Origin of the sequence: Pseudarthrobacter sp. SSS035 (genome assembly GCF_023273875.1) — a bacterium.
In the GTDB taxonomy this organism is placed as follows: domain Bacteria; phylum Actinomycetota; class Actinomycetes; order Actinomycetales; family Micrococcaceae; genus Arthrobacter.
The window spans coordinates 1,602,108-1,657,764 of the sequence record NZ_CP096882.1 but is presented as its reverse complement, the minus strand read 5'-3'; the positions used below and the strand labels follow the sequence as shown (position 1 = coordinate 1,657,764).

The following is a 55,657-nucleotide window of genomic DNA, read 5'->3' as shown; positions in this document are numbered from 1 at the left end:
CTTCAAGCAAACCGCACCAAAGAAAGGCATCACTTCAATGACCACCACAGCATCTGAAAACGCCACGTCCGTCGCCGAACTGGAGCGACTGAAGGTCCTCAACAACGGCCAGAAGGTCTCCCTGACCTTCTCCGATGCCGAATTCGAGCGGCGCATTGCCGGTCTTCGCCGGATCATGGCCGAGAAGGACCTGGACGCCGTCGTCCTCACCAGCTACCACTCCATCAAGTACTACTCCGATTTCCTGTTCACCACGTTCGGCCGCTCCTACGGCATGGTGGTCACCAAGGATGAAACCGTCACCGTAACCGCCAACATCGACGCCGGCATGCCCTGGCGCCGCAGCTACGGCGACAACCTGGTCTACACGGACTGGCGCCGCGACAACTACATCTTCGCTATCCAGGAAGTCCTGCGGACCCGAGGCATCAGCCCGCGCCGCCTCGGCGTCGAGGACGACTCGCTGCCGCTGGATAACCGCAACAAGATCCAGGCCGCCTTCTCCGGCGCAACGCTCGTGGACGTGGCGCAGGCAGCGATGCGCCAGCGCATGATCAAGTCAGCGGAGGAAATCGAGGTCATCAAGCACGGTGCCCGGATCGGCGACGTCGGCGGCGAAGCCATCCGCAACGCCATCACGGCCGGCATCACGGAGTACGAGGTCGCCCTGATTGGCACCGAGGCGATGGTCCACGAGATCGCCAGGACGTTCCCCAACTCCGAAATCCGGGACACCTGGGTCTGGTTCCAGTCCGGCATCAACACGGACGGCGCGCACAACTGGGCCACCACCCGCAAGATCCAGGAACACGACATCCTGTCCCTGAACTGTTTCCCCATGACCAGCGGGTACTACACGGCCCTGGAGCGCACCCTGTTCTACGGCGAACCCGATGCCCGCTCCCTGGAACTGTGGAACATCAACGTGGAGGTCCACAAGCGCGGACTTGAGCTGATCAAGCCCGGCGCCGTGTGCAAGGACATCGCCGCGGAGCTCAACGAGATCTACGTGGGCCACGGGCTCCTCGCCAACCGGACGTTCGGCTACGGACACTCCTTCGGTGTCCTCAGCCACTACTACGGCCGCGAAGCCGGGCTGGAGCTCCGCGAGGACATCGACACGGTGCTGGAACCGGGCATGGTGGTCTCCATGGAACCCATGATTACCGTCCTGGATGGCCAGCCGGGCGCCGGCGGCTACCGCGAGCACGACATCCTGGTGGTGGGCGAAGACGGCGCCGAGAACATCACCAAGTTCCCGTTCGGCCCCGAGTACAACATCATCGGAACCTCCCCAACCGCTCCCTAGCCTCGCAAGCTCGGCCAGGGAACCCTGCGGTCGTGGCCCCAGGCTCAACCACCGCCCCGGGAAGCGGCGCCGTGTCCCACACGGCGCCGCTTTCCGCTGACTATGCGCAATGATAGTGAGCATCATGACCACACCAGATTCCATTGACACCCACGGCAGCGACACCAACGGCAAGGGCGACACCAAGGGCGCCTCAGTCATCGTCAACGCCATCGCCGTCCTTCGATCATTCACGGCCGACGAGCCGTTGCTTGGCGTGACGGAGATCGCCAACCGGGTGGGCCTGCACAAGAGCACCGTGTCAAGGATCCTGGCAACCTTCGAACAGGAAAACCTCGTGGAACGCGATGCGGACACGCGCCGTTTCCGCCTCGGACTGGGCCTGATCGCCGTCGCCGGTCCGTTGTTGGCCGAACTGGAGGAGCGGCGGGTCGCCTATCCGGTCCTGCGCGAACTCACGGAACTGACCGGCGAAACCAGTGCCCTGATGATGTGGGAGGGCAACGAGTCGATCTGCGTGGAGCAGATTGCCAGCCGCCACCAGATCAAGCACACTGCGCCGCTGGGGGCCCGGTACAGCGACGCGTTGAGTTCCTCGGTTCAGGTGTTCCTTGGAATGCAGCCGGAGGAGAGGGTGCGTGCCCTCCTGCGCAGCGGAGCCATTACCTACCCCGGGCTGGACGAGGTCTCCCTTGAGGACTATCTGCTCCGCCTTAAAGACGACTCCCGCCGCGGGTGGGCCATCAACTACGGCGAGTCCTCCTTGGATGAAGTCGGCGTTGCCGCCCCCGTCTACGATCACCGCGGCGACCTTGTGGCAGCAGTCCTCATCCCGGCCCCTAGGTTCCGCGTCTCCAAGGAGCGCCTGCAGAGCCTCGGCGAATCCTGCAGGGCAGCGGCGGACAAAGTCACCGCACGGCTGGGCGGCAACGCACCCGGCGCCATCAAACGCTCTCTCACTTAACGCAGGAAAACCACCAACGCTCGCTCACTTGCCTCAAGAAAGTGGAAGAGCGTTCGGCCCGCTAGGACTCTTCGGGCCGGGACGGGTCCCCGGACCCCAGCTCGTCCGAATAGGGCGCACGCGGACCGGCCTGGTCAGAGGACAGTTCGTTTGCCGCCATGGCCAGCCGGTCCCGCTGCAGTTCGGGGAGCGAGAGAAGTGCCTGCAGGTAGGCCTCCACTTCATACTCGCCCACAGATCCGCCGATGCCGAAGTAGTAGAGCCACAGGTCACCCGTGCTGACTTGTGCTGCTGTCAATGCTGACTGGAGCCTGCGGCGTTGCTCCGGTTCGCTGCTATCGAAGCCCATCACTTCTGCCTCTGCGCGGGTGAGAGGCCACGCCAGCCAGGACAATGGCACTGACTTCCTTGAGCGTGCTGCGCGTCGCGCGGGCCTGCCGCATCAGCTGCTGCAGGGCGGCGTCCTCGGTAATGGTGTGGCGCTCCATGAGTATTCCGCAGGCCCGGTTAATCAGGTCCCTGCTGTAGAGGGCCGATTGCAGGCTCTCACTGATGCGTTCCGGAGTTTCGGCAGTCTGGATATGCGACAGAAGGGTGGCCGCGGGGGAGGCAAAAAGCTCCATGAGGGCGGCGGTGGCATCTTCGAAGGCGCCGGGGGAGGCGGCGTAAATCTTCATTGCACCTACGGCCTGCCCGTCGGCGATCAGCGGGGTGCTGATCACTGAGCGGATTGGCATCTCAACGACGGCGGCGCTCCAGTTTGGCCAGCGGGCTTCAGTTGCAACGTCATGGATGAGGATGCTCTGTTGGGTGGCCCAGGCTGTCAGGCAGGGCCCCTGGACCAGTTCATACTGAGGGCGTCAGCGCGTTCCACGATGCTGTCGGTAGACCCGGAACTGACCGGGCGGGCATGGGGATCAAGGATTGAGACACCTGCCCCAAGAGTCCCCGGGATGGAATCCCTCACGGCGCGGGAGAGGTGCTGGACGGCGTGGTCCACTTTTTCTTCCGTGAGGAGCAGCCCCATAATCCTGCCCAAGGCAGTGGATAGTTCATCCAGGGGATACTTCTTGATCATGGTTTTTGCCTCCGGCCATTCTGCGTGACCGGCCTCCGGCGGGCCGGATGAGCCTGTTTGTGACCGTTCAGCGCTTGAGGTAAAGCCTAGCGTGCGTGGTGGGTTGCGGACCCCGACCTGCACGGATTCAGGCTGTTTGGCTATTCATCGTAGGTGGTGGGGAATTCCCGTTCGCCGCCAATTCCGGAAATGATGCCGGCGGCCACCTCCTTTAACTTGATATTGCGGTAACTGGAGGCCTTGACCAATATCTGGAACGCGGCATCGCGGTCGCACCGGTTCTGCGCCATGATGGCCCCAATGGCCGTGTCAATGACAGTGCGGGATTTCAGGGCGGCGGCGAGGTCGTCACGCGCGTCGCGCAGCTGTGCGATGTTCAGGGCAAGGTCCAGCGCCTTGGCGGCGATGCCCGCCAGGCCAACAGCCGCATCAATCCCGTGGTGTGGAAAGCCATCCGTGTTGGGGGAGTAGAGATTAATCGCCGCCTGGGCAGGAGCCTGCAGATGCATTGGTACTGCCAGGATGGAGCCGATGCCCAGCTGGCGGGCAGCCTGGTTGTATTTCGGCCAACGGACATCGGCGTCCAGATCTGGGACATGGACCATCGATTCTGTCCGAAGGGCTGTCAGGCACGGTCCGTGGCCGAAGCTGTTTTGCAGTTCGTCCAGGTTCCGGGCGAGGGCATCGCTGCTGGCCGCAGCGACCGGCCGCTTCTGCCGGACTACCGTGATCCCGCAGGACAAGTGGTTCCCTGGCTGTGACAGCTGGGTGGCAAAAATCGCAGCGGTGTCCGTCAGGAATTCACGGACGTCGGAGCTTGCCAGGACGAGGTCCTGCAGGTGGAGCACAAACTCGTGCAGGCCGGCGCCGGTGCGTCCAACGTTGCCGGATTCGGGTTCTCGGATATCAAAGTCCTGGGACATGTGCACTTCCCGGTCCGTCCGCCGTGATCTCCTTGATGGCGGTCTGGATGAGATCCATCTGCAGTGGGGCCAACTCCACCAGCTCGTGCAGATAGGCGTCCACCCCGAGCTGATCGACGTTTCCGCCGATCCCGTAATAGTAGGTCCATAGCCCGTGGAGGCTGATGTTCCCGCTCTGGAACTGGGCGGCCGCAAACTTGCGCTGGTCCGCCTCGAAGGCAGGCTGGGGGGTGCCCAATCCGCCGTCGTCCATCATTTCGCTCCGCCTCCGGTGATGACGGGGATATCCGAGGCGTGGTGCAGGATGTCCCCGGCGATGTCATGCAGCCGGCGGTTGCTGCTGCTGGAAGCAAGGTGCAGGAGCTTGACGGCGGTTTCATGGCTGCACCGGTTCTGCACCATGATCAGGGCAACGGCCGAGTCCATAACGGCCCGGGACCGCAGTGCCGACCTCAGGTGCTCGGGGTACGGGTCCGACGGATGCACGCGGATTGCCAGGCGCAGGATCCGGGAAAGCGATGCAGCGTGCTCTTCAATGGCGGTCACCGTGCCGGGGCCAAAAGTATTGAGCTCGGTTGAATAGCAGTTCAGGGCGGAGCGGGATCCGTTGTCGGTGGGGATGGGGACGGCCAGGATTGTCCGGATGCCTTCGTCTGCGACCGCCCCGGCATACCAGGCCCAACTCTCGTCCGCCTGAAGATCACGGATAAGGACTGTGCGCTGCTCCCGCAGCGCCGTCAGGCAGGGGCCGTCGTCGAATGCGTACTGGCGTTCGTCCAGGCTCCGGGCCGTCTCGGTGCTGCTGGCTACCGTCGCTGGCCCGGTCTCCCGTTCCACCGTGATGGCACAGAGCAGGGGCGTGTCCCCGCCCAGCAAGGACGCGGAGATCGCGGTCAGTCCCAGGAGGAATTCGGTGAAACCCGGACTCTCAAGAAGCAGGTCCTGTAATTGCTCTGCCGTCGGCAGGGCGTCATTCTCGGCCATGCGGCCTCAATTCCAAGCAACGCCGGGGTCACACGACCCGGCTGGCGGCTGTGCGCTCTCTTCGCGCGCGGCCCGTATATTCAACCCCGGACCTATATATGCCACCCCGAAATCTCCTACTACCGACACTACGCCCTTCCAGGGCAGCCGCCGGTGGTCCCGGCGAAGTACTAGTAGCCGGGAGCGCCACGGAGCGCCCGCAGAAAACGCGCGACGGCGGCTGTTGCGTCCCGGTAGTCCCTCCGGGTCATCCCGAGGATGGAATGCACAGGCACAAATCTACGGTTTCCTGCTCGGCGACTTTGCCGGGAGGCGCCACGCTGTAGGCTCGGCACATGGCTGATCTGCGGCGTCGGACGTTTGTCTTTCGCACGCTGGTTGGTGCGGCTGCCGCGGCGGCCGTTGGAATTCTCGGCGCCGCGTGTTCGCCCGGCGCCGAGCGGGACGGTACCGCCGGTGGCGGTGCCAAGGGGGATGCATTGAAGCGGCACAAGTACCAGTACGGTGAGGACGCCAGTCAGTGGGGCGAGCTTTTCCTGCCGGAGCTGCCGGCCGGCGGCGAGCACCGCGGCGTGGTGGTGGTGATCCATGGTGGCTACTGGCGCTCGCAGTACGGCGCAGAGCTGGGGGAGCCCATCGCCAAGGACCTGGCCGCCCATGGCATGGCCGCCTGGAACCTTGAATACCGCCGGGCCGGAAACGGCGGCGGCTGGCCAAACACCTTCATTGACGTGCTTGCCGGTATCGACAAGCTGGGGGACCTCGCGGCCAAACATGCACTGAACCTGGGTCCGGTGGTGGCGCTGGGCCATTCAGCCGGCGGGCATCTTGCCGCCTGGGCTGCCGGCCGGGGCAAGCTTGCCCAGCTGGGAATGCCGGATGCTGACCGCCAGGTGCCCCGCACCTCAGATGCCTCCGCGGTGCACCTCACCGGAGTGGTCAGCCAGTCTGGCCTACTCAACCTGGCCGAGGCGGAGAAGCTGAACCTCAGCAACGGTGCGGTGAGCAACCTCCTGGGCGGGTCGTCGTCGAAGTATCCGCACCGCTACAGGTACGCCGACCCCATGACCGCCCTTCCACTGGCCGTGCCGGTCATCGCTGTCCATGGATCGGAGGACACCACCGTTCCCTTGGGTCAGTCCGAGTCCTATGTGAACGCCGGAACCACGGCAAACATGGAGACCCGGCTGGTGAGGGTCCCTGGAGACCATTACGCCCTGATTGACCCCAAAGCGCCTGGTTACAGGGCGTGCCGCGAGCTTGTTCGGTCCCTTTTGCGTTAGATTCGGCGCTCCAGGGTTAGATTCGGTCCCTCAGGGTGGAACTGTTCAAAAAATATGTTCCCACTATCTAGACATTGGACGTCCCATCTCCTGTACCCTTGAGATGTAGGACAAGTCGCGACCCCTAAGCGCGGCAAGGAGGAGACCCACGTGGCCATCGCATCGCAAGAAGTATCGCCCGCCCGTTTCAGTGCGCAGCTCCGTTCGCACGCCCTGCAGACGCAGATCATGGACCTCATTCTGGACCGCGGCCTTGACGTCGGCGACGCGCTGCCCACCGAAAGTGAGCTCTCCGCAGAGCTCGGGGTGGGCCGCAACACCGTCCGCGAGTCCCTGAAAGTACTGCAGGCGCTGGGCGTCATCGAGATCCGGCATGGCTTTGGCATGTTCGTTGCACCCAACAACTTCAGCGCCCTGGTGTCCGGCCTGACGTTCCGCGGCCGGCTGTCCCTCCGCCACAAGGGCGAGGAGGCCATGGAGCTCATTGATGTGCGCCAGGCCCTTGAGTCCGGGCTGATCGGACCGGCCATTGACCTGCTCACCGGCGAGCACGTGGCTGACCTGCGGGCCACCATGGAAGCCATGGAGGACGCGGCCAAGAAGGGGGAGCCGCTGCATGAGCACGACGCCGAATTCCACCGCCGCCTGTACGCCCCCCTGAACAATGAGCTGCTGATCAACCTCATGGATGTGTTCTGGCAGGTTTACCGCAAGATCCACCTGGCCATCGGTACCGGCCCGGTCAACCTCGAGCAGCAGACGCAGGACCACTGGGACATCTTCGAGGCCGTAGCCAACAAGGACAAGGCCCTGGCGTCCGAGCGCCTGCAGCGCCACTTTGACGGCATCCGCCTGAAACTCAAGGACGTCGCGGCCGCCTAGCCTCTTTTCCCTCCGCCGCCCGCGACCCGGGCGGACTTAGCCTTGCCCTTTTCGTAGAGAGTGCCCTTGTTGTGGAAATTTTCGTTGTGCCTACCGCCTCAGCCACCGGTTCCGTAGCCGCCGGGATCCTCGCTGCCGTCATCCGCAGCAAGCCCGACGCCGTCCTGGGCGTGGCCACGGGCGGATCGCCGCTGCCCATCTACGCGGCGCTCGCCAACCATCGGCTGGACATGTCCTCAGTCCGTGCCTTCGCCCTCGACGAGTACGTGGGCCTGCCCGCCGGACATCCCGAAAGCTACGCCGAAGTTGTCCGGCGCGAAGTGACTGAGCGGCTGCATCTGGATCCCGCCAACGTTGCCGTGCCGGACGGAAGCGCCGCAGACCCCGAGGCTGCCGCCGCTGATTACGACGCGGCCATTGCCGGAGTTGGCGGCATCGATGTGCAGATCCTCGGCATCGGCCACAACGGCCACCTGGCCTTCAACGAGCCCGGCTCCGCCCTGGACTCCCGGACCCGCGTGGAAGTCCTCACGGAACGCACGCGCGAAGCCAACGCCCGCTACTTCAGCACCCCGGAAGAAGTGCCGCTCCGCTGCATCACGCAGGGTCTGGGCACTATCTTGGAAGCCCGCCACCTCCTGCTGGTGGTCAACGGCGCGGACAAGGCCGGTATCCTGGCCGCCGCCCTCAACGGGCCGGTCACCGCTGACTGCCCGGGGTCGGTCCTGCAGCTGCACGCGCACGTGACGGTGGTGGCTGACGAAGCCGCAGCCTCGCAGCTGGCGCAGGGGAGCGGGCAGGTCGCCGTCCGGGTGTCCGGGGCGGCCGCCAGCGTCTAAGAACTGGCTGTCTGCCATTCGTACTGCGGATCTGATGTCTCAGGAGTGTGCCGTAGAGGTATTTGGCGTTGTTCTGGTCCTGCATCCACTTGTGGCTGATTAGACGCTGACGAACTCCCCGACCACTGCTTTGCCGCGTTGTGTCGTAGACGGGGACCGAGAATGACTTTCCGCGGCGAGCCTCCTACCAGGCCACTGCGTCGGCCGGGCCCCTGAAGGTTTCATCGCCGCTGTGCCGTCCGCCTCTTCCAACTCCGTTCTATAAACGTAGCCACGGGTTCCATTTGCAGGCATAACTGGCCCGTCGCATAACTGCGGTCATGTCCGGTGTCCTATTTTCGTGCTCAGCGCCTCGTCTCGTACCTGGTCAGGACCACCCCGCCGGGAAACGTCCGCGTCTCCACCAGGTTCAGGTTCACCCAGCTATCCAGCGCGGTGAAGAACGGCGTGCCGCCGCCCACCAGGACAGGATGGGTCACGATCGTGTACTCGTCGATCAGCCCGGCCCGCATGGCCGCCCCGGCGAGCGTTGCACCACCAACCCTCATCGGCTCGCCGTCCTCAGCCTTGAGCCGGGTGATCTCCGCGACCGCGTCGCCGGTGACCATGCGGGTGTTCCAGTCGACGGTGTCGATCGTTGAGGAGAACACCACCTTCGGCGTGTCCCGCCAGTTCCGCGCGAACTCGATCTGCGCAGGGGTGGCATTGGGCTGCTGGTCGCCGGTCGGCCAGTGGGAACTCATGGCCTCCCACAGCTTGCGCCCATACAGCAACAGGCCGATCGCCCGCTCCTGATCGAGCCACCGCTGAAACAGCTCGTCGCTCGGCCGGCTCCACCCGAGGTCGTCGCCGGGCGCGGCGACGTAGCCATCCAGTGTCAGGTTCATGCCGTAGATCAGTTTCCGCATCGCGCCATGCCTTCCGTCTCGTAGTGGTCGAGGGCGTCATTGAACTCTGTCGTCCCGCATATGATCGGCAGCATGCTGTCCCTCATGGAGCCACCGTAACTGCCCATGATCTGGATGCCATAGCCTTCGGTCCGTGTTTCAACTGAGCTGCCCGGTGAAGGATCCCCACCGGGACACCTCTGGGGCTTCACTAACCGGGGAAGCAGCGCTCGTTAGCCGGCGCCTCAGCCGGAGTTCGTCCCACGGCGGAATGTGTACGCACGACTTCGTCGGTGCAATACTGCGTTGATGAACATCCTTGAGTGGTGGCCTCTGGTCGATGCGGAAACACGCGACTGGCTCATTGAGCACAACGGCGAGCCGCTGCCGCCGAATGTAATCGCCGACATCATGGCGGTTACGAACGGCACGACCGATTCTGAGTGGTGGGCTGGCGAATCAGCAGACGGTCCCCAGCTTTCCGACGAGGCTGTGGATTGGATTGAGGCTGTCGCCAACGACGAGAAGCCGACAGCCGACTGAAATCTTCTGCCGCGTCGCGCTGAGGGTTCTCCTTCCGGAAACCATGGTGCTTGCAATCCACGACCGCCAGCTAATACCGTCTCGACAAGGGGTTGCAAACCACAAGCGGAAGGCATTTCATGCTGAAGGAAGTCGCTGAGGGCGTTCTGGTTCACGAGAGCGAGTTCATCCAGAGTAATTCCGTTGTCGTGCAGGGCCGGGACGGTGTGTTGCTCATCGACCCCGGTATAACGGTCGCCGAAATGGCGGCCCTCGCGAACGACCTCCGCGAGTTGGGCCAGCCTGTCGTGGCAGGCTTCTCGACGCATCCTGATTGGGACCACGTGCTCTGGCACGCCAACTTCGGCGACGCGGCCCGTTACGGTACAGCCCGCTGCGCGGCCTCCATCCAAGATCTGCTGTCGAACGCGGACTGGAAGGCCCGCATAGCCGAGGGGCTCCCGCCGGAGTACGCCGAGGATATCCCGATGGATCTGCTCGGTCTCATTACCGGTCTGCCCGCCGATACTGCGCAGATTCCTTGGGATGGCCCCACAGTCCGGATCATCGAGCATCAGGCCCATGCCCCAGGCCATGCGGCGCTGTTGATCGAGGAGCGCGGCGTCCTCGTCGCCGGCGATATGCTTTCTGACATCCTGATGCCGTTCCTCGACCTCGAGGCAGCGAATCCGATCGAGGACTACCTCGGCGCGCTGCGGCTGTTTGACAGCGTGGCCGACTACGTTGATGCCGTCATCCCCGGTCACGGCTCAGTCGGCGGAGCTGAGCAGCTACGAGCACGTATCAAACAGGATCGCGCGTACGTGCAGGCCCTGCGAGACGGCGGTGTTCCCGACGACTCGCGGGTCGGTCCATCGGCCGCGTTGGAATGGCTGCCCGACGTGCATAGATGGCAGCTCCAGCGGCTCGCCCAAAGAGAACAGAACGAGACGCCCGAATAGCCGTGGCATCCCGGGCGCTGCGGGGTGTCCCGACGACGGCCCGCCACCTGAGCTCGCCTGACCTAATGTCGCCGAATCCGTCTAGGCCACAACGAAGAGTCGACTGGCTCGCTGCGCATCGATGGCGGATCCGTCAGCCATCTCGAAGAAGTAATTACACTGCCACTGCTGGGATTTTTTCGCCTGCCGATTCGTCGCAGCTGACCACGGCGGATAGACGCGGAAGCCTCGCTTGCCTCCGGCGCCGCCAACGGACACGACGCCGTGCTTGACCAGCGCCGCCTTCGGAAAAGCGAATGCTCCGACTCGGGAATCCTCCCGCACGCAGATCACCAGCACGTCGCTGTACTCCTCCGCAGGCAGAGGTTCGGTCGACCCATCGAGAGAGCGCCGCCACACTGTCACGAACAAGCCCACCTTCGTCGGGGTCAGCTTTCCGACCCTGAAGCGAACCGGAGACTGACCGATTGTCGAGATCGCGGCACCGTACTCAGCGTTGTCGACCTCGACTTTGGCGGGGGAACAGACGAGGCCGAGGTCGCCGAGAGCCCTCATCACCATGGCGACATCCGGATGGATCTGAACACCAGACATAGCACTCCCATCGAAACGAATCCCCGGCAGGAACGACGGGGCAGCACACGAAGAGCTCAGTCCTCACCACCCCGACGATATCCGCACGTGCACGTCTTTCGGAAAGAGGATCCTGGCAACGAATCCTCTCATTCACAAACAACCCCTAAAGGGTCGATTTGAAGGCTCGAAACGGGACACGTTCTGCGGAACGCCGTGATGGTCTTTGCGGCACGTTGAACGCGCTTGGAATTCGCGCTACGTCAGCTCCACCAGTCCAAGGCATTCGATCACAACGTGTTCAGGCTGCCGGGGATCGTCACCCCAAATACGAACCGGAAGTCCCCCTGTGAGTGTCCTGATGCCGGCGATGCGGTCCAAATAGACAGTCTCAATCTCAACAAGCCTGCGGCCCGTCGGAAGGATTGGTTGGGTCCCCAGGTAGAAGTCCAGTGTTTGTGTGAGTTTCGTGTCCGAGAATGGACACAGGAGGAAATTCACGAATCATGGCACGCAGACACACCCCCGAGCAGGTCATCGCCAAAGTCCGGCAGGGCCAGAAAATGCTCAACGACGGACGACCGATGGTCGAGGTCATCAAGGAGCTCCAGGTCACTGAGGCGACCTGGTACCGGTGGTTGAACCAGTACGGCTCCGAGAAGAACGCCGAGGCGTCCAAGCGGACCAGGGAGCTGGAGAAGGAGAACGCCCGGCTTAAGCGGCTGCTGGCGGAGAAGGAACTGGCTATCGACATCCTCAACGAGGTGGCCAAGGGAAAATTCTGAGCCCCGAACCCCGCCGCCGTGCCGTGCGCATGGCGGTGGAGAAGTTCGGGGCGTCCGAACGCTTCGCCTGCGCGGTTCTGGGCCAGAACCGGTCCGCTTTCCGCAAGAAGAAACCCGAGATGGGCTTCGAGGAAGCCCAGCTCCGGGCTGCCCTGCGCGCCGTCGCCGGGAAGCACCCCTCCTGGGGCTGGCGGAAGGCCCGCTGGCACCTGCTGGCCCAGCCAGAGTGGGACGGCGTGGCGCTGAACAGGAAGCGGATCCGCCGGCTCTGGCGCGACGAAGGCCTGGCCTGTAAACCCAGGGCGCGGAAGAAGCGCCGCGCCGGGCCCGGCGCCGGGGAGCAGAAGCGGCTCACAGCCGAGTACCCGATGCACGTGGTCAGCTTCGACTTCCAGTCCGACGTGACCTCCTGCGGCCGGCACATCCGGTTCTTCAACGTCATCGACGAATACACCCGCACCGCGCTGGCGATCATCCCGCGCCGGTCGTTCAAAGCCACCGACGTCGTCGCGGTGCTGGAGAACATCATCGCCGAAACCGGCACCGCCCCGGCCTACGTCAGGTGTGACAACGGACCGGAATTCACCGCCGCGGCACTGCTCGAGTGGTGCAACACCGCCGGCGTCGACACCGCATTCATAGACCCGGGATCACCCTGGCAGAACGGCTTCATCGAATCCTTCAACGCCCAATTCAGAAGGGAACAACTCTCCGGAGAAATCATGGACACCATGGCCGAAGCGAAGTATTTGGCAGAGGAATGGAAAGCTATCTACAATCATGAACGGCCCCACGGATCCCTGGACGGCATGACGCCGAAACGCTACTGGGAAAACTGGACGCAAGAAAACCAATTAGCTATCGCATAAACGCTGGACTGCTAACGGGGGCCCAACCAGGATGCCATCGAAAAGCAGGATCATCTTGGACGAAGACGGGGCCTCGTGAGTGATTCGGAGTTCAACGTCACCGTCTACGTCGTGTTGGACGGCAAGGGCGAGCGTGCTCTCGCTTTGCCAAATGTTGGCTATTCCGTCGATGTCCGGAACATTGGGGTCGTCTTCGGTTATCAGGAGCATTAAGGCATTCGGATATGCAGCGGTGGTCTTAAACAGGGGACTCATGGCCGGTGGCTCCCTCACTCTGATTGGTCAGTCCCAGCCTATAGACCGGGGGGTGACCGCAGCTGTACCTATGTCTTGAGAGTGCCGTCCCGTAACGGGGCTCCTCTGCTCTTTCCGTTGTCTCCTGCGTATTACTCCCAGAGGTCCGCGCCTTATCTAATTCGACTCCGTGTAGACAATTTCGATTGTGGTTGCATTCTCGGCCGGCTGTCCGTAAATCAGCGTGTAACGCGAGTATGGCTCCGGCCGTCCGTCTCTCGTGAAATGGTGGTCCTCCCAGCGAAGGAAAACCTCGAATGGGTGACCGTCTGCGTTCTTCGCCCCCCATTCGATGACGTCCGTGACCTGCTCGGCGTCAGTGACATCCCATTCATCCACGTACCAGGCGAAATGCGACGCTGGCGGCGGGGTCCAGAGCCGAACTCTGTAAATCGGTGCGGAGTCACCACCCCCAACGGAATCACTCGAACCAGCTCGGACGCTATGCATGGGCCGAGCCTACGCCCAGGGAGGAACCTGAAGAACGGCCGGCCTCAAAAGCGCGGCCGGCGAATCGCGACGGCAGACTGATCGGCTCCGCATTGCTGAGCTGAAACGTGCGGCCCCGCCCAAGAACATCGCCAACGGCAGTGACGGAGGCTAGGCGCGCTGCCCGTTCCTGCTAGCCTTCGGCCCAGGTTGAAGTAATCCCAGGGCACAAAGGCCTGGTCAGGCCCCGGCCTGCGGCAGCACCAGCAGGTAGCCGGCCGGCAGATCGCTGCTCCAGCGTCGCGGCTCGCGGACCACGAACTGCGTCGCCAGCTGCTCGGGGGTGAGCAGGCTGTTGGGCGCGGGCGACGGACCCCACTGCCCGCTGCCGTGCGGGTAGAGCGGATCCAGGACGCGGATGCCGGTGACCGAGAACTCCGTGAACTGGCCGGGATCGCCGAGCGACTCAAACCCGCTCATCACCCACGCGTGGCGACCACTCCACATGACCAGCCCGACCGGCCGGCCCGTTTCGGTGATGGCGCGCGCCGCCGTTTGCAGCGCGTCCCCGTAGTCGGCGATGCTGACGACGGCGTATGGTCCCATCCCGACGTCGGTCAGCACCTCCGCCCATCCGAGCGGGTTAGCGCCGTTGAACGAGTTGGACGAACGTGCCCGGGCCTTCTCCCACAGGTCGCCCTGCTGAGCGCGATCGGCCCACGTGCCGCCCCCGGTGTCATCGATGAGGTTGTGCGTCATCTGGATGCTCGCCGCAACACACCAGTCGAAGGTGTACTGCGGCACGAAGTCCCCCTCCTGGTAGAGGTTGAGGGCAAACGCCTGGGGCGCCGCGGTTGGCGTGGGAAGCTGAGCAGGAGCGGGGGTGGGCGTCGGCGTGGCGTCCTGGGTCCGCTGAGGGGCGGGGGCGACGTCGCCAGCGGCCGGCCGGGCCGAGGAGCTCGGGCTCGGTCGATCCGTGACGGTCTCGTCAAAGCCGATCGCGGGCGCGCACGCAGTGAGGAGCATCGTCAGGGCGACGAGCCAAGCCAGAAGACGGGCAGTGGCACCGGTCATGATCGAAAGTCTAGCGCGATGCGGCGGGAATGCCTCGGGCAGGTCCTCCCTCGGCTGGGAACCGGGTCCACCTAGAGTGGCGGCAGAACGACAGTCGTTTTCCCATATTGGAGCGTTACCTCCCGCGAGACGTCCACCTCATTTGGGGTCCTGATGATGTAAGTGCGCGGAGCCAGGTCTGCGGTGCAGTTCGGTCCACCGCGGGTGTCGATACCCAGCGTCAGGTGATGGGCATCGACCACCTCGATTGAAGACGGGAAAGCCGGACAGCTTGAGCTGCCACCCAGGACGACAGCGAATTTCGCGCCGGCATCGAGCCAGCCTGCCTGAGGGAACGGATATAAGGGACTCTGAGCAGAAGAGCCTGGCTTCGCGGTGATCGCATCCGGAGGAAGCCCGCCCTGACGCTCAGATTCGGCAATCGACGCGGGCTCGACCGAGCATCCGGCCAACACCGCGGACATCCCAATAAACCAAAACCGACCGAACTTCCCCATGCCACAAGGCTACGGCGTGACCTGTGGGAGGTCATTTCAGGTACGTCCCGGGGGTTCTGCTGGCTTCTCATCCGTCAGATTCTGTTCAGGACCGGACCTTGCACGACTACCGGGAACGCGCCTAAGACCGCGGGCGCGTTGTCACTCCGCGGGGAGGCGTGGCCGGGGCGCCTGTGCGGATGATCCACCATCCCAGTGCTGCCATGACCAGGCCGATGGGGATCCCGTACGGCGGCAGTCCGGCGTTGTAGCCAAGGAGTCCTGCGACAACGAACAGCAGGCCAAGCCACACGGGAAACATGTGTGAACGCCAGCCAGCGATGCCAAAGACCACCCAGCCGACGGCGAACAGAACATAACTGGAGAACCCGCCGATCACCAGCATTCCAGACCCGCCGGCAAGGATCGCGCCGGGGGCGACGTCGGCAATCCAGGGGCCGGCGAAGCCGTCAAACCACATGTTGCCGGCCATGTCCAGGGTGCCGACGAGCGCGAAGCAGAATGCAACGGCGCCCAGTCCTCGCGCCCGGCCGCCGAGCCTGAAGTAGACAGACACCAGTGCGAGGACAAGCCCAATGAACACCACCCAGTACAGGGCATTGGCGACTATGAAGGGCGTCTGCCGCATCATTTCGATCCGGTCGAGGCTCCGGTCGGCAGTGAGTAGACGGGCCACGTCCACAGCAGCGAAGACGACGCCGGACACCAGAGCGATAGGGCCGGCAGCCTTAGCTAATGGTGGGGCCATTTTTCCTCCTGACTTGGTGGGATGCGCGCGCCCGCCGTCGTTTACATCGGACGCCTCCTGAAGGAGAAACGCCCGACGGCGGTGGCCGGGCGGGGTGCCTTGCGCCAGGCCCGGCGGTCCAGCGCCACAGTGGCCAGAACCGCGAGGACGACGACGCCGAAGTAGATCAGCTCCGCGCGGTCGGCGCCGGCGCCGGCGCCGGTGAAGCCGAAGGAACCCGTCGTGAAGGTGCCCTGGCTGTTGTGGAACAGGAGCGTCAGCAGGACGCTGCCGCCTGTGCGGTTGAAAAGCCACACGTAGAGGAAGGTGATGGCGAACGTCGTCGGCAGGCCGATCAGGCTGAGCCCGCCAAAGAGGACCAGCGGCAGGTGCCACAGGGCCACGAGGACGCCGAGAATGGCTGCGGACAGCAGCGGCGGACGGGAGGCCTGAAGCAGCGGGAGGGCGTAGCCGCGGAATCCGGGTTCTTCGCCCAGTGGTCCGTCCATCGGATTGACCAGCCGGACGGCGAAGACGGTCAGCAGCCCGCTCCACGTCAGCTGTGCGAGGCCCGGAGCGGAGGCCCCGAGTGCCATGGTGATGAGCCCCGTCACGAGGACAAGGACGACAGGGAGGAGAAGCGCGACGGCGTACCAGACCCACCCGACGCGCCACCGGATGAGGCGCCGGCCCCAGTCGCGGAAGCCAGGGCGGCCCTCGGCCAGGGCGATGACGATGATTGCCGCAGCCAGCGGGCCTATCGGCAGGAATTCCATGCGCGGGATCAGTCCTGACGCATAAGCGGGCCACGATGCCCAGGAAATCGCGTAAGTCAGGACAAAGAATGCCAAAAGCCTGTGGTGTCTTAGCCAGCCAGTGGAACGGCGCATGATGGCTCCAAACAGTCACTGCAAGGTGCTCCAATTGTCCGCCCCTGCAAGCGTGCGCGCCAGTGCCGATGCTTCGGAAATCGACGGTGCCACTTATCCGTCGATTGGCGCAGTTGCCGCCTACAGGGCGGGAGTGCGCAAGGACGCGTCTTCGGCTTCGTTCACGTCGTTGGGCTGATGTGGGCTGAGGTTCTTCCGGTATCGGAATACGGCAATGCCGACGACGACAGCGGCGAGTGCCATGGAGAGCAGCAGCGATTCGCGGGTTGCGTCCAGGATCAGCATGCCGATGAGCAGGGCGACGATGCTGGCGATTGCGAGCCACGTCAGGTACGGGTAAAGCCACATCTTCATGGCGAGGTCCTTTGCGGCTGCGCCCATACGGCGGCGCAGGATCAGCTGTGAGGTGGCGATGACCAGCCACACGAAGAGTGCGATGGCGCCCGAGGTATTGACCAGGAAAAGAAATACCGTTTCCGGGGCAACATAGTTCAGTCCCACCGTGATGAACCCGACCACGGTGGATGACAGCACGGCGGCCGCCGGAACACCGCGCTTGGAGATCTTGGTCCAGGACTTCGGGGCATCTCCTCGCTGGGAGAGGGAGAACAGCATGCGGCTGGCGGTGTAGAGGCCGGAATTCAGGCAAGACAGGACCGATGTCAGCACGACGATGTCCATAATGGTTCCCGCACCCGGAATGCCGAACAGCTCAATGACGGCCACATACGGGCTCTTGGCCACGTTGGCGGAGTTCCAGGGCAGCAGGGTTACGACGATGGCGATGGACCCGATGTAGAAGACCAGGATGCGCCATACGGTGGACTTGACGGCCTTCTTGACCGCGTCAACGGGATTTTCGGACTCGCCGGCGGCGATCGTGGCGATCTCGGCCCCGAAGAAGGAGAACACCACCACCAGAATGCCGGCCAGCACGGCGCCTGGACCGTTCGGGAAGAACCCGCCGTTTTCAAGCAGGTTACTGACTCCCGGGGCGGGAACCCCGGGAACAAGGCCGAGGATGGCGGCAATGCCGAACAGCAGGAAAAGCACGATGGCCGTCACTTTGATAGAAGCGAACCAGAACTCGAATTCACCATAGGACTTCACCGAGCCAAGGTTGGTCAGCGTCAGAAGGACCATGAGCAGCAGCGCCCACACCCATTGGTCGATGCCCGGCACCCAGCGGTGCATAATTGCTGCGCCGGCGGTCGCCTCGATTCCCAGGACGATGATCCAGAACCAGGCATACAGCCAACCGATGCTGAACCCCGCCCAGCGTCCCAGCGCTTTGTCGGCGTAAGCGGAAAAGGACCCGGTTTCCGGATTGGCTGCGGCCATTTCGCCGAGCATCCGCATGACCAGGATGACCACGAGCCCGGCTGCCGCGTAAGCCAGGAGGATGCCTGGGCCTGCTTGCTGAATCGCTGCTCCTGAGCCAACGAACAGCCCGGCGCCAATGACGCCGGCGATCGCGATCATGGAGAGATGCCGCGGCTTGAGTGTTTTTGACAGCTGTGTGTCCGTGTTCATGGTGACGAGGCTTTCGATAGGCGGACCGTCAGGTTCAACGCTGGGCGGCGGGTGACCTGAGCCACATGCCCTATAGACGCTAGCCGCCGCTCGCGAAAACGGCATTGGTCGTTTGCCCAACCAGGCAGCGCGGCGGGTGTGCGATTGCGAAATTTTTGACCGGGAGCCCGCCCTGCCGTGTCCCATAGGTAAACATTGAACACGCTCGCCTTTGCACTCTCCGCCGGGCCCTCGTCACCACGGAGTGTCAGGCGGCCAGAGCCGTTGCTAAACCCCGACGGCGGGGCGGCCCAGGGTGCGCCCCTCGCGCAGGACCAGGACGCGGCGGAAGTTCCGGTCCGCCACCACGACGTCGGCACGCAGGCCCGCGCGCAGGCTTCCGAATTCCTGCGACTGGCCGATGATGGCCGCCGGAACTGCGGTGGCTGACAGAACAGCGGCAGCCGGCTCCACGCCGGCGTCAATGGTCCGCCGCACAACGTCCAGCAGGGTGGCCGTCCCGCCGGCGAGGGTGCCGTTGCTGAGCCGGGCCACGGCACCGCTGACGGAGACGGCGGCGGGGCCAAGCTCGTAGTCCCCGTCCGGCAGCCCGGTGGCGGCCATGGAGTCGGTCACCAGGACCACATTGTCCGCCCCCACCAGCTCGAAGACCATCCGAACCGTTTCAGGGTCCAGGTGCGCGCCGTCGGCGATGAGTTCGACGGCGATCGTGCCGGCCCCGGCCAGCCGGAGGCACGCGGCGACGGGTCCGGGGCTGCGGTGGTGCAGCGGCGGCATGCCGTTGAAGAGATGTGTGATGGTGGGGCGCGATACGGTCCCCAGGCCGGATGCCGCCAAAAGCTCCGCCGCCTCGGTGAGGGAGGCCGCCGTCGTCCGCGCGTCCGCGTCAGTATGGCCCAACGACGGCGTGACGCCGTGTTCGGCGAGCATACGCACCACGGCGTCGGCGCCGGGAAGTTCAGGCGCGTAGGTCATGGTCCGCAGGTGGCCGCCGGCCGCGGCCAGCAGGTCGCCCAGCAGAGCGAGGTCCGGCTCACGCAGGTACCGCGGATCCTGTGCGCCGCAGCGAGCGTGGGACAGGAACGGCCCCTCGGAATGGATGCCCGCGATGAGCCCTTCATCGGCGAGCAGCCGCAGGGTTTCCAAGCCACGCAGCAGGTCCTCGCGGGACGCGGTCACCGTGCTTGCGAGCAGCGTGGTGGTGCCGCTGCGGTGCAGGAAGTCAACGGCGGTCCTGGCAGCCCCGCTGTCGCCGCTGGGGAAGTCGCCGCCCACCGCCCCATGGCAGTGCAGGTCCACGAGGCCGGGCAGAATCATGCTCCCCGGTGGAAGTTCGAGTTCTTCAAGGCCGGGCAGCGACGCCTCAGCCAGGCCAGCGCGGGGCCCCACATAGGCGATGCGGCCGTCCGCGACCGCCACAACCGCGTCGTTCTGGACCGAACCGTCGGTCAGGACTGTGCCGGCCAGCAGGTAGTTCCCGGACCCGGCCGCGGTGGGCTGTGTTTGTTCCGGATGTGCTCGTTCCGGCTGTGCTCGTTCCGGCGGCGGAGTCACTTCAGGGCCTCTGTGAACCAGCCGGTGATGGTGGCCGGGTGCGTGATCGCGGTACCGACGACGACGGCGAACGCGCCGGCGTCGAGGCACTGGCGGGCCTGGGCGGGGGAGTGGAGGCGGCCTTCGGCGATGAGCGGCACGCCGAAGCCGGCGGCGGCGATCTGCTTCAGCAGTTCCAGGTCGGGGCCGTGCGTCTTGGGGCGCTCGCCAGAGTAACCGGACAAGGTGGTGCCGATCAGGTCGGCTCCGGTCTCGACCGCGGCGGCAGCGTCGTCGAACGAGCCGCAGTCCGCCATCACCAGCGCGTGGGAATCCTGGTGGATGCCCGCCACCGTCTGGGCCAGGGTCAGGCCGTCCGGACGCTCCCGGCGCGTGCCGTCGATCGCCACCACGTGGGCGCCCGCGTTGGCCACCGCCAAAGCGTGCCGGAGTGTGGGAGTGATGAAGACGCCGTCGTGACCATCCTTCCAGAGCCCGATCACCGGAACCTCCACCGCTGCACGGGTGAACTGCACATCGGCCAGGCCTTGGACACGGACGGCGGAGGCGCCGCCGATCACTGCGGAAGCGGCCATCTGCGCCGTGGTGCGCGGGTCCCGCAGGGGCTCGCCCGGATACGCCTGGCAGGAGACGATGAGTTGCCCGCGCAGGGCTTCGAGGGCTTCGGGGGTCAGAATCACGGTCGGTTCCTCTGGATATGTGGCGGCGTGGAATAAGAGTCTGCGTTGAGCACCAGGCGCGCGGCGCCCACCATTGCTGCCGCGTTGCCGAGTTTAGCGGGAAGGATGGGGAGGCCGAGCAGCGCGGGCAGGAGTTCGGCGCGCAGGGCGCGTTCCATGGGACGCCACCAGGGCGCGCCGGCGTCGGAGAGCCCGCCGGAAACCACCACCACTTCGGGGTCCAGGATGTTGGCGAGTCCGCCCACGGCCTGGCCGGCGGCAGAGGCGCCCATCCCCACCGCCTGGATGGCTATGGCATCGCTGGCGCCGGCGAGGGCAAAGACACCGCGGGCGTCCAGCGCCGGCTCCTGGCCGCCCAGACGCACGTACGCCTCGCGGATGGCGGGCCCGGAGGCGATGGCCTCAACATGCCCGGCCCCGCCGCAGACGCAGGGCAAAGCCTGACCCTCATGGAACGCATATGGGGACGCGAAGTGGCCCACGTGCCCGCCCGCGTAGCGGTGACCAAGGACCGGGTGCCCGGCCAGCACAAAACTGCCGCCGACGCCGGTGCCGAAGGCCACCAGGAGCGAGCTTGCGGTTCCCGCGGCGGAACCCGTCCACGACTCGCCCAGGGCGTGCGCATGGACATCGTTCACCGCCTGCACAGCCTCCGGCGCCAGGCCAAGCCGGGCGGCCAACCCTGCGGTCAGCTCCGTCCCGGCCCACCCGAGGATCGCATCGGTAGCGGACACCACAACACCATGAGCGGCGTCAATGACCCCGGCCGAACCAACACCAACCCCCACAACGTCCAGGCCCGCTGCCTGAGCCCGCGACATAAGAGAAGAAACCAGCGCCGCAGTAGCGTCCAAAATGGCGTCCCCACCATCCCGGTTCAGAGTCGGAATAGTCTCCGAAAACAAGACCTCCCCGTCCCCGGAAACAACCCCGGCAGCAGTCTTAGTACCCCCAAGGTCAACACCGATCGCGTACATTATTTTCTTCCTAACAAGGGATCTCGACAGGCTCGATCACCGGGGTCTGGTTGATCACGGAAGCAGCGCTGGACATGTTTCTTTTGCGTAGGCTGCGTTGTTGCGTGAGGAACGAGCGCAGCAGCCGGCAAAAGGAGCATGCCCAGCGCCCCAGCCGAGGAGGACCTAGATCAGGCCGTTGCGTTCGAGGATGACCTTGACCGCTGCGGTCTCGCCTTCGTCCAGGGAGAGCATGGGGGCGCTCATGACGTTCGTCTTGATGATGCCCATGAGCTGCAGGGCGGTCTTGAAGGCGCCCAGGCCCGCGGCGTTGCCGGACATGCGGCCGGCCTTGGGCGTGTTGACGATTTCGAAGACATCGGCGAGGCGGTCCTGCTCGGCGGCGGCCTTGGCCCAGTCGCCGGCCACAGCGGCGTCGTAGAGGCGGCGGTAGCCGGCCGGGTCAACGTTGCCGAGGCCCGGAACAACACCCTGGGCGCCGCCCAGGAGGGCGCCGTCCACAACCACTTCGTGGCCGGTGAAGATGTCGAAGTTGGGGATCTCCTTGGCTGCGATGAGCAGCTGGCGGAACGAGACGTCGTCGCCGGAGGAGTCCTTTACCCCGGCAATGACGCCCTCGCGGCCCAGCTCGACCAGAAGGTCGGTGGGCAGCTTGAAGTGGGTGCGCACCGGCACGTCGTAGGCGAAGACGGGAACGTCGACGGCGGCGGCGATGGAGCGGAAGTGGGTGTTGTTCTCCTGGGCGTTGGAGATGGCGTAGTACAGGCTGGTGGCCACGATCGAGTCGGCGCCCAGCGCGATGACGCGCTTGGCTTCTTCGATGACGCGGTTGGTGGTCTGTTCTACGGCGCCCACGATGACCGGCACCTGGCCGGCGTTTACGCCTGCCACGGTCTGCACGACGAGGTCGCGCTCGGTGTTGGTCATGTGCGTGACCTCGCCGGAGGAACCCAGCACAAACAGGCCGCTGACGCCGCCGTCGAGCAGGTGCTTGGTGACGTTTTCCAGCGACGGTACGTCGATGGCGCCTTCGGCGGTGCGGGGGGTTACGACGGGCGGAATGACGCCCTGGAAGCGGGAAGCGACGGTGGTCACAGAGTTCTCCAAATATTGATGGTTAGACGAAAATTTGCGGCGGGAAAGCTAGATGTGGAGCAGGCTCGGGGCGGCGCCCAGGAGCTTCTTGGTGTAGTCGTTGGTAGGGCTGTCGAAGACCTGGGTGGCGGTGCCCTGCTCGACGATCTTGCCGAAGTACATAACGCAGATGCGGTCCGAGACGTAGCGGACGGTCTGGATGTCATGCGAGATGAACACCATGCCGAGGTTCAGCTGGGTCTTCAGGTCCGAGAGCAGGTTGAGCACCTGGGCGCGGACGGAAACGTCCAGGGCCGACGTCGGCTCGTCCGCCACAATGATGTCCGGGTCCAGGGCCAGGGCGCGGGCGATCGCCACACGCTGGCGCTGGCCACCGGAAACCTGAGACGGCGTGACCTCGGCCGCGGACTGCGGCAGGCCCACCAGGGCCAGCAGTTCCTTGACCTTCGCCGCGCGTGTTGCTGCGTTGCCGATGCCGTGGATCTGCAGCGGGTCCGTGAGGATGTCCTGGACGGTCATGCGCGGGTTCAGCGCCGTGGCCGGGTCCTGGAAAACCACGGACACGGACCGGCCGAATTCCTTGCGGAGGGCGGCGTTCCGCTTGATGGCGGGCTTGCCGTGGAACAGGACCTCGCCCGACGTCGGCGGCTGCAGTCCCACGAGCACGGACGCGAGCGTGGACTTGCCGCAGCCGGACTCACCCACGATGCCCACGGTTTCGCCGCGGCTGATGCTGAAGTCGACGCCGTCGACCGCCTTGACGATGTTCGGGCGGAAGAGCCCGCCGCCACGTGCGTGGTGGTAGACCTTGACGTCCTTGAGCTCGATGACCGGCTTGCCGGTTGAAATGCTCATTTTGCATCCTCCTTCAGGTGGCTCGCCCAGTAGTGGTCAGCGTCCCCGCCGTTGGCGGCTCCTACTGACGTCAGGACCAGCTGCTGGTCGGGGTCGGCGTCGGATCGCAGTGAACGCGGGGCGAAGCGGTCGCCCGGGGCGAAGTCGCGCGGGGACGGGACGGTGCCGGGGATCTGGTGCAAGCGCACGGCGTCGGCCTCGATGGAGAGGACAGCGCCGAGCAGGCCGCGGGTGTACTCGTGCTTGGGGTTCTGCAGCAGCTCCGAAGCCTGTGCGGATTCCACCACCTGGCCGGCGTACATCACCGTGATGCGGTGGGCCAGGGAGGCCACCAGGGCGAGGTCGTGGCTGACGAAGACCATGGCGAAGCCGAGCTGTTCGCGCAGTTCGTTGAGCAGGTCCACTACCTGTTTCTGGACGGTGACGTCCAGGGCGGTGGTGGGCTCATCGGCAACCACGATCTTCGGCGAACGGGACAGTGCCATGGCGATCAGGACGCGCTGGCGCTGGCCGCCGGAGAGCTCGTGCGGGTAGCTGGCGAGCGTCCGGACGGGATCGAGCTTGACCAGTTCCAGCAGCTCGGTGGGGGTCTTGCGGCCTCCGCGCTTGGTCAGCTGCTCCATCTGGTCCTTGATCTTCATGGACGGGTTCAGGGAGCTCAGGGCGTCTTGGTAGACCATAGCGATCTGCTGGCCGCGCAGGCCTTCGTAGGCCTTGATGCTGCTGTGGCTGGTGGCCGGATCCAGCAGTTCCTTGCCGTCGAACTTGATGGAACCGGTGACCTGGGCGGTTTTGGGCAGCAGGCCCATGACCGCGAGGGACGTGATGGACTTGCCGCAGCCGGATTCGCCCACCAGGCCCATGGCTTCGCCTTCGCGGACCGTGAAGGAGACGTTGTCCACAATCGCGGTGTCGCCGAAGCGGCCCGGGAAGCGGATGGACAGATTCTTGACCTCCAGGACGTTGCGTGCGCCGGCCGGTACCTGGGGGAGGCGGTCGGTGCGCGTGGCCTCGATGGCGGAGAGCAGTTCCAGTTCCTTGTCCAGCAGCAGGTGCGGGTTCGCCGCGGCCAGCTTCGGATCGGAGAGGATGGCTGCCTCGTTGTAGTGCTCCTCGGTGAGGACGTCGCCGTAGGCGGCGCGGACGCCGTCGAGCTCATGCTCTTCCACTACCGACGGTTGGGCCACTGACGTGGCGATCTGAGTGTCGACGCCGGCACCCACGGCTGCGCCGGCAACAACAGCTGCCGAACCGTCGTCGTCCTTTACTACAGGTGCCTTGCGCAGTTTCGGGTTCACCATGGCGTCGGTGAGGCCCTCGGCGAGGATGTTCAGCGAGAGAACGGTGAGCAGGATGGTCACACCGGCGAAGGTGGTGGCCCACCAGCCGCCGGACAGGACCAGGTTGCGGCCGTAGGAGATCACGTTGCCCCACGACGGTGCGGGGTCCTGGACGCCGGCGCCGAGGAAGGACAACGAGGCTTCGAGGATGATGGCGTCAGCCACCATCACCGTGGCGAACACCAGCACGGGGGCGGCGGTGTTGCGGACGATGTGCTTGAGCAGGATGTAGAAGCGGCCTGCGCCGATCACACGCTCGGCGCGGACGTAGTCTTCGCCGTACTGGGAGAGCACGTTGGCGCGGACCACGCGGGCCAGCTGCGGGGTGTAGATGATGGCGATCGCGATGATGATGGTGGGAACCGAGTTGCCGAACGCGGCCAGCAGCACTGCGGCCAGGGCGATGCCCGGGAACGCCATCAGGATGTCCATCAGGCGCATGATCAGTTCGTTGACGGCCTTGCTGGACGTCGCGGCGAAGGAGCCTAGCAGGGCGCCGGCCAGGATGGCCAGGATGACGGCGCCGAGGCCGATCATCAGGGAGGACTGGGCGCCGAAGAGCAGGCGAGAGAAGATGTCGCGGCCCAGCCGGTCGGTGCCGAAGAAGTGCTCGGCGCCCGGCGGGGTGGCGGGGATGAAGGTCTCCAGCGGATCGTGCGGCGCGATGACCGGCGCGAATACGGCCGAGAGGACGATCATGATGAGGAAGAGGAGGGCGATGCGGGAGCCCCAAGGCAGGGCCTTGAAACGGAGGCCCGGGGCACTCAGCCGTTCAGCAAGCTTGCTACGCATGAGCTATACCGTCCTGATTCGGGGGTTTATGAGCAGGTACAGGAGGTCCACCACGATGTTCACCAGAACGAAGGTGACCGAGATGGTGAGCACCACGCCCTGGACCAGGTTGACGTCCAGGTTGGTGATGCCGTTGAGGATCAGCTGGCCCATTCCGGGGAGGGCGAAGATCATTTCAATCACGACGGCGCCGCCGAGCAGGTAGCCCACGCGCAGTCCCAGCACGGTCACCGGAGTCACCAGGGCGTTGCGGAGGACGTTCTTGGAGACTACTTCGTGGTACGGGACACCGTTGCCGATGGCGGTGCGGACGTAGTCGCGGTCCAGCTCCTCCACCATCGAGGTTCGGACCACGCGGATCAGCGAGGCGGAGACCGGGATGCCGAGGGCCAGGGCCGGGAGTGCCATCGAGTTCAGCCAGCCGCCGAAGCCGGATTCCGGCGTCGCGATTCCCCCGGAGGGGAACAGGGGGCTGGCGCCGAGGGCGAACCACTGGATCAGCAGGATGCCGAGCCAGAACGACGGCGTGGCGATCGCGGCGATCGAGAAAACGCGGACCAGCTGGTCCTGCCATTTGTCCCGGTAGAGGGCGCCGAGGATGCCGAAGGTCAGGGACAGGACGATGGCGATCAGCACGCCCAGGAACGTCAGCTGCAGCGTCAGGGGGAACGCGGAGCCGATCATGGAGGCCACCGACTTGGCCGGCGGCGTGGTGACGCCGAGGTCCAACTGCAGCAGCTTGCCGAGGAAGCTGAAGTACTGGATCACCAGCGGGTCGTTCAGGCCGTTTTCCTGGCGGTACTGCTGCTTCGCTTCTTCGGACGCACCGTCGCCGAGGGCGGAGCTTGCCTGGTCGCCAGGTGCGGCCTGCAGGACGAGGAAGACGAGCAGGGTAATGCCCAGGATCATCAATGGCAGTGCTGCGAGTCTGCGGCCAAGCAGACGCAATATCGTGACCAATTTGTTCTCCGGTTTGTTTGGGTGCTGCAGTTTCAAAATGTTGCGAGGCCTGCTCTAGGGCTCCCGGGGATGAGGGCGCAGAGCAGGCCTCGCAACGCAGTGCCTTGGTTAGGCGGTGCGTCCGACGTCGATGAACGACATGCCGGTGGTGGGCAGCGGCTTGAAGCCGTTGAGCTTCTTGTCGTCCCAGGCGGAGGGCAGCTGGCGGTGGAAGATCGGGTACAGGGGAAGTTCCTCGGAGACGAGGTCCACGATTTCGCCGGTGATCTTCTTGGCGTCTGCTGCAGCGGCCTGCGAGCCCTTGTTCATCAGTTCCTGCAGCTTGGCGCGTTCCGGGGCGGTCCAGTAGGCGCGCTTTTCCATCCAGGTGGCGCCCGAGTAGAACCAGCTCAGGAGCAGGTCAGCGTCGTTGCCGAAGACAGACGGGTCGCCGGGGGCTGCGACGACCGTGTAGTCGCCGGCGCCGACGCGGTCGGTGTACAGGGCGCCGGACTGGATGCTCTTGACGGAGACCTTCACGCCCGGGATCTTGTTCCAGGATTCGAGGATCAGCGGGGCTACGTCCTTGACCCAGGCGGTGTCCGTGGTGAGCAGCTCGAACTCGAGGCTCGTTACGCCGGCTTCCTTCAGGAGGTCCGCGGCCTTCGCAGCGTCGTAGCCGTACACGTTCTTGGCCTTGACGTAGTCCGGGTGGCCTTCCTGGAAGTAGGAGCTGGCGGGCTTGGCGTTGCCGAACAGGGCCTTCTTGATGACGGCTTCCTTGTCCAGGCCGTAGTGGAGGGCCTGGCGGACCAGCTTGTTGTTGAACGGGGCCTTGTTGCAGTTGAACATGAGGAACATCAGACCGAAGGACTGGACGGATTCAACCTTGACCTTGGACTTGAGGCCGTCGATGTCCAGGTAGGGGACGTCCTCGATGGCCTGGACACGGCCCGACTGGACGGCGGTGACGCGGGCGGCGGCGTCGGAGAGCAGGAGCCAGGTCATGCCCTTGGCCAGTGCCGGCTTGGGGCCGTTGTAGTCCGCGAACGCTTCGAAGACGATCTTGTCGTCCTTGGCGGCGGAGATGAGCTTATAGGGGCCGGTGCCGACGGGCTTGGCGTCGAAGGCCTTGAGGTCCGTGGCCAAGGCCTTGGGGACAACCTTGACCACGGAGATGCGGGGGCCGAAGCCGGGGAAGGCGTACTTGAGGGTGAACTCAACCGTCTTCGCGTCCAGGGGCTTGACGTCCTGGATGAACGGGATGAACTGCGAGAACAGGGACTTGTTCGCCGGATCCATCACGCGGGTGAAGGAGAAGGCCACGTCTTCGGTGGTGACAGGGGTGCCGTCGTGGAACTTGGCGCCTTCGCGGATGGTCACCTGGTAGGTGGTGTCGTTGACCTTCTTGGGGTCCGCCGCGGCCAGGGCGTTGTAGGGCTGGCGGGTGGCCGGGTGCAGTTCGATGAGGCCTTCGAAGATGTGCAGGTTGGCGGCCATCGGCGTGGCGCCTGAGGAGCTCAGCGGATCGAAGCCCGTGGAGAGGGCGTAGGAGATGCCCGCTTCGATGGTGAGGTCCTTGTTGATTGCCCCGGCGCCCGCGGAGCTGCCGGTGGTGGTGGCTGCCGGGCTGCCACATGCGGCGAGGGTGGTGGTGAAGGCTGCAGCGGCACCCATGGCACCGGTCAGCTTGAGGAAGTTCCGGCGGCTGGCGTCATTGACCAGCGGCAGGTTCTTGGTGATGTTGTTCATGAGGGCCTCGCCATTCCAGAAGGTTTATCGGATGTAGGACGTCCGAGCTCGTATGTCGACTGTAAGCGTCATCACAGGTTCACGTCAAGCGCCAGTTTCCCCGGACGCTCTCTCACTCGGGTGTACTGACGCCGCCGGTCCGGGTGTTAAAACTGAACGCACGACGCCGGCGCTCGGCAGTGCCGCCGCGCTCGCCGACGACTTCAAAGACCACGTCCGCGCGGCCGCGCGCCACATCCGCCTCTGTGACGGTGTACCCGGGCGTGAAATAGAGCGCCTCTTGCCCGGGGCCAAGATCCGCCGCGGGGAAGGCATCCGAGCCGGGACCGGACAGCCGGACGGCCGTCGCCGGCGAGGCTCCGTCGTTGCGTGCCCTGCCGGTGAAGGCCAAGATGTCCCCGGCCTTGTAGCCGGGAATGATGCGGCCGTAGTTCAGGTCCTGCGCCTCCCGGGTGCCGATGACCTGCGCAGCCTCGGCCGAATAGCCCTGGCCGATTTCCTTCCAGGTGTGCACGCCCCAGTCCCCGCCGCCGGGCTGCAGGACGTGGAACTCGCCGGCGTTCTGCCAGACCCTCGGGCGGCCAGGGGTGATGGAGCGGAGTTCCATGTCGAAGACCAGGCCGGCACCGTCCTCCGGAGCCCTCGCATCGGCGTCGGATGCGGGCGAAGCGCTAGCGTCAGCTGCACCAGCTGCACCAGCTGCACCAGCGGCGGCAGCAGGGCTGGCGGTGAGCTGTGCGGTGAGTTGTTCCGCGGGCACCGAGGCAAACACGATTTCCCGGTAGCCCTGGCGCTCGTAGAGTACGCCGATGTTGCCGTCGGGGAGCCGGGCGGCCGTTGAATAGGCCGAGCTCCCCGGGCACAGGACCAGCTTGGCCGGCCAGTTGGTTCCGTTATCGGTGGACAGGCTGATCACCGTGTTCCGCCGCAGTGCCGTGTCCTGGTTGTTGGTGGCCAGCAGCCACGGGCCGGTGGCGTCGCCGGCGGGGAAAGCCAGGGACGGCAGGCCGTCGAAGCGTACCAGCGAGCCGTTGTCACCCGGGTCCGGGAGGTCCTCGACCGGACGCAGGGCGCTCCAGGTGGCCCCGCCGTCGTCCGATATTGCGGCAAGGCGGCGCGGGGTGCCGCGGCTGTGCAGCAGGAGCCGGCCGTCCTGGAGGGCGGCAACCTTGTTTTCGTTGGGGGCGTGGCCGTGCGTCCGGGCGCCGATGAGCTCGCCGAGCGTCCAGGTGTCGCCGTGGTCGTCGCTGTACGCAGAAGCGGCCATGATCTCGCCGCCGGCAAGGACCACAAACTGCTGGACCAGCCGGCCGCGGTAAGGGCCGGTGTGGATCTGGATGCCCTGCCCCGCCGCCGCGAAGATCCCGGTGATGTCCGGCTCGCCCGCACTGGGCCCACGCGGGTGAGCCGGCTGGCGGATCTTGAGCTGGGCGGTGATCCTGCGGTGCTGCCAGGTCAGGCCGTCGTCGTCCGAGTAGCTGAGGTCGCAGTGCTGGACGTCGTCATCGGGCTCCATCCCGGCCGCCGCTTCGAAGAATCCGGCGTGCGTTCCGGCGGCGTGGAACATGAAGATCCGGCCGGTTTCGACGTCCACCAGGAGGCTCGGATCGCCGTAGCCGTTGAGGCCGCCACCCGTCCTCACTACCTGCTGTCCGCCCCAGGTCCGGCCGTTGTCCGTGCTGCGCCGGAGCAGGAGGTCGATCGGGTTGGGCAGGTCATCGAGGTTGGGGCGGCCGTCGTAGGCGGCCAGCAGCGTGCCCTGCCGCGAGACGGCGAGGGCGGGGATCCTGTATTGCCGGTAGCCGCCGGTGCCGCGGACCGCCAGGACGTGTTCGACGTCGGGCATGGCAGCCGTCATTGACTGGAGGACATGGGATGTCATATCTCCATGGTAGGCGACGCGTAACACGCCTGTGTAGGCGGGCGCATCTCTGGCAGAGTATGACCATGCTCACAGTTATAGGCGAGGGCCTTGTTGACGTTGTCCAGCGCGCCTCCGGAATCGAAGCCCACGTGGGCGGCAGTCCCCTTAATGTCGCGGTGGGCCTGGCCCGCCTGGACCATCCCGTACAGTTCGTCGGCCGTTACGGCCGCGACGCCTACGGGGATTCGGTGGCGGCGCACCTGCGCTCCAGCTCCGTCATGCTGCCGTTGGGCCCGGACGAGCTGCCAACCAGTGTGGCCACCGCCGTAATTGACGACGACGGCGCCGCCACCTACACGTTCGACCTCGCCTGGGAGCTTCCCGGCCTTTCGGACCGCCTCGCCTTTATGCTGCAGGGAACCACCCTGCTGCACACCGGCTCCATCGCCACGATGCTGGCGCCGGGCGCCGCGGCGGTGCTCGCCGCCGTCGAGCACGCCCACCCCGCCGCCACGATCAGCTTCGATCCCAACTGCCGGCCCAGCATCATCACGGACGTGGATTATGCGCGAACGCAGGCGGAGAAGTTTGTCACCCTTGCGGACGTGGTCAAGGCCTCGGACGAGGATCTGGAGTGGCTGTACCCGGGCGTGGACGCCTTGGAATCAGCGCGCCGGTGGCTGTCGCTGGGCGGCTCTGAGGGGCCGGCCCTGGTGGTGGTTACGCGCGGCGCGGCCGGACCGTGGGGCATTACGGCCGCGGGTGAAGCCGCGATCGACGCGCCCCGCGTGGAAGTGGCGGACACCGTGGGCGCCGGTGATTCCTTTATGGCCGCGCTGCTGTCGGGGATCGTGGACCGCGGCCTGGACGGCGCGCAGAACCGCAAGGACCTGCGCGAACTTCCGGCCGAGGGCCTGGCCGAACTCCTGGCCCACGCAGCCCGCGCGGCGGCCATTACTGTTTCCCGCCCGGGCGCCAACCCGCCTACGCGCGCCGAACTGAACGCGGTTCCGGCGGAGTAGCAACGTTTCCCCTCATCGATTGCTCCGTAGACGCCGTTTTGAGGGGTCCAAAGGGCCTGGGCCCACGCCGGTAGGGTTCCCTGGCCGAGCTTGCGAGGCGAGGGGACCGGTGGGGAGCAATCGATGGAGTTCAAATGTTGGTTGCGCGGGTGAAACGCTCACCCCATTCGCGCAGGTACGAGGTGAGTTCGGGTGGGGAGCGCACTTCGAAGTCGGCCCCGACCGCGCCGAGGAAAAGTGCTATCCATTCAAGGGCGTCCACGTCCGCCCGCAGCAGGCTTTCCTGATCGCTTATTTCTTCGACGGCGGCCCAGCGGCCAACTTCCGTCCGGACTGCAGCTGCCGGCGCGCGGATTAATACTTCGACTTGGTACCGCCGCGGAACGTTCTCGATGCCGGTCCGGACAAAATCTGCAGCGTCCCCGCCGGGCAGATCGCGCGGACGGAACCGCCCACCGGTTCTCTGGGCGTTGGCCAGCCGGTCGAGGCGGAAGCTTCGCCAGTCGTGCCGGACCAAGTCGTAGGCAACCAGGTACCAGTGCCGGCCCAGGGAGACCAGCCGGTGCGGTTCGACGTACCGCTCACTCGGCTGGCCGTCCACGCGGGCGTATGTGAACCGCAGGCGTTCGGCATCCCGGCAGGCTTGTGCGATCAGCGTAAGAACCGCCGATCCGACGTCGCCCGCCGGAATGGCGTCTGCCCATACGGCCGGGACCGTCATGGCGCGCAGCGCGTCCACCCGCTCCCGCAGCCGGGGCGGCATCACCTGTATTACCTTGGTCAGCGCACGGACGGACGGAGCCTCGATTCCCGCCACCGGGCCCTGGGCTCCGGTGTGCAGGCCGACGGCGATGGCAACTGCTTCCTCGTCGTCGAGCACCAGCGGTGGCAGGGTTGCGCCGGCGGCGAGCTGGTACCCTCCGCCAACGCCGCGGCCGGCCTCCACCGGGTAACCCAGTTCGCGCAGCCGGTCGACGTCACGCCGCAGCGTGCGGGCGCTCACCTCAAGGCGATGGGCGAGATCGGCACCGGACCAATAGCGGTGCGTCTGCAACAGGGATAACAGCTGCAGCATGCGGAAACTGGTGGACATTTCTCCACCCTAATTCCTATAGCGGTCAATAACTGGCCGCTATAGGAGGCATCGTTGATTGTGTCAGCAGACGCGGTAACCAAAGGAGAAAATCATGAGCGCAAATGGCGATACCCGGGCAACGCCGACGGCCCCCGAGGGGTACAACACCGTCAACCCGTTCATCATCACCACGGACGCAGCCGGGATGATCGATTTCCTGGCGAAGGTTTTTGGAGCTCGGGAAGTGCCGGAAGCGCGCACCCTCGACACCGATGGCCTGATTCTGCACTCGGAGCTGAAGATCGGCGACTCAGTGGTGATGGTTGCCGACCGCAAACCGGACTGGCCGTTCACCCCCAGCCTGCTCCAGGTATACGTGGACGATCTCCCCGCCATCCTCGAACAGGCCCAGGGCCTGGGCGGGAGTGTTGTCACCGATCCCACGGACTTGTACGGCACACAGTTCGCCCGAGTGCTGGACCCGTGGCGCAACCTGTGGTGGATCTGGCAACACGGGGAAGCCCCTTCATGGGAGCCGGACGGAGCAGAGGCCGGCTTTGCCTCGCAGGAGGATTCTGAAAGGGGCTGGAGCCAGGACTCGCCCGAGCTCACCTACATCCACGGCACGCTGCTCAAAACCATGCGCGAGCTCGGACGCTGACGAGGCGGCTGCAACACCCCCTGGTAGGGGGTGGCTGGCGTTCAGGGCTCCGGGCTGCGCAGGTGCTCCTGGCAGCCCACCGCGTAGGCCTCGCGGAGCCAGGCGGCAAGTTCGCCGTCGACGTCGGATGCCTCGGTCACGCGCACCGTGTACAGATGTGTGTACGGAGACAGCGTTTCAATCCGTCGGAATCTGGGCGACTCAACCCGGCGCGTGAGCCAGAACTCCACATCGAGCCACTTGTTCGCGGGTTTGACCCCGGCGAACCGGACCCGAACCATAAAGGCGACACGGTCCCGGTACGGAACAAGCGTTACCGGGCCGATCGCCTCAACCGTCCGGCGAACCACCTCGAACAGCCGGTGGATGCTGGCTGGCCTGCCGCGGAACGGCTCGTCGAGGGTGTGCTGTGAGCAGGAATGGTTCATGTTCCGCGTGACAAACTGCCGTCCGCAAGAGGGGCAGGTCCACAAGGCGCGGCCAGTACGCCGGCCCGGTGGCGGGACGTCCGCGCCCAGCACCTGGGCCACGAGCTGTTCAACGCGGCGCGCCCGCGTCAACGGGGTCCGCGCGTCCTCGAGGAAACGCATCAGCTCCCGCCGCTGCGAAACGGGCAGCTGCCCCCAGTTGCCAGCCGCTCCTACAGCCGCGTTCAGGGCGGCAGCCAAATCTCCGGGCGGGATGACCTCGCCGGAGCCGAGCGCGTGAACGTCCACTGTGACCGTTTCCCCGACGCGCACGCCCGTTGCCGTCCGCAGGCCGCCGGAAAGATACAGGACGTGCTGGCCGGACCTGCCCGGCATCACCGTGGCGTTGAACTCCGCACCCCTGAGAGTGCCGGTCACCCTGATCCGGCCATGCTCCGCACGCGGCAGCAGCTCAGCCACGGCTGCCGCCGGAACATCCACGAATGGGTTGGAGCCCCGCAGCTGAACGTCGGCGGTGAAGCGAACCATAGGGTCATTATCGACCCGGCCGGTCGGCTCGAAAAGGAACCCTGAGGGATCGCGAAAAACCCGCCCACTGTCTGCAATCCGGAGGAGTTGCAGGCAAGCGGGCGGGTTGAACGCGGGTTATTCCTTGCCGAGTCCGGCGGCTGAAGTCTTCTGCCCGGTCACTTGGTTCAGGGCCGTCAGGTCAAAGATGCCTTTGATGTCCGCCTGCTTGGTGGTGCCGGCTTCCACACCGTCCTTGAGCAGCTTGGGGTAGGTTCCGGCGAGCGGATCCACCGTGAAGACGATGTTCTTCAGGGACCGCTCGATCACGTCGGCCTTGAGTTCGGCGCCGGCCGCTTCCTTGAGGGCTGCGTTGATGACGCTGGCCTTCTCGGCGGCAGCAGCGCTGTTCAGCCAGTCAACGGACTTGGCGTGGCCTTTAAGGAGCGCCTTTACGGTGTCCGGGTGCTCGGCGGCGAACTTCTTGTTGACGATCAGGATGGTGGTGGGGAACTCGCCGGCCTTGCCGGAGAGTGAGCCGTCCCAGAGGTCCTTTTCGTCCACCAGGACCTTGGCTCCGGCGGTGAGCACCAGGCGGGAGGCCCAGGGCTCCGGCAGCCACGCGCCGTCGAGCTTTCCGTCCTGGAACAGTTTCAGCGTCTGGGCGTTTTCGGTGGGGTTGATGGCGACGTCGCCGCTGCCGTCCACGTTGGTTTTGTAGCCCTGGGCGGCGAGCCAGGCGCGGAGCGCCACGTCCTGGGTGCCACCGAGCTGCGGGGAGGCGAGGGTCTTGCCCTTCAGGTCCGCGGCGGAGGTGATTTCCGGCTTGACCACCAGCTGCGCACCGCCTGCGGCCGCTCCGGCGATGATGCTGATGGACTCGCCGCCGCTCTTGACGAACGAGTTGATGGCCGGGTTGGGGCCGATGTAGGTGGCGTCGATGGCGCCGGCGTTCAGGGCCTCGATCGCGGCGGGCCCGGCGTTGAAGACCTGCGTGCTGAGCTTCGTATCGCCCAGCTCTTTGGCGATGTGGCCCTGGCTGACACCCACCAAGGCGGGTGCGTGCGTTACGTTGCCGAAGTAGCCGAGTTTGAGCTCAGCTGCCAGGTTGCCGGCAGGGGCGGCGGAGGACGCCGCGGAGGTGGCGGCGTTGTTGCCGGAGACGGCCGAGGCCACAGCCACGCCGCCGCCGACCAGCGCCAGAACGCCGGCCACGATGCCGATCTTCAGGCCGAGCGGACGCTTCGGAGCGGAAGCCTGGCCGGCCACGATGCGGGTGGTGGCCGGCTGGTTTTGCGGAGTGTTATCCGGGGGAGTTGTCACGGTATTTCCTTTGCTTGCGGAGATGTTGAAGATGAGGTTACGGACGGCCCCCACCCCCCACAACGGCACCGGACACGGACGTTCACGCAACGACGCGCAGGCTCAACAGAACGTAGCGCGGCGTCAAAAAACGTCGCCGGGCGACTCCAATAGGCCAGCCCAGGGAGGAGGCTTCACGGCCCGGGAAGCCCGCCGCTCCACGTAGACTGGCAGGATGCGGCTGGTAGCAAGTGATATTGACGGAACGATTCTTGGGCACGACGGAAAGATCAGCGACCGCACCGTCCGGGCCTTCCACGCCTGCCGGGACGCTGGCATCGAGCTCGTTTTTGTCACCGGCCGCCCGCCGCGCTGGCTCCACCCGCTGGAGGAACAGCTTGGCCACACCGGCACGGTCATCTGCTCCAACGGCGCCGTGGTGTGGGACCTCGAAGCGGACCGGCTGGTTTCCGCCCGGACGCTGGGCATGGAGGCGGTGCTGGAACTGCGGCGGATCATCAAGGAACTGCGCCCGGCCGCTCTCTTCGCCGCGGAAACGCTGAGCGGATTCCATCTCGAGCCCGGTTTCATCGAGAACGGTTCCAGCGAGCTGCTGGCCGAATTTACCCCCGCCCCGCTGGCCGAAACGCTCACCCCGGACGACGCCGTCGTGAAGTTCCTGGCAATTGTCAGGGATGGCACCGCGGACGACTTCCTGGCCGCGGTGCGGCCCGCCGTCGCCCATCTTGCGTCCGCCACGCACTCCGCGCCCACCGTGGCGATGCTGGAACTGTCCCTCCCCGGCGTCAACAAGGCCGTCACCCTGGCCGAATACGCCAACTCCCTGTCCATCGACGCGGCCGACGTCGTGGCGTTCGGGGACATGCCCAACGACGTCGAGATGCTGCGTTGGGCAGGCCACGGGTACGCCATGGCCAGCGGCCATCCGGACGCCATCAGCGCCGCCGGGCAGCAGGCGCCCCATTTTGACGACGACGGCGTGGCCCAGATCCTCGAGGCCAGGCTCGCTGCGCTGGGCGTAGAGCTGTCCTGATCCCGGCTCTGTAGCCGGAATTCACAGCTTCCGCTCACCTTCCGTTCACGTTTGCCGCCTACCGTGGGCTACGGATACACATCCGCGGCTAAAGGGGAAGTCATGGCAAGGAACGGCAACCAACGCGCGGCCGAAGCGCCGCTGCGCCCGGCAGAGCCGGCTGCGCACTGGAAGGCACTGAAAGAGGGCGACCGCGTGCGCGTCCGCCGCGCCCCGGGCTACGAAACCAGCGGCTTCGTGGACGCCATCACGTGGGACCACACCGCTGTGTGGGTGGATCTGGACGACGGCCACGGCCGCACGCTGCTGCACTGCAGTGACGGCGTGGAGATTGTGCCGCAGGACGCATAGCCCAGCGGCTCCGGTACGCTCGCAAACGTGACTGAGCCGTTTTTTGATGCTTCCGGCGGTGCTGCCCGTCCCTCGCATCCCATCGCCATGGCCCACCGCGGATTCTCGCGGGAGGGGCTGGAGAACTCGATGGCCGCCTTCCGGGCCGCCGCCGAACTTGGCTATGAGTACCTCGAGACGGATGTGCACACCACCTCCGACGGCGTGCTGCTGCTCTTCCACGACGACACCCTGGACCGGGTGACTGACGGCCGTGGCCGGATTTCCGAGCTGACCGCCGCCGAGGTTTCCACCGCACGGATCGGCGGGCGCGAGCCCGTGCCGCTCTTCGATGACCTGCTGACGGCCTTCCCGGCCGCCCGGCTGAACCTGGACGTCAAAGACTGGAACTCCGTGCAAAGCCTGGCCGCCGGCATCGAACGGCACGGCGCGCATGACCGGGTCCTGGTGGCCAGTTTTTCGGACCGCCGACGCCGGGCGGTGCTGAAGCTGCTGAGCCGTCCGGTGGCGTCGTCGGCCGGGATGGTGACGAACGCACTGTTCGTCCTCTTGGGCCCTGTGCTTCCGGCCGCGTGGCTGCGCTTTGTGCTGCGGGGTCCGTTGCGGGATGTCCAGGCGCTGCAGGTTCCGGTCCGCTATGGTGCGATCCGCGTGGTGACGCCCGCCTATGTGCGGCGGGCGCACGCCGTGGGCCTGGTGGTCCATGTGTGGACCATCAACCACCCCGCCGAGATGCACCGGTTGCTGGACCTGGGCGTGGACGGGATCCTGACGGACCGCGCGGATCTGCTGAAGCAGGTCCTGCAGGAACGAGGCGAGTGGCCCGGCAGCTGACTTCCGTCAGTCGGAGCCGCCAGGACCGTGCGCGTGATCGGCTGCGGCGGCGAGGCGGCGGAGCCCGTCGGGGTCAAGCGGCGTATTCCATGCCGCCCAATCCTTAGGCTGCACCGAGGGCCGGCCCAGCAGGTAGCCCTGGCCGGCGCTGAAGCCCAAATCGGTGAGGACCATCAGTTCCTCGGCGGTTTCAACACCCTCGGCCACCAGAATACTGCCGATCTGCTCCGCGAAGTCCACCAGGCAAGCGGCCAGGGCGTGCTGGGACGTATCCGTGTCCACGCCGCTGATCACGTTCCTGCCCAGCTTGATGAAGTCGGGCCGCAGATGGAGCATCCGGCTGAGGGCGCCCGCGCCGGGGTGTGAATCATCGATTGCAATGCGCAGCCCGCGTTCCCGGAGCGGCGTAATTGCGGAAACGAAATGCGAGTATTCCTCGTCCGGAATTCCGTCCGTCAATTCGAGCACAATGCGGTCTATTGGCAGCTCGATGTGGTCGAACAATTCGGGCAGCCGGGGATCCAGGCATGACGTGGGGGAGATGTTCAGGGCGACATAGACGTGCGGGGGGAGTTTTGCGGCTGCGGCGGCTGCGGACGCGAGTGCCGAGAATTCCAGGTTGGCGCCCAATCCAACGGCGGCCGCCTCGGCGAACCAGAGTTCCGCGCTGGCGCCGTCGTCGCTGACAAAGCGCGACAACGCCTCTACGCCCACAACGGCCTTGGACTCGAGGCCGTAGATGGGCTGGAACGCGGTCATCAGCATCTGGTTTTCCAGTAGCGCGCTGATCCGCGACAGGCTGCGCAGGGAATCCAGCTGCTCGGCCACCTGCGGCGGCATGGCGCTGGGAGGCTGTGGGAAGCGCGCGGTGTCAGGCGTATCCGCGTCTGTGGTGTCCTGTTGCCGGCGTTCCAGAAGATATTCCAGGAGGGCCCGTTCCGGCATGCCGGGGTTTTCCCCCAAGCGGTTGCTAAGGCGCTGACGTATTGCCGCGCCGGCAGGATCGGAATCCGCCAAAACCGCCGCAATAACTCCCCAAGCTTGTACCCGAACCGTCATTAGCAACGCCCCCAGTTGACGAAGTAATGGCTCCTTGGCCCCTTTATTTTCAAATTTCCAGTTGCCTTCGGAATGCGCTACTTCTGATTAATGCCGATCTTCCTGGCCTCGAAGAATCGGATACCGCAACTTGATCGTATATCGGGATGATCCAAAAGCGCAGCCCTTAATCGATCAACCTCTATTACTTTCGGAAGAAGTTTCGGCCAGTAGCGCAGGAATCCGTTCGGGCGGGACGGGTTTGCTGAAGAAATAGCCCTGTGCGCTGAGGCACCCGAGGTTCCGCAGGTGCTCGGCCTGTTCCGCCGTTTCCACGCCTTCCCACACGGCTTCGAGCCCGCAGGCGCGCACCAACTGCAGGACTGCAGCCACCAGTGCGGGCTGGCTGGGGTCTGTGCCCAGGCCCTCGATCAGGGACCGGTCCACTTTGACCCGGTCCACGGGGAGCCGGCGCAGGTAGCTGATGGAGGAGTATCCGGTACCGAAGTCGTCGATCTCGATCCCGACCCCCAGCCCGCGCAGCCCGCCCAGGGAATACCGGTCCAGGTCGTTGCCCCTGACGATGGCCGCTTCGGTCAGCTCCAGGACAACCTGCTCGGGACGGACGCCTGTCTCCTTGAGCACGGCGCGGACGTCCTCGATGAACTGCAGGCTCTGCAGATCCGTCGCGGAGATGTTGATCCGGACGGAAAACCGGCTGTCCACCAGGTCGGCATCAATCCAGGTGCGCAGCTGCCCTACAGCCGTGTTGAGCACCCACAGGCCCAATTCGGAGATCAGGCCGGCTTCTTCTGCCAGCGGGATGAACTCGTCCGGCATGATGCGCCCGCGGGTGGCGTGGTCCCAGCGGATCAGGGCTTCCACCCCTTCAATGCGCCCGCTGCCCAGTTCAACCACGGGCTGGTAGTGCAGCACCAGGCCGTTGCCCTTGATGGCGGCCCGGAGATCCTCCAGGAGTTGGCTGCGGAGCCTCCGGATGAGCAGGAGTCCGGGTTCGAAGACGTGGAGCCGGTTCTGGCCCTCGGCTTTGGAGGCGTACATGGCCACATCGGCCTCCATCAGCAGGTCCTCGGCCCTCCGTCCGGCCGCCCCGACGCTGAGTCCTACGCTCGCCCCGCAGCGGACGGTCCGGTCAGGCAGGTCAATGGGTTCTTTGATGGCGGCCAGGATGCGCTGGCCTACGACGGCGGCCTGGTCGGCGCCCGTGGCCGGCATAACGATGGCGAACTCGTCCCCGCCCAGCCGGGCAACCACGTCGCTGGTACGGACGGCGCTGCGGATGCGTTGCGCCACGGTGATCAGGACCTGATCGCCGGCAGTGTGGCCGAGGGTGTCGTTGATGGATTTGAAGGCGTCAAGGTCAAGGAGGAGGATGACGGGCTGGCTGAGGGGATCGCCGTCGTGGTCCTGGGCGGACTTCAGCGCGGACAGAAGCGCCGAGCGGTTCGCGAGGCCGGTGAGGGGATCCTGCATGGCCATCATCTGCATTTCGCGGTGGGCTTCGTGCAGCAGCTGTGTGCGGACCTCAACACGCTGCTCAAGCTCTTCGTAGATGATCTGCAGGTCCTCGGCCAGGAGGTTGGTGCCCATGATGATGGCGTCGAGCTCGTCCCGGGCCGGCGATACTTCTATCCGCGACTGGAGGTCTCCGGAGGCGAGCCTGACGATGCCATCGAGCAGCTGGGAGAGCCTGGGGTCATCGTCAGCGAACATCTGGTGCCTCCTTTCCGGGTTCAGGTTCCGTGGGACGCGTGGGCTCCAAGGCGGAGGTTCACGGTGACAGTGGTGCCAACGCCCAGCTCCGAGGTTACGTCAATGCGGCCGCCGTGGCGTTGGACGATGTCCTGCGTGATGGCGAGCCCAAGTCCGGTGCCCGGAACCGCCCCGGACATCGCGTTCGAGGCGCGGTAGAAGCGGGTGAAGATGTGGGCTATCTCGTCGCTGGAGATCCCTATCCCGCTGTCCGAGACGCTGACCGTTGCCCAGCGCGTGCCGTCTGCATCTGCCCGCGTCAGGCTGACGACATCGATCTGTCCGCCGCCGGGGGTGAACTTGATGGCATTGGAGACCAGATTCGTGAAAACCTGCTGCAACTGAACCTCATCGGCGAGGATTTCCTGATCCTCCGAGGCTTGGGCCATCACAATGGCGACGTTCTGCACCTTCGCGAGCGGCCTGAGCGCAGCGGTGACGATCTCCAGAGTCCGGGCCAGCCGGACAGGGGTCAGGTGCAGCGGGCTTTGTTCATGCCCGTTGCGGGAAACGCTCAGCATGTCTTCGATCAGCAACCGCAGCCGTTCCGTGTTCCTGACCACAATGTCCAGCATCTGGTGGACCTCGCTGGACACGGGAGCGGACGTATTCTCCTGGATCATGTCCAGGTACGCCATGATCGATGTCAGCGGCGTGCGGAGCTCATGGTTGACGGTGGCCAGGAAGTCGGTTTTGGCTTTGTCCAGCTGCTGGAGCTGCTTGACCACCTGCTGCTGGCTGGTGATCAGGTGGCTTTGGATCAGGCCGTGGGCGGTATTGCCGGCCACGTGCTGGATCAGTGCCAGCTCGGCCCGCGACCATTCCCTGGGCGAGTTAAGCAGGGCGATCCAAATAATTCCCAGGGACGAGCTGCCGTCCCCCATCGGGACGGCCACGGATGCGGCGGCGCGCAGTTTCGCGAGTTCGGCCGGCAGTTGGACGTCGCCGGTGCCCAGCGGTGCGAACGCTCCGTCCGCCGTCAGGGCCTCAGCCCGCGACCACAGTACGTCAGCCGTCCTGCGCACCGGGTCTTCGTCCGTGAACAATCCTTCGGGCAGCGGAGCCAGGCCGGGCCGCTGCCACTGGGCGGTGATGGGTGGCACCCTGTCGTCGTCGAATGTGGTCAGCCAGACGCGGTCCGCGCCGAACGTCTCGCCGAACCCCCTGACCACAAAGTCGGCGATCTGTTGCGGATGGTTGGTTCCGCGGACCGCCGCGGATACCTGCCGCAGCCTTTCGCGGAGCGTCTCCGCTTCCTGCCGCGCTTCATTCCGGCGGGAGACCAGGTTGATCAGGGCTGCGGCGCGGTGGACGAGTTCCTTGGCAGCAGGCGGCTTGGCGATGGAGTCCCGTACGCCGGCATGCTCCTCTGACTTGACCTCTGCCGGACTGTCGAGATCCACGAGGACCAGCACGGGGGCGGTCGCGTCGACGTCGGAGAGTGAACTGTCCAGGATCAGGACGGAGGGCTCGCGCTGGTCCAGAAGCGCCGACAGTCTGGCCGCGTCGCCGGCAGTTTTGACCGTAAAGCCCGCCGCCTCCAGGGCCGCCGTGGTGAATTCCCGGCGCCCGGCGTCGGGGTCCGCAACGACAGCCAGGTATGGCACGGTTGCGAAATGTGGTGTGACCGCTGGCAAACCTGCCCCCTTGGCTCCTGAGTGAGCACCTGCTTGCTCCTGACTGAGTACATTGTAGGGTGACGGAGCACACCTGCTCCTATAAAAATGCGCGGAGGGTAATCGTGACGAGTCAGCCTGCAGAAGCGGCCAAGGCGGACCTGACGCTGGATGAACGGGGTGTTATCCAGCTGAAGTGGCCGCGGGGTGTGTCCATTACGGAATCCGACGCTGAGGCGGCCATGCAGAAGGTCAATGACCTGTGCGGCGCCCGCCGGCTCCCCATGCTGGTGGATATGGCCACCACGGCCAAGGTCAGCCGGGGAGCCCGTACGGTTTTTGGTCGCCCCTGCCAGGCCTCCCGCATTGCGCTGCTGGGGGCGTCGCCCGTTGACAGAGTACTTGCCAACTTCATCCTGGGCATCAACAAAGTGCCCTGCCCCACCCGGTTCTTTACGTCCCGAGACGACGCCATGGCCTGGCTGCTGAAGGGGACCGCGGCCACCGCCTGAACGTACCCGCCCGGCCAAACCGGTGCCGCGTGTTCGGCGTCCTATATTTGTACGATGCCATCCCCAGCGAAACCGGTGCTCGCCGCCTTGCGGAAGTACTTGATCCTGCCCAAACTGATCAGGCTGTCCTGGTCGGCTCCCAAAAACAGGACCGTGGCCTGGGACAGGTATTGGGCCGGAATCGCCCGGACAGGCGCCCGCAGTGACGTGCTGTGGGACTCCGGTACGGACCAGGAGCTGCTGGGCTACCGGGACATCCTGCAGCGGCACTTCGATCCCAGCCTTCCCGTGGTGGATGTGGGGTGCGGGCACGGCGCCTTCAGCCGCGCGCTGACTGCTTTTTCACCGCAGGTGCTGGGCGTTGACGTGTCTGCGCATGCGGTGGCCCGTGCCCGGGACGAATCGGCGGGCGTTGAGGGTGTCAGCTACCTGGCTCGTGACATGACCGAGCGGGAGGCGGCTTCCGGGCTGGTGGGATCCACGGATGCCAACGTCTTTGTCCGGGGCGTGCTGCATGTCCTGACCGAGGCCGATCAGGCCGCGCTCATGGAAAATCTGAGGCAGCTCGTGGGCGTCCGCGGCACAGTCTTCCTGGCGGAGACGAACTTCCAGGGCAACCCGGTGGAGTATGTCGCGCATCTGGGTGCGTCGCTGCGGAGCATCCCGGCCCCGCTGGAGCTCGCGATCCGGACACTGCCCATGCCGGGCCACTTCGGACCGCAGGAGCTCGCCCGTGTGATGCCCAGGGACCGGTGGACGCTGGTGGCGGACGGGGCCGCGACCATCGAGACCAACCCCCTGATGGACGCCGGGGGGAATAGCCGCATACCGGGTTACTTTGCGGTGCTCAAGGCCAAGGATCCCGACGCCGGCAGTTAGAGGGCGTCCCGTGCTGTCCGCATGCCGGATTGGGCAAGCGCTTTCCCGGATATGGCTGGCATGATGGACCGCATGCGCATTCTCATCGCTCCGGACAAGTTCAAGGGCTCGCTCACCGCCGCGGAGGCCGCCGCCGCCATCGCCGAAGGTGCGCTGCGCGTCTACCCGGACGCCGTCGCCAACCAGTTTCCAATCGCCGACGGCGGTGAAGGAACCCTGGAGGCTGCCGTTTCGGCCGGCTACGAGGAGCGGCTCAACGCCGTCGTGGGTCCCATCCTCGCCCCCGTGGGCGCCGCCTGGGCCATCCGGAAGAACGCCGACGGCGGTGCTACCGCCGTCATCGAGACGGCGCAGGCCTCCGGCCTGGCCGAGATGGAGCCCACCCCCGCCAACGCCCTGCGGGCCCACAGCTACGGCTGCGGACAGCTGATCGCCGCGGCCCTCGACGCCGGAGCCACCGAGATTGTGCTGGGCCTGGGCGGATCGGCCATGACCGACGGCGGCAGCGGCGCCCTCCGTGCGCTGGGACTCAAGCCGCTGGACGCCGCCGGCAACGTTGTTCCGCTGGGCGGCGGATCACTGGCCGACGTTGCAGCCCTCGACACCACCGGACTGGACCCGCGCCTGTCCGCCGCCACGTTCAGGATCGCCGTGGACGTCCAGAACCCGCTCTATGGCGCCGCCGGCGCGGCCCACGTCTTCGGTGCCCAGAAGGGTGCCGACGACGACGCAATGGAACAGCTCGACGCCGGACTCCGCAACTGGGCGTCCGTACTCCGCGAGGCCACTGGCCGGGACGTCAACATCCCGGGCGCCGGGGCGGCAGGTGGCTTCCCGGCGTCGTTCCTTGCCTTCACAAACGCCCGGCTGGAAGGCGGGTTCGCGCTCGTCGCGGGGCTCACCGGCCTCGCAGGCCAGCTGGAGGACGCGGACCTGGTGATCACCGGCGAGGGTTCCATGGACTCGCAGTCGCTGACCGGCAAAGCCCCCATCGCGCTCGCCGACGCAGCCCGGGAACGCGGGATCCCGGTGATCGTGGTGGCGGGGCGGATCCTGGTGACGCCGGAGGACCTGGCCGTGCACGGCGTGGTAGCCGCCGCGCAGCTGCTGGATGTTGCGGCCAGCCCGGAAGACGCCGTCGCCAACGCCGCAAAATACCTGGCCTGGGCTACCAGCCAGGTTCTGGAAGGCGCCTGAAGCCAGCCCCGGCAGCAAGCGCCCCCGGCGGCGCTGGGCTTACTGCTTGGGCTGCTGCTGCCTGGGCGCGCGCCGCTCAGGCCCTTTGGCCCACGTGCGCATGTGCACTCCTTCGAATGGATTCCCCGCAGCTTACTGACCTGGCTATTGTTCGGCTGCGCGTTTATTGAGACGCAGCGGGACGTAGACCAGCAGCACCAGAAGGACCGCCAGCAGGATTCCGCCAGCGGTCAGGCCGGCGGTGCGGCCCGCTGTCACGTCAAAGACCAGGGCGGCTGTCCCGACACTGAGCATCCCCACGCCGGCCAGGGCAATTTTGGTAATGGTGTCCGCGCTGGAGACCAGGGTTTCCTTGAGCCTTTGGCGGAAGAGTCGGCGGTGGACGCTGACGGGAAGCAGGATAAAGGCGGTGGTCAGCGCCGCGATCACCACGTTGACGAGGTAGAGGCCCACCTGGAAATTTTCCAGGTCCTCGAACCGCTGCTGGAACGGCAGTGTCAGGAGAAAACCGGCCAGGATCTGGACCCCGGTCTGCAGCACCCGGAGTTCCTGCAGCAACTCAGCCCAGTTCCGGTCAAGCTGCTCCTCGCGGGTTTCATTCCGGCCGGTGCTGCCGGTGAAGTCCTCCCCATCCGACATGTCTCTCCTTGCTCCCGGGCTAGGCGTGTGCTCCAAAACTAGGCTGAAGTTGCGCCAAGGGCAACGTTTGATAAGTTTACTGATTATTTGCCGAATCAAATGATGAGGGCACGTCAGATTCACATCCACAACAGGAGGAACCATGAGTCAGGACAACCAGCGCACGGAACCGGACGAGGAAGTGGGCGGCTACGGCACGCCGACGCCGGAACAGGAGCTGGGCGGCGCGGAGACCAATGATCCCGGGTTCGAGCCGGGCGAACCCCCCATTCCGCGCGACGCCGACGTGCCCTCCGCCGAGGCGGAGATCAACGACGCCAACGCCGATTCGCAGGGTTCTGAACCCTTCTCGTCGGAATCCGGACAGGATGCTGCCGGCCTGCCGGACGGCAGCGGAACCGACCGCGCCAAGAACAAATCACCGAACGACGACGGCAACGAAAGTTTCGACGCCGGGTAAGCGCTGTTCTGTGCCCGGACTGCGGTTTTTATGTGGCTGGACCACGCCCTTGGGGGCCTTCACCGGACGTATCCTAGAAGCAGGTTTTGCAGTGGGCCACGCGTTTCGAACCTAGGCGTGGAACATGGCCGCAGAGACACCGGGGGAGCCGGGCTGGGAATCGCTTCCCGACCCCCAGGATGTGGTGTTCGACAGCACGGATGTTGAAGACTTCCTTGCTGCGGTTACCCGCGAGTTCATGCGCGACATCGATGGCGATTCCCGCGGGATCAGCTGGGCTGTCACCTTCTTCCGCCCCGGATCGGCCCGAACCGCCGCCGCCGGCACCCCCGCGGCCCGCGCCGCAGACGAAGAACAGTGCTCGTTTGCAGACGGACCCGTGCTTGAGGCCGTGCGCACGGGGGATTTTGTGCACCTGGCCGACGTCGCCCGCGACCGGCGATGGCCGGGCTATGCCAGTGCTGCCGCGGACCACGGCGTCAGGTCGCTGCTGTCAATGCCGATTGCGGCCGCCGCCGGTTGGAGCGCCGCACTGAGCCTCTACGCGTCCACTCCCCACGCCTTCACCAGCGAGGACATCATCAGGACGCGCCGGTACGCGCGGCAGGTGGCCCGGTCGCTGTGGATGGTGGTGCGGGTGGCGGAGCGGGCCGAAGCCGGCGCGCAACTGGCGGTAGCCCAAAGCTCCATGGTGCTTATGGACCTGGCAGTGAGCGCCCTCAAATCCGATTACGGACTCGGCCATGAGGCGGCCCTGCAGTACCTCCGGACCGTCGCGCGGCACACCCGCCAGGGGCTTCGTGAGACCGCCTTGAATATTGTGGCTGCCTCGCGCCTGGACCCGGCCGGACGCAGCCAGGAAAACGCCCCTCTCAGGGGACTCGCTGGAATTGAAACCTCCTCACTCAGCGAGGGACCCTACAAAACAGGGAGCACGGCATGAACGTCTGGAAACAGGACATTGCAGCCAAGAACACCGCTGTGGAACCGGCGCCCCACCCGTGGCACCGCCTCGTGGCACTGGGCGATTCCTTTACCGAGGGGATCGGAGATCCCGAGCCGCGCAGCGAGGGTGGTTTTCGCGGCTGGGCAGACCGTGTGGCCGAGGAGCTCAGTGCGAACCAGGCTGATTTCGCCTACGCCAACCTTGCCGTCCGGGGCCTGCTGGTACAGCAGATCCTCGACCACCAGCTTGCCGCGGCGGTCGCCCTGAAACCTGACCTGGTCACGCTCTCCGCCGGCGGTAACGACATTGTTTTCCGGCGCAGCGATCCTGACCGGCTCGCAGAAAAAATCGATGACGGTGTGGCACAACTGGCAAGGTCCGGCGCCACCGTGGTCCTCTTTGCCGGGCCGGACTGGGGTGCGACGCCGGTCTTCAGCCAGATCCGCGGCAAAGTGGCCATCTTCAATGAGAACCTCCACGCGGTGGCGGCCCGCCATGACGCGGTCATGGTTGATCTGTGGTTCCTGCGCGAACTGTCGAACCCGGGCATGTGGGATCCGGACCGGCTGCACTTCTCACCACTGGGGCACCACACCATCGCCGCGGCCGTGCTGAAGGCCCTGGGTGTCCCGCACACGCTGGAGCCCCTGGTGCCCAAGCCGCCACTGCCCCGCAGCTGGAAGGAAGCCAGGACCGAGGACCTCATCTGGGCACGGGAATACCTGGTTCCGTGGGTGATCCGGCAACTGAAGCACCCCGCAGCCGGGGAGCTGACCGCCAAGCGTCCCGAGCCGCGGCCGGTCTTCGGCATCGGAACCCCGCCCGGACCATTCATCGGCGGCGGTCACGCGGCCTGACGCAACAGCCGGACGCAGGTGCGGACGGGTCAGCGCTTCTTATGCGCGCGTTTCGCTGCTGCGTTGACGGCTGCCTTTACGGCGGGAGGCAGACCCGCCTGCTCCGTTTCCGGTTCAGCCACCGAGCCGCGGACCTTCGCGATGGCTTTCATGCCGTGGTAAATCACCAGGGCGGCGGCCGAGCCGAGGGCGATGCCCGTGAACGTCAGTTCCCCGATGGTCCACGTGTAGTCGGCAATGCCGATGATCAGGGCGACGGCGGCGGTGGTCAGGTTCACCGGGTTGGAGAAGTTCACCTTGTTCTGCACCCAGATCTTGACGCCTAGGACGCCGATCATGCCGTAGAGCATGGTGGCCGCTCCGCCCAGCACGCCCGGCGGGACCGTGGCAATGAGTTCGCCGAATTTCGGCGAGAAGCTCAGCACAATGGCGAAGACGCCGGCAACCCAGTACGCCGCCGTCGAATACACCTTAGTGGCCGCCATAACGCCGATGTTCTCCGCGTACGTGGTGGTGCCGGAGCCGCCGCCGATGCCGGCGAGGACCGTGGCGGCACCGTCGGCCATCAGCGCGCGGCCGGAGACGCCGTCGAGGTTCTGGCCGGTCATGGCCGCCACGGACTTCACGTGCCCGATGTTTTCGGCCACGAGGACCAGTACTACGGGGACAAAGAGGCCAAGCACGCCCACGTGGAACTCGGGGGTCTGGAAGTGCGGGAGGCCGATCCAGGCTGCGGCTTCCATTTTTTCGTAGCTCACTTCGCCGCGCAGCATGGCCACGAGGTAGCCCACCACCACGCCCACGAGGATGCTGAGCCGGCCGACGATTCCGCGGAAAAGAACGCTGACCAGGATGATGGTGGCCAGCGTAATGACGGCGGTGACCGGGGCGGCGTCGAAGTTCATTTTCGCCGCGGGTGCAAGGTTCAGGCCGATCAGTGTCACGATGGCGCCGGTGACGATGGGCGGCATCAGCCGGTTGATCCAGCCCGCGCCGAACTTCTGCACGATCGCACCGATCAGGGCCAGGGCGACGCCGGCAAGCACCACTCCGCCCAGCGCGCCGGGCACGCCGAACTGCTGCTGGGAGGCCATGATGGGCGCGATGAACGCGAAGCTGGAGCCGAGGTAGCTGGGAACGCGGCCCTTGGTGATCACCAGGAACAGCAGCGTGCCGATGCCGGAGAAGAAGAGGGTGGTAGCCGGCGGCATGCCGGTGATGATGGGCACCAGGAAGGTGGCTCCGAACATGGCCACGACGTGCTGCATGCCTACGCCGATGGTCAGGGGCCAGGCCAGCCGCTCATCCGGAGCAACCACGTGGCCGGGCTTAATCGATTTGCCGGTGCCGTGGAGCTTCCATTTCATTCCGAGCATGCTCATGGTCGGGGCCTTTCAAGGGGGTTGCCGCTGGGGCTGGGATCTTCCGGTGCAACAATACCGCGCGGCCCGGTCCGGGTTCAGCAAGTGCTGTCGAGTGCCTTCCGCGCGATCCGCAATACTTCCCAGGCCAGCTCGTTACTGGGTGTGTTGGGAGTGAGGTTGAGCGGTCCAGGTGGATACGCCAAGTTAATGGTCAACTGGCGCCTGGCGTCCGGGGTTGTCAGGGCCATCGTTCCGTATCCTGCCGTGTCGCCCGGGTGGCCGTAGTAGAAGCCGCCTTCGCAGGCGTCGCCCCACCGCTCTAGGCCCAGCCCGTAGCCCTCGGGCGCCAGCAGCATCTCCTTGACGGTGTCGGGCTTCAGGAGCCGCCCGTCCATGAGCGCCGCGTAGAACGTGTTCACGTCGACGACAGTCGAGACGAGGCCGGCCGCGGTGTCGCCGATCAGCCCGGCCAGGTACGCCGTGTCCAGCCGAACGCCGTCGATGGTGATGTAGCCATGGACCATGTTTGCGGGTGCCGGGCCGGGGCCGGTCATCTGCGTGCCGGTCAGCTTGAGGGGGTCGATAATGTCTGACCGGAAGATCTGGGCGATGGGCTGGCCGCGCAGGCGCTGCACCATGAGGCCAAGGGCAATGTAGTTCGCGTTGGCGTACAGCATGCGGTCGCCGGGCGTCAGCACCCAGGGCACGCTGGCTGTCAGGGCAAGAATTTCTTCAGCCGTGATGGGCTGCGTCAGCGCCTCGTGCAGCGTGCCCGACGTCAACTGCGGGTCGTGATAGTTGGGCATGCCGCTCGTGTGCCGCAGGAGATGCTCCACCGTGACAGGGCCTGGCGGCTTCATCAGGGTGTCGAATTCGGGGAGGTGCCTCCCCACCGGATCCTGGAGCCGGATGATGCCTTCCTCCACCAGTTTCAGGACTGAAACGGCCACCATGGATTTGGTGACGCTGGCGACGTGGACCGGGTCGGTGACCTCGGCCGGCGCCGACGTTTCCAGGCTGCGGACGCCACCTGCCGACGAAAATGTCTCGCCGTCGATCCGCGCCTCGATCAGGACCGCCGGGGCTCCGAGGTCCAGCATCCGTTTGCTGAATTCCGCCAGGATGGTCCGGTATGTCACGGACGCTCGGGTGACCTGCGCAGGCGCCGGCGGTGCCGCCGTGCAGCCCGTCAGCACTACTGCCACGATGGCGGCCAGAACGGCGGAGAACCGGACCGGTGATGGGCGCTTCCGAGGCTCCGACATGTCTTCACGTCCCTGCTGGGGTCGGGCGGCGCAGGGAGCACGATCAGGCAGGCTGCGCCTTTACCGCCCATGTTCCTCAGGCTTTCTGGAGGGGTCAAGCCGCAATCCCGGCTCTGCTGTGGTGAACGTCACCTGCCGTATTGGGAAGAGGTCCGGCCTGCTTGAAGTTACAACTATGGAAAGCAGACCGCCGGCCCATCGTTTGCGATGAGCGGCCCAGCGAAAGGTACGCCATGACTATTGCCCACGAAGAAGCCGTCATCGATTCGGCCGCCGTCGACGCCATTTTTGCCGAGGCCCGCACAGCCAACACCTTCACCGGCGAGGTGACCGAGGACCAGGCCCGTGCCATCTATGAGCTCACCAAGTTCGGCCCCACGGCTTTCAACTCCCAGCCCCTCCGCGTGACCTACGTCCGCTCGGACGAGGCCCGCGCCAGGCTCGTTGACACCCTGGCCAACGGCAACAAGGCCAAGACTGCCTCCGCGCCGCTGGTTGCCGTCCTCAGCTACGACACCGCCTGGGCCGAGCAGTGGGACAACTTCCTGCCCGAGTACAACGCCCCGAAGGCCATGTACGACGCCGCCCCGGACCTGGCCGCATCCACCGGCAACAACAACGCGCACCTGCAGGCCGGTTACTTCATCCTGGCCGTCCGGTCCCTGGGCCTCGCCGCCGGCCCGATGACCGGAGCCGACTTCGGTGCCATCGACGCCGCGTTCTTCCCGGCCGGTGACCAGAAGAGCTTCATGGTGGTGAACATCGGCCAGGCCGGCGCAGACGCCTGGGGCGCCGCGAAGCCCAAGTTCAGCTACGACGACGTTGTCCGCACCGTCTAACGCTCTATCACTTAACGCCGCTTAAACACCGACGCTCCCTCACTTTCTTCAGGAAAGTGAGGGAGCGTCGGTCATTTAAGCGCATCTAGTGAGAGAGCGTCAGCTTTTGCCTGCGCAGGTTAGGCGATGACGCCGTCCACCAGCGCCTTGGCTTCTGCCTGGACCTGCTTGAGGTGCTCCTCGCCCTTGAAGGACTCGGCGTAGATCTTGTAGACGTCCTCGGTCCCGGACGGGCGCGCGGCGAACCAGGCGTTCTCCGTGACCACCTTGAGCCCGCCGATCGACGCGCCGTTGCCGGGCGCCTCGGTCAGCTTTGCGGTGATGGTTTCGCCGGCCAGTTCAGTTGCGGTGACGTCCGACGGCGAGAGCTTGCCGAGTGCCGCCTTCTGCTCCCGCGTGGCTGCTGCATCAATGCGCGCGTAGACGGGGGCGCCGAACTGGTCGGTCAGGCCCTTGTACAGCTGCGATGGCGACTTGCCGGTGACGGCGGTGATCTCCGAGGCAAGCAGCGCCAGCAGAATTCCGTCCTTGTCGGTGGTCCAGACGCTGCCGTCCAGCTTGTTGAAGGATGCGCCGGCAGATTCCTCGCCGCCGAACGCGCCTTCGCCGGACAGCAGTCCCGGCACAAACCACTTGAAGCCCACAGGGACCTCAACCAGTTTGCGGCCCAGGCTTTCCGCCACACGGTCGATGATGGACGACGAAACCAGGGTCTTGCCCACCACCGAGTCGGGGTTCCAGCCGCCGCGGTTGCGGTAGAGGTAATCGATGGCGACCGCGAGGTAATGGTTCGGGTTCATCAGGCCACCCACCCCGTCTACAAGAGGTGTCACGATGCCGTGCCGGTCGGCGTCGGCGTCGTTGCCGGTGGCGACGTCGAACGCGGCTGAACTGCCGCCGTCGGACATCCTGTTGATCAGGGAAGCCATAGCGAACGGCGAGGAGCAGTCCATCCGGATCTTCTCGTCCCAGTCCAGGGTCATGAACGCCCACTGGGGATCCACGGTGGGGTTCACCACGGTCAGGTCCAGGTGGTGGCGCTCGCCGATCTCGCCCCAGTAATCCACTGCAGCCCCGCCCATGGGGTCGGCGCCGATGCGGACACCGGCCTCGCGGATGGCGTCCAGGTTCAACACGGACGGGAGGTCGTCAACGTAGCTGCTGAGGAAATCAAACTTGCCGGTGCTGTCCGCGGCGAGGGCGTCGGAGACGGGGATGCGCTTCACGCCCCGCAGGTCGTTTTCGAGGAGTTCGTTGGCACGGTTGGCGATCCAGCCCGTGGCGTCGGAATCGGCCGGGCCGCCGTGCGGAGGGTTGTACTTGAAGCCGCCGTCTCCGGGCGGGTTGTGGCTGGGCGTGACCACAATGCCGTCCGCTTCCGGAGTGCCGGGCTGGCGGTTGTTGTTGTAGGTGAGGATGGCGTGGCTCAGTGCCGGTGTGGGGGTGTAGCCGTGCCGCGCGTCGATCAGCACGTGCACGCCGTTGGCCGCGAGAACCTCCAGGGCGGAGTTCTGCGCCGGCTCGCTGAGGGCGTGGGTGTCCTTCGCCAGGAAAAGCGGGCCGGTGATGCCCTGCCCGGCACGGTATTCCACGATTGCCTGCGTGATCGCGACGATATGTTTTTCGTTGAACGACGCCTTGAGGCTCGAGCCGCGGTGCCCGGAAGTGCCGAATGCCACGCGCTGGCCGGGATCACCCAGATCCGGCGTGATGTCGTAATACGCGTCGAGGAGCGCAGTGATGTCAACAAGGTCCTGGGGTTGGGCAACTGTGCCCGCGCGGCTAGCCATGGCACCAGCATGCCAGACGTGGGCTGGAGTCAAAACGCGGGGTCCATAATCCGGCCCCTATGACGCGGAAAAGTCCCCGCCGGACGCTTGGCAGCAAGTAGTTAAAGCAGGTACTGGCCCCAAAAGTACCTATATACCGGCTCCCCGCGGCGCTGCTACGTTCGGAAAACTCAGGAAAGAATGCCCGACGGCGGGGAGCGCCGCCGTCGGGCCCTGCAGTAAGTGTCTGGTACTGCAGTAAGTCGCACACTGCAGTGAGTTGGCATGCGGGAGCCAGGGGGTAGGTCATGGGGGCAGGAGACGGCGCGGCCGAGCAGTCGAGGCTTGCTGCAGAACGGGTGCAGCGGCTGAAACGCCAACTCGATCAGGCCGAACGGGCCACGAAGTCGTGGGACGCCGGTTCTGTGGGCGAACGGCTCGTGGCGGACAGGTTGAGCCGGCTCATTCCGCACGGCTGGTACCTGCTGAACGACGTCCACTGGCCCGGGCGGCCCAAAGCCAACCTTGACCATGTGCTGGTGGGTCCCGGTGGGGTGGTGGTGGTCGATGCCAAGAACTGGACCGGTGAGGTCAGTGTCGCCGCCGGTGTCCTGTGGCAGGGCCGGTTTGCCAGGACGCAGTCGGTTGACGGGGCATTGGCGCAGTGCGCCGCCGTCGCGTCAGTGCTGGCGCCGCCCCACCGGCGGTTCGTCCGCCCGTTGATCTGCCTCACCGGGCAGCCGGACCTCTTTGGCATCACCAATTCAGACGTCGCCGTGGCAGGGGTAGACCGCGTTGTTGCTGCCGTGCTGGCGCTGCCCCCGGTGCTGGACCAGCAGACGGTGGTGGGCCTGTATGCGCACCTCGGCGAGCAGCTCACGCAGGAATCTGCGGCGGAAAGTCCTGCGGTGAACTCGCTGTCCGTGAAGCCGCTGACCGTTAAGTCACCGACCGTAGAGCCAGCGGGCGGAGGGCCGCCGGTGGCTGGGCCGCCGCGGTCCGGGCAGACCGGGGGCCGGAGCGGGTCCCGGCAGCCCGCCTATGGCACCCGCCGTGGGGCGCGTACTGGGGCGGGCAGCGGCGGCTCGGGACGCGCCAGGAAATCGAAGGCGCAGCACGACGCAGCCAGTGGAATGACCCGGTTGATGTTCCTGGCTGCCTTTGTGGTTTTTGCTGTCTACGTGCTGCCGTATTGGGGGCGGTAGGACTGGATGAGGGCGGCTGTAGGCCTGTAATGCAGGCGGCGGTAGGCTGGGAAGCGAAGACTTCGAATGGGGAAAATCATGACTGACCAGCCAACTCCGCGCCCTGATTCGCAAGGGTCCGGTGCGGGACCCGGCGATTCGCCGGCAGGCTACGAGCCGCCGCAGTTTGTGCCGCCCCAGGGCCCAAGCATTCCGGCGCCGCCGCCGTATGACCAGAACCCGTACGGCCAGAATCAGTTTGGCCAGGACCAGTACAGCCAGAACCAGTACGGCCAGCCAGGCCAGTACAACCAACCCGGCGCCTACGGCCAGCCTGGCAATCCGTACGGCGCGACGTATGGCCAGCCTGGCAATCCGTACGGCGCGACGTATGGCCAGCCTGCAAGCCCTTACGGCCAGGGTGCCAGCCCTTATGGCCAGCCTCCAAGCCCTTACGGCCAGGGTGCCAGCCCTTATGGCCAGCCTCCAAGCCCTTACGGCCAGGGTGCCAGCCCTTATGGCCAGCCGGCGTACGGGCAGCCCGCCTACTACGGCATGCCCGCCCAGCAGCCAAAGGGCCTGAGTATCGCCAGCATGGTCTGCGGCATTGCCTCGGTCATCGTTGGCTGGATCATGATTCCGCAGATCGCCGCCATCATCACCGGCCATCTGGCCCTCCGCCGTGAACCCTCCGGCAAGGGCATGTCCATCACCGGGCTGGTCCTGGGGTACCTTTGCCTGCTGGGTTACGGGGCGTTCTGGCTGCTCCTCATCATCGGGCTGACGTACAGCTCCACCTACGGCTACTGAGCCCCCGGTCGCAGCTGACCCCGGCTAAGAGACGCCGGGCAGCGGAAAGGCCCCCGTCTGGGGGCCTTTCTTCAGGTGGGCCTGACTCGCAATATCAGACTCTCTCGCGCCTGCGCTCAGCGGCCGGTTCCTGGGTTTCGTGGGTCCTCCGGCGACGCGGGAAGGCCCAGAAGGTGAAGTCCTGGGCCGTGTAATGCGGCTCCGGACGGTCCGGCGGTGTTTCCTGGCGCGCTTCGGGTTTCCGGTCGGCTTCCTTCTTGGCTCGCCACCCGAAATCCTCCATCGATGAATAGCACATCACAGACCTCCTCATAATGACTGCCCCTTAATCGTCCTCCGGATCGGCCCCCGCGTCGACACCCTGGAGCACGTCAAACGGCCATCAGAAACCGAGCTGGACCGCCACCTGGAGCAGGAGCAGTTCCGATCCTGCCGGCCCTACAAGCTGGATCCCCATCGGCAGGCCATGCGCCGGGTGCCCGCCGGTCCAGTGCACGGGAATGGTGATGGCAGGCAGGCCGCAGGCATTCACCATGGAGGACCACGGGGCGAATTCGCACTGCCGGCGGTAGTCGCCGTCGGCGTCCCCGGGCCATTCTGCTGCCGGCCACGGTTCGTCGCCGTGGGTGGCGCCGGTAAACCAGCCCACGGGGCGCGGCGTCTGCGCCAGTGCCGGCATCAGCATCAGGTCCCAGCCGCCGTACTGCGTGATCGTGTCGCGTTCGAATTGCCGCAGGAACGCCAGCGATTCATTGAGTTTTGCGGCGCTGCGCTGCTGGGCCCGGCGCCTGAACGTACGGGTCAGCGGGGCCAGAAGCGCTTCGCGGTGCGGACTGATCCGGGCGGTTCCGACTGCGGCGGTCCACGCGGTGGTGAAGGCGTCCGGGTAGCGGTTGTCGTAGCGGATGGCGGCTTCGCTGACGGCGTGCCCGGCATGCTCCAGCATTTCGGTGCCCGCCTGCAACGCGGTCAAGGCTTCGGGTTCGGGCGTGAACGGGAAGGTGGCGAACCAGGGGCTGTCCAGGGTCAGGCCTATGCGCAGCCGGCGCGGTTCGTGTGCTGCAGCGTCGAGATAACTGCTGTCACGGGACGGTGCCAGTGCATCCATCAGCAGGGCCGCGTC

The 55,657-nt window shown here is 65.7% G+C and carries 57 protein-coding genes (1 of these 57 running past the window's edge); 23 read left to right on the top strand and 34 right to left on the bottom strand.

Annotated features, from left to right (window positions below; translation table 11 throughout):
• Positions 1-37 precede the first annotated feature (37 nt).
• On the top strand, positions 38-1,309 hold the full coding sequence (locus MUN23_RS07610; protein ID WP_248763259.1) for an aminopeptidase P family protein: 1,272 nt from the start codon (positions 38-40) through the stop codon (positions 1,307-1,309).
• Between the two features lie 124 nt (positions 1,310-1,433).
• Positions 1,434-2,273 carry an IclR family transcriptional regulator gene (locus MUN23_RS07605; protein WP_248763258.1) on the top strand — a complete coding sequence of 280 codons (840 nt, stop codon included), beginning with the start codon at positions 1,434-1,436 and terminating at the stop codon, positions 2,271-2,273.
• A gap of 61 nt (positions 2,274-2,334) precedes the next feature.
• Here MUN23_RS07605 and MUN23_RS07600 read toward each other — a convergent pair whose 3' ends face one another.
• From MUN23_RS07600 to MUN23_RS07575, 6 genes are all read right to left on the bottom strand, one after another.
• A complete protein-coding gene (locus tag MUN23_RS07600) occupies positions 2,335-2,571 on the bottom strand; it encodes a hypothetical protein (protein WP_371875992.1) in 237 nt (78 codons plus the stop codon).
• Positions 2,572-2,608: 37 nt separating this feature from the next.
• Positions 2,609-3,067 (bottom strand): GAF and ANTAR domain-containing protein, encoded by a 459-nt coding sequence (locus tag MUN23_RS07595; RefSeq protein ID WP_248764022.1) that lies wholly within the window; start codon positions 3,065-3,067, stop codon positions 2,609-2,611.
• A gap of 29 nt (positions 3,068-3,096) precedes the next feature.
• Positions 3,097-3,351, bottom strand: coding sequence for a hypothetical protein (locus MUN23_RS07590; protein ID WP_248763256.1), 255 nt, complete (start codon positions 3,349-3,351; stop codon positions 3,097-3,099).
• Between the two features lie 140 nt (positions 3,352-3,491).
• Complete coding sequence (locus MUN23_RS07585) at positions 3,492-4,274, bottom strand: GAF and ANTAR domain-containing protein (protein ID WP_248763255.1); 783 nt, start codon at positions 4,272-4,274, stop codon at positions 3,492-3,494.
• Positions 4,258-4,530: a hypothetical protein gene (locus tag MUN23_RS07580; protein WP_248763254.1), complete on the bottom strand. Its 273-nt coding sequence runs from the start codon at positions 4,528-4,530 to the stop codon at positions 4,258-4,260. Before MUN23_RS07580 ends, MUN23_RS07585 begins: the two co-directional genes overlap by 17 nt.
• Entirely contained in the window at positions 4,527-5,258 is a 732-nt protein-coding gene (locus MUN23_RS07575; RefSeq protein ID WP_248763253.1) for a GAF and ANTAR domain-containing protein, read from the bottom strand. Before MUN23_RS07575 ends, MUN23_RS07580 begins: the two co-directional genes overlap by 4 nt.
• Positions 5,259-5,737: 479 nt before the next feature.
• Between MUN23_RS07575 and MUN23_RS07570 the strand changes: the two genes are divergently transcribed.
• The 3 genes from MUN23_RS07570 (at position 5,738) to MUN23_RS07560 (ending at position 8,262) form a co-directional block, all read left to right on the top strand.
• Positions 5,738-6,541: an alpha/beta hydrolase gene (locus MUN23_RS07570; protein ID WP_248764021.1), complete on the top strand. Its 804-nt coding sequence runs from the start codon at positions 5,738-5,740 to the stop codon at positions 6,539-6,541.
• Positions 6,542-6,697: 156 nt separating this feature from the next.
• On the top strand, positions 6,698-7,423 hold the full coding sequence (locus MUN23_RS07565; RefSeq protein WP_371876033.1) for a FadR/GntR family transcriptional regulator: 726 nt from the start codon (positions 6,698-6,700) through the stop codon (positions 7,421-7,423).
• A 71-nt stretch (positions 7,424-7,494) separates the two neighbouring features.
• Positions 7,495-8,262, top strand: a complete 768-nt coding sequence (locus MUN23_RS07560) for a glucosamine-6-phosphate deaminase (RefSeq protein ID WP_248763251.1) — start codon at positions 7,495-7,497, stop codon at positions 8,260-8,262.
• Between the two features lie 344 nt (positions 8,263-8,606).
• Here the strand turns inward: MUN23_RS07560 and MUN23_RS07555 are convergent, their stop codons facing one another.
• Complete coding sequence (locus MUN23_RS07555; RefSeq protein ID WP_248763250.1) at positions 8,607-9,170, bottom strand: dihydrofolate reductase family protein; 564 nt, start codon at positions 9,168-9,170, stop codon at positions 8,607-8,609.
• A 288-nt stretch (positions 9,171-9,458) separates the two neighbouring features.
• On the opposite strand from MUN23_RS07555, the gene MUN23_RS07550 reads away from it, so the two are divergent.
• Positions 9,459-9,692, top strand: a complete 234-nt coding sequence (locus MUN23_RS07550; protein WP_248763249.1) for a hypothetical protein — start codon at positions 9,459-9,461, stop codon at positions 9,690-9,692.
• Between the two features lie 119 nt (positions 9,693-9,811).
• The gene (locus MUN23_RS07545) at positions 9,812-10,633 is read left to right on the top strand and encodes an MBL fold metallo-hydrolase (protein ID WP_248763248.1); all 822 of its coding nucleotides are present in this window, start codon (positions 9,812-9,814) and stop codon (positions 10,631-10,633) included.
• A gap of 81 nt (positions 10,634-10,714) precedes the next feature.
• Here the strand turns inward: MUN23_RS07545 and MUN23_RS07540 are convergent, their stop codons facing one another.
• Positions 10,715-11,227, bottom strand: coding sequence for a MepB family protein (locus MUN23_RS07540; RefSeq protein WP_248763247.1), 513 nt, complete (start codon positions 11,225-11,227; stop codon positions 10,715-10,717).
• Between the two features lie 485 nt (positions 11,228-11,712).
• On the opposite strand from MUN23_RS07540, the gene MUN23_RS07535 reads away from it, so the two are divergent.
• Together MUN23_RS07535 and MUN23_RS07530 are read left to right on the top strand one after the other, a co-directional pair.
• A protein-coding gene (locus tag MUN23_RS07535) for an IS3 family transposase (RefSeq protein ID WP_248762336.1) occupies positions 11,713-12,860 on the top strand; the annotation gives its coding sequence in 2 pieces (ribosomal slippage) (positions 11,713-11,986 and positions 11,986-12,860; 1,149 coding nt in all).
• Positions 12,861-12,935: 75 nt separating this feature from the next.
• Entirely contained in the window at positions 12,936-13,073 is a 138-nt protein-coding gene (locus tag MUN23_RS07530; RefSeq protein WP_248763246.1) for a hypothetical protein, read from the top strand.
• 750 nt (positions 13,074-13,823) lie between these two features.
• Here the strand turns inward: MUN23_RS07530 and MUN23_RS07525 are convergent.
• The 14 genes from MUN23_RS07525 to MUN23_RS07460 form a co-directional block, all read right to left on the bottom strand.
• Complete coding sequence (locus MUN23_RS07525) at positions 13,824-14,657, bottom strand: hypothetical protein (protein ID WP_248763245.1); 834 nt, start codon at positions 14,655-14,657, stop codon at positions 13,824-13,826.
• 71 nt (positions 14,658-14,728) lie between these two features.
• A complete protein-coding gene (locus tag MUN23_RS07520; protein ID WP_248763244.1) occupies positions 14,729-15,154 on the bottom strand; it encodes a hypothetical protein in 426 nt (141 codons plus the stop codon).
• Positions 15,155-15,275: 121 nt separating this feature from the next.
• The gene (locus MUN23_RS07515) at positions 15,276-15,902 is read right to left on the bottom strand and encodes a hypothetical protein (protein WP_248763243.1); all 627 of its coding nucleotides are present in this window, start codon (positions 15,900-15,902) and stop codon (positions 15,276-15,278) included.
• Between the two features lie 41 nt (positions 15,903-15,943).
• Entirely contained in the window at positions 15,944-16,771 is an 828-nt protein-coding gene (locus MUN23_RS07510; protein ID WP_248763242.1) for a CPBP family intramembrane glutamic endopeptidase, read from the bottom strand.
• Positions 16,772-16,891: 120 nt separating this feature from the next.
• Positions 16,892-18,304 (bottom strand): amino acid permease, encoded by a 1,413-nt coding sequence (locus MUN23_RS07505; RefSeq protein ID WP_248763241.1) that lies wholly within the window; start codon positions 18,302-18,304, stop codon positions 16,892-16,894.
• A 267-nt stretch (positions 18,305-18,571) separates the two neighbouring features.
• Positions 18,572-19,858, bottom strand: coding sequence for an N-acetylglucosamine-6-phosphate deacetylase (gene nagA / locus MUN23_RS07500; protein WP_371875991.1), 1,287 nt, complete (start codon positions 19,856-19,858; stop codon positions 18,572-18,574).
• A complete protein-coding gene (locus MUN23_RS07495) occupies positions 19,855-20,538 on the bottom strand; it encodes an N-acetylmannosamine-6-phosphate 2-epimerase (RefSeq protein WP_248763240.1) in 684 nt (227 codons plus the stop codon). The genes nagA and MUN23_RS07495 overlap by 4 nt, the downstream gene beginning before the upstream one ends.
• Positions 20,535-21,515, bottom strand: a complete 981-nt coding sequence (locus tag MUN23_RS07490; RefSeq protein ID WP_248763239.1) for an ROK family protein — start codon at positions 21,513-21,515, stop codon at positions 20,535-20,537. Before MUN23_RS07490 ends, MUN23_RS07495 begins: the two co-directional genes overlap by 4 nt.
• Positions 21,516-21,680: 165 nt before the next feature.
• Positions 21,681-22,610 (bottom strand): dihydrodipicolinate synthase family protein, encoded by a 930-nt coding sequence (locus tag MUN23_RS07485; protein WP_248763238.1) that lies wholly within the window; start codon positions 22,608-22,610, stop codon positions 21,681-21,683.
• A gap of 48 nt (positions 22,611-22,658) precedes the next feature.
• The gene (locus MUN23_RS07480) at positions 22,659-23,465 is read right to left on the bottom strand and encodes an ATP-binding cassette domain-containing protein (RefSeq protein ID WP_248763237.1); all 807 of its coding nucleotides are present in this window, start codon (positions 23,463-23,465) and stop codon (positions 22,659-22,661) included.
• Positions 23,462-25,597: a dipeptide/oligopeptide/nickel ABC transporter permease/ATP-binding protein gene (locus tag MUN23_RS07475; RefSeq protein WP_248763236.1), complete on the bottom strand. Its 2,136-nt coding sequence runs from the start codon at positions 25,595-25,597 to the stop codon at positions 23,462-23,464. The genes MUN23_RS07480 and MUN23_RS07475 overlap by 4 nt, the downstream gene beginning before the upstream one ends.
• Before the next feature lie 3 nt (positions 25,598-25,600).
• Entirely contained in the window at positions 25,601-26,557 is a 957-nt protein-coding gene (locus tag MUN23_RS07470; RefSeq protein ID WP_256468709.1) for an ABC transporter permease, read from the bottom strand.
• Positions 26,558-26,665: 108 nt separating this feature from the next.
• Positions 26,666-28,288 carry an ABC transporter substrate-binding protein gene (locus tag MUN23_RS07465; RefSeq protein WP_248763234.1) on the bottom strand — a complete coding sequence of 541 codons (1,623 nt, stop codon included), beginning with the start codon at positions 28,286-28,288 and terminating at the stop codon, positions 26,666-26,668.
• Positions 28,289-28,400: 112 nt separating this feature from the next.
• On the bottom strand, positions 28,401-30,170 hold the full coding sequence (locus MUN23_RS07460; protein ID WP_248763233.1) for an exo-alpha-sialidase: 1,770 nt from the start codon (positions 30,168-30,170) through the stop codon (positions 28,401-28,403).
• Between the two features lie 65 nt (positions 30,171-30,235).
• Between MUN23_RS07460 and MUN23_RS07455 the strand changes: the two genes are divergently transcribed.
• Complete coding sequence (locus MUN23_RS07455) at positions 30,236-31,174, top strand: PfkB family carbohydrate kinase (RefSeq protein WP_248763232.1); 939 nt, start codon at positions 30,236-30,238, stop codon at positions 31,172-31,174.
• A gap of 130 nt (positions 31,175-31,304) precedes the next feature.
• On the opposite strand, the gene MUN23_RS07450 is transcribed toward MUN23_RS07455, so the two are convergent.
• Complete coding sequence (locus tag MUN23_RS07450; protein WP_248763231.1) at positions 31,305-32,267, bottom strand: YafY family protein; 963 nt, start codon at positions 32,265-32,267, stop codon at positions 31,305-31,307.
• 94 nt (positions 32,268-32,361) lie between these two features.
• Here MUN23_RS07450 and MUN23_RS07445 point away from each other — a divergent pair, with 94 nt between their 5' ends.
• On the top strand, positions 32,362-32,910 hold the full coding sequence (locus tag MUN23_RS07445) for a glyoxalase/bleomycin resistance/extradiol dioxygenase family protein (RefSeq protein ID WP_248763230.1): 549 nt from the start codon (positions 32,362-32,364) through the stop codon (positions 32,908-32,910).
• Between the two features lie 41 nt (positions 32,911-32,951).
• Here the strand turns inward: MUN23_RS07445 and MUN23_RS07440 are convergent, their stop codons facing one another.
• Together MUN23_RS07440 and MUN23_RS07435 are read right to left on the bottom strand one after the other, a co-directional pair.
• Entirely contained in the window at positions 32,952-33,866 is a 915-nt protein-coding gene (locus MUN23_RS07440) for a DUF1905 domain-containing protein (RefSeq protein WP_248763229.1), read from the bottom strand.
• 117 nt (positions 33,867-33,983) lie between these two features.
• The gene (locus MUN23_RS07435; protein ID WP_248763228.1) at positions 33,984-35,168 is read right to left on the bottom strand and encodes an ABC transporter substrate-binding protein; all 1,185 of its coding nucleotides are present in this window, start codon (positions 35,166-35,168) and stop codon (positions 33,984-33,986) included.
• A gap of 214 nt (positions 35,169-35,382) precedes the next feature.
• Between MUN23_RS07435 and MUN23_RS07430 the strand changes: the two genes are divergently transcribed.
• The 3 genes from MUN23_RS07430 to MUN23_RS07420 all read left to right on the top strand — a co-directional run bounded on the left by MUN23_RS07430 (position 35,383) and on the right by MUN23_RS07420 (position 37,386).
• On the top strand, positions 35,383-36,201 hold the full coding sequence (locus tag MUN23_RS07430; RefSeq protein WP_248763227.1) for an HAD family hydrolase: 819 nt from the start codon (positions 35,383-35,385) through the stop codon (positions 36,199-36,201).
• A 102-nt stretch (positions 36,202-36,303) separates the two neighbouring features.
• On the top strand, positions 36,304-36,552 hold the full coding sequence (locus MUN23_RS07425) for a hypothetical protein (RefSeq protein WP_056347627.1): 249 nt from the start codon (positions 36,304-36,306) through the stop codon (positions 36,550-36,552).
• Positions 36,553-36,579: 27 nt separating this feature from the next.
• Positions 36,580-37,386 carry a glycerophosphodiester phosphodiesterase gene (locus tag MUN23_RS07420; RefSeq protein ID WP_371875990.1) on the top strand — a complete coding sequence of 269 codons (807 nt, stop codon included), beginning with the start codon at positions 36,580-36,582 and terminating at the stop codon, positions 37,384-37,386.
• 6 nt (positions 37,387-37,392) lie between these two features.
• Here MUN23_RS07420 and MUN23_RS07415 read toward each other — a convergent pair whose 3' ends face one another.
• From MUN23_RS07415 to MUN23_RS07405, 3 genes are all read right to left on the bottom strand, one after another.
• The gene (locus MUN23_RS07415; protein WP_248763226.1) at positions 37,393-38,331 is read right to left on the bottom strand and encodes an EAL domain-containing protein; all 939 of its coding nucleotides are present in this window, start codon (positions 38,329-38,331) and stop codon (positions 37,393-37,395) included.
• A 288-nt stretch (positions 38,332-38,619) separates the two neighbouring features.
• The gene (locus MUN23_RS07410) at positions 38,620-40,158 is read right to left on the bottom strand and encodes a bifunctional diguanylate cyclase/phosphodiesterase (RefSeq protein ID WP_248763225.1); all 1,539 of its coding nucleotides are present in this window, start codon (positions 40,156-40,158) and stop codon (positions 38,620-38,622) included.
• 20 nt (positions 40,159-40,178) lie between these two features.
• Entirely contained in the window at positions 40,179-41,804 is a 1,626-nt protein-coding gene (locus tag MUN23_RS07405) for an ATP-binding protein (RefSeq protein WP_248763224.1), read from the bottom strand.
• Between the two features lie 134 nt (positions 41,805-41,938).
• On the opposite strand from MUN23_RS07405, the gene MUN23_RS07400 reads away from it, so the two are divergent.
• The 3 genes from MUN23_RS07400 to MUN23_RS07390 all read left to right on the top strand — a co-directional run bounded on the left by MUN23_RS07400 (position 41,939) and on the right by MUN23_RS07390 (position 44,401).
• On the top strand, positions 41,939-42,325 hold the full coding sequence (locus MUN23_RS07400; protein ID WP_248763223.1) for an STAS/SEC14 domain-containing protein: 387 nt from the start codon (positions 41,939-41,941) through the stop codon (positions 42,323-42,325).
• A 54-nt stretch (positions 42,326-42,379) separates the two neighbouring features.
• Entirely contained in the window at positions 42,380-43,204 is an 825-nt protein-coding gene (locus MUN23_RS07395) for a class I SAM-dependent methyltransferase (RefSeq protein ID WP_248763222.1), read from the top strand.
• Between the two features lie 72 nt (positions 43,205-43,276).
• Positions 43,277-44,401, top strand: coding sequence for a glycerate kinase (locus MUN23_RS07390; protein ID WP_248763221.1), 1,125 nt, complete (start codon positions 43,277-43,279; stop codon positions 44,399-44,401).
• Between the two features lie 144 nt (positions 44,402-44,545).
• Here MUN23_RS07390 and MUN23_RS07385 read toward each other — a convergent pair whose 3' ends face one another.
• Complete coding sequence (locus MUN23_RS07385) at positions 44,546-45,040, bottom strand: DUF6328 family protein (protein ID WP_248763220.1); 495 nt, start codon at positions 45,038-45,040, stop codon at positions 44,546-44,548.
• A gap of 142 nt (positions 45,041-45,182) precedes the next feature.
• Between MUN23_RS07385 and MUN23_RS07380 the strand changes: the two genes are divergently transcribed.
• The 3 genes from MUN23_RS07380 to MUN23_RS07370 all read left to right on the top strand — a co-directional run bounded on the left by MUN23_RS07380 (position 45,183) and on the right by MUN23_RS07370 (position 47,303).
• Complete coding sequence (locus MUN23_RS07380; protein ID WP_248763219.1) at positions 45,183-45,500, top strand: hypothetical protein; 318 nt, start codon at positions 45,183-45,185, stop codon at positions 45,498-45,500.
• 124 nt (positions 45,501-45,624) lie between these two features.
• A complete protein-coding gene (locus MUN23_RS07375; protein ID WP_248763218.1) occupies positions 45,625-46,443 on the top strand; it encodes a GAF domain-containing protein in 819 nt (272 codons plus the stop codon).
• Positions 46,440-47,303, top strand: a complete 864-nt coding sequence (locus tag MUN23_RS07370; protein ID WP_248763217.1) for an SGNH/GDSL hydrolase family protein — start codon at positions 46,440-46,442, stop codon at positions 47,301-47,303. Before MUN23_RS07375 ends, MUN23_RS07370 begins: the two co-directional genes overlap by 4 nt.
• 29 nt (positions 47,304-47,332) lie before the next feature.
• Here MUN23_RS07370 and MUN23_RS07365 read toward each other — a convergent pair whose 3' ends face one another.
• Entirely contained in the window at positions 47,333-48,685 is a 1,353-nt protein-coding gene (locus MUN23_RS07365) for a uracil-xanthine permease family protein (protein WP_248763216.1), read from the bottom strand.
• 77 nt (positions 48,686-48,762) lie between these two features.
• A complete protein-coding gene (locus MUN23_RS07360; protein WP_248763215.1) occupies positions 48,763-49,932 on the bottom strand; it encodes a serine hydrolase in 1,170 nt (389 codons plus the stop codon).
• 233 nt (positions 49,933-50,165) lie between these two features.
• Here MUN23_RS07360 and MUN23_RS07355 point away from each other — a divergent pair, with 233 nt between their 5' ends.
• Positions 50,166-50,771 (top strand): malonic semialdehyde reductase, encoded by a 606-nt coding sequence (locus MUN23_RS07355; protein WP_248763214.1) that lies wholly within the window; start codon positions 50,166-50,168, stop codon positions 50,769-50,771.
• 119 nt (positions 50,772-50,890) lie between these two features.
• Here MUN23_RS07355 and pgm read toward each other — a convergent pair whose 3' ends face one another.
• Entirely contained in the window at positions 50,891-52,561 is a 1,671-nt protein-coding gene (gene pgm / locus MUN23_RS07350) for a phosphoglucomutase (alpha-D-glucose-1,6-bisphosphate-dependent) (RefSeq protein WP_248763213.1), read from the bottom strand.
• 287 nt (positions 52,562-52,848) lie between these two features.
• Here pgm and MUN23_RS07345 point away from each other — a divergent pair, with 287 nt between their 5' ends.
• Positions 52,849-53,745: a nuclease-related domain-containing protein gene (locus tag MUN23_RS07345; protein WP_248763212.1), complete on the top strand. Its 897-nt coding sequence runs from the start codon at positions 52,849-52,851 to the stop codon at positions 53,743-53,745.
• Positions 53,746-53,823: 78 nt separating this feature from the next.
• Positions 53,824-54,534: a DUF4190 domain-containing protein gene (locus MUN23_RS07340; RefSeq protein ID WP_248763211.1), complete on the top strand. Its 711-nt coding sequence runs from the start codon at positions 53,824-53,826 to the stop codon at positions 54,532-54,534.
• Between the two features lie 94 nt (positions 54,535-54,628).
• Here the strand turns inward: MUN23_RS07340 and MUN23_RS07335 are convergent, their stop codons facing one another.
• Both MUN23_RS07335 and MUN23_RS07330 read right to left on the bottom strand, forming a co-directional pair.
• On the bottom strand, positions 54,629-54,832 hold the full coding sequence (locus MUN23_RS07335; protein WP_248763210.1) for a hypothetical protein: 204 nt from the start codon (positions 54,830-54,832) through the stop codon (positions 54,629-54,631).
• An 84-nt stretch (positions 54,833-54,916) separates the two neighbouring features.
• A protein-coding gene (locus MUN23_RS07330) for an amidase (RefSeq protein ID WP_248763209.1) crosses the window boundary here: on the bottom strand, positions 54,917-55,657 show its 3' portion. Its footprint extends 714 nt past the window's final position; 741 of the gene's 1,455 nt are visible here — the last part of the coding sequence; its start codon lies beyond the right edge, outside the window; the stop codon is at positions 54,917-54,919.

Excerpts from the sequence above, each read along its gene's own strand:
- MUN23_RS07610 (WP_248763259.1), top strand. The coding sequence starts at position 38 with ATGACCACCACAGCATCTGAAAACGCCACGTCCGTCGCCGAACTGGAG.
- MUN23_RS07605 (WP_248763258.1), top strand. The coding sequence starts at position 1,434 with ATGACCACACCAGATTCCATTGACACCCACGGCAGCGACACCAACGGC.
- MUN23_RS07590 (WP_248763256.1), bottom strand. The coding sequence starts at position 3,351 with ATGATCAAGAAGTATCCCCTGGATGAACTATCCACTGCCTTGGGCAGG.
- MUN23_RS07585 (WP_248763255.1), bottom strand. The coding sequence starts at position 4,274 with ATGTCCCAGGACTTTGATATCCGAGAACCCGAATCCGGCAACGTTGGA.
- MUN23_RS07580 (WP_248763254.1), bottom strand. The coding sequence starts at position 4,530 with ATGATGGACGACGGCGGATTGGGCACCCCCCAGCCTGCCTTCGAGGCG.
- MUN23_RS07575 (WP_248763253.1), bottom strand. The coding sequence starts at position 5,258 with ATGGCCGAGAATGACGCCCTGCCGACGGCAGAGCAATTACAGGACCTG.
- MUN23_RS07555 (WP_248763250.1), bottom strand. The coding sequence starts at position 9,170 with ATGCGGAAACTGATCTACGGCATGAACCTGACACTGGATGGCTACGTC.
- MUN23_RS07550 (WP_248763249.1), top strand. The coding sequence starts at position 9,459 with ATGAACATCCTTGAGTGGTGGCCTCTGGTCGATGCGGAAACACGCGAC.
- MUN23_RS07545 (WP_248763248.1), top strand. The coding sequence starts at position 9,812 with ATGCTGAAGGAAGTCGCTGAGGGCGTTCTGGTTCACGAGAGCGAGTTC.
- MUN23_RS07540 (WP_248763247.1), bottom strand. The coding sequence starts at position 11,227 with ATGTCTGGTGTTCAGATCCATCCGGATGTCGCCATGGTGATGAGGGCT.
- MUN23_RS07525 (WP_248763245.1), bottom strand. The coding sequence starts at position 14,657 with ATGACCGGTGCCACTGCCCGTCTTCTGGCTTGGCTCGTCGCCCTGACG.
- MUN23_RS07520 (WP_248763244.1), bottom strand. The coding sequence starts at position 15,154 with ATGGGGAAGTTCGGTCGGTTTTGGTTTATTGGGATGTCCGCGGTGTTG.
- MUN23_RS07515 (WP_248763243.1), bottom strand. The coding sequence starts at position 15,902 with ATGGCCCCACCATTAGCTAAGGCTGCCGGCCCTATCGCTCTGGTGTCC.
- MUN23_RS07510 (WP_248763242.1), bottom strand. The coding sequence starts at position 16,771 with ATGCGCCGTTCCACTGGCTGGCTAAGACACCACAGGCTTTTGGCATTC.
- MUN23_RS07505 (WP_248763241.1), bottom strand. The coding sequence starts at position 18,304 with ATGAACACGGACACACAGCTGTCAAAAACACTCAAGCCGCGGCATCTC.
- MUN23_RS07490 (WP_248763239.1), bottom strand. The coding sequence starts at position 21,515 with ATGTACGCGATCGGTGTTGACCTTGGGGGTACTAAGACTGCTGCCGGG.
- MUN23_RS07480 (WP_248763237.1), bottom strand. The coding sequence starts at position 23,465 with ATGAGCATTTCAACCGGCAAGCCGGTCATCGAGCTCAAGGACGTCAAG.
- MUN23_RS07475 (WP_248763236.1), bottom strand. The coding sequence starts at position 25,597 with ATGCGTAGCAAGCTTGCTGAACGGCTGAGTGCCCCGGGCCTCCGTTTC.
- MUN23_RS07465 (WP_248763234.1), bottom strand. The coding sequence starts at position 28,288 with ATGAACAACATCACCAAGAACCTGCCGCTGGTCAATGACGCCAGCCGC.
- MUN23_RS07460 (WP_248763233.1), bottom strand. The coding sequence starts at position 30,170 with ATGACATCCCATGTCCTCCAGTCAATGACGGCTGCCATGCCCGACGTC.
- MUN23_RS07455 (WP_248763232.1), top strand. The coding sequence starts at position 30,236 with ATGCTCACAGTTATAGGCGAGGGCCTTGTTGACGTTGTCCAGCGCGCC.
- MUN23_RS07450 (WP_248763231.1), bottom strand. The coding sequence starts at position 32,267 with ATGTCCACCAGTTTCCGCATGCTGCAGCTGTTATCCCTGTTGCAGACG.
- MUN23_RS07445 (WP_248763230.1), top strand. The coding sequence starts at position 32,362 with ATGAGCGCAAATGGCGATACCCGGGCAACGCCGACGGCCCCCGAGGGG.
- MUN23_RS07440 (WP_248763229.1), bottom strand. The coding sequence starts at position 33,866 with ATGGTTCGCTTCACCGCCGACGTTCAGCTGCGGGGCTCCAACCCATTC.
- MUN23_RS07430 (WP_248763227.1), top strand. The coding sequence starts at position 35,383 with ATGCGGCTGGTAGCAAGTGATATTGACGGAACGATTCTTGGGCACGAC.
- MUN23_RS07425 (WP_056347627.1), top strand. The coding sequence starts at position 36,304 with ATGGCAAGGAACGGCAACCAACGCGCGGCCGAAGCGCCGCTGCGCCCG.
- MUN23_RS07415 (WP_248763226.1), bottom strand. The coding sequence starts at position 38,331 with ATGCCGGAACGGGCCCTCCTGGAATATCTTCTGGAACGCCGGCAACAG.
- MUN23_RS07410 (WP_248763225.1), bottom strand. The coding sequence starts at position 40,158 with ATGTTCGCTGACGATGACCCCAGGCTCTCCCAGCTGCTCGATGGCATC.
- MUN23_RS07395 (WP_248763222.1), top strand. The coding sequence starts at position 42,380 with ATGCCATCCCCAGCGAAACCGGTGCTCGCCGCCTTGCGGAAGTACTTG.
- MUN23_RS07390 (WP_248763221.1), top strand. The coding sequence starts at position 43,277 with ATGCGCATTCTCATCGCTCCGGACAAGTTCAAGGGCTCGCTCACCGCC.
- MUN23_RS07385 (WP_248763220.1), bottom strand. The coding sequence starts at position 45,040 with ATGTCGGATGGGGAGGACTTCACCGGCAGCACCGGCCGGAATGAAACC.
- MUN23_RS07380 (WP_248763219.1), top strand. The coding sequence starts at position 45,183 with ATGAGTCAGGACAACCAGCGCACGGAACCGGACGAGGAAGTGGGCGGC.
- MUN23_RS07375 (WP_248763218.1), top strand. The coding sequence starts at position 45,625 with ATGGCCGCAGAGACACCGGGGGAGCCGGGCTGGGAATCGCTTCCCGAC.
- MUN23_RS07370 (WP_248763217.1), top strand. The coding sequence starts at position 46,440 with ATGAACGTCTGGAAACAGGACATTGCAGCCAAGAACACCGCTGTGGAA.
- MUN23_RS07365 (WP_248763216.1), bottom strand. The coding sequence starts at position 48,685 with ATGAGCATGCTCGGAATGAAATGGAAGCTCCACGGCACCGGCAAATCG.
- MUN23_RS07360 (WP_248763215.1), bottom strand. The coding sequence starts at position 49,932 with ATGTCGGAGCCTCGGAAGCGCCCATCACCGGTCCGGTTCTCCGCCGTT.
- MUN23_RS07355 (WP_248763214.1), top strand. The coding sequence starts at position 50,166 with ATGACTATTGCCCACGAAGAAGCCGTCATCGATTCGGCCGCCGTCGAC.
- pgm (WP_248763213.1), bottom strand. The coding sequence starts at position 52,561 with ATGGCTAGCCGCGCGGGCACAGTTGCCCAACCCCAGGACCTTGTTGAC.
- MUN23_RS07345 (WP_248763212.1), top strand. The coding sequence starts at position 52,849 with ATGGGGGCAGGAGACGGCGCGGCCGAGCAGTCGAGGCTTGCTGCAGAA.
- MUN23_RS07340 (WP_248763211.1), top strand. The coding sequence starts at position 53,824 with ATGACTGACCAGCCAACTCCGCGCCCTGATTCGCAAGGGTCCGGTGCG.
- MUN23_RS07335 (WP_248763210.1), bottom strand. The coding sequence starts at position 54,832 with ATGTGCTATTCATCGATGGAGGATTTCGGGTGGCGAGCCAAGAAGGAA.